Genomic DNA, 56,461 nt, shown 5'->3' with positions numbered 1-56,461 from the left:
GACTCGCCGGTGTCGCGATCTTTGGCTGAGCCAAACAGCACGACCTGGTAGCCTTCTGCGATCAGCTGTTCCGCCAGGGCAGCATAGTGATAATGCGGCCAGCGTTTCGCCGGTCCAAACTCTGCTCCCGGACAAAAGCCGATAACCGGACGATCGGTGGAGAGGCCAAACTGCGCAGCCGTCATGCGCTTTTCGTCGTCCTCTACGCGCAGCTGCGGCCATAGCAGCGGCTGTGGCAGCTGCTGAGCGGAGGTTACCGGCGTGTCATACGCCAGGGCAACATAGCGCTCTACCATTAGCGGAAACGCCGCTTTGTCCAGTACCCGCACATCATTGAGCACGCCGTAACGCATTTCACCGCGCCAGCCGGTGCGGCGCGGTATGCCGGCGAAAAAGGGGACCAGCGCCGATTTAAACGAGTTCGGCAATACATAAGCGCGATCGTAACCGCTGGCCTGCAGGGTTTTGCCGAGACGACGGCGTTCGCCCAACGCCAGCGCGCCGTGCCCCAGCGGCATCGCCAGCGCCTGATTCACTTCCGGCATGCGTGACAGCAGCGGGCGGCACCACGCGGGTGCCATCACATCAATGACCGCATCAGGATGCGCCACCTTGAGAGTGCGATAGAGACTTTGCGACATCATCATATCGCCGACCCAGGAAGGGCCAATAACCAGAATTTTCATCGCTGATGCGGGTGTCCTTATGCGTTGCGATTCAGCCAGGCCATATACTCGCCCACGCCCTGTGCGACAGTTTTAAATGGCTTGTCATAGCCCGCCTCACGCAGTTTTGTCAGATCGGCCTGGGTAAATGCCTGATAGCGTCCTTTGAGTTTATCCGGGAAAGGAATGTACTCAATCTGGCCCTGCTGATGGAATTTAAGCACGGCATCAGCCACTTCCTGGAACGATTCCGCGCGTCCGGTGCCGCAGTTATAGATACCGGATACGCCGTTCTCCCAGCACCACAGGTTTACAGCCACAACATCATCTACATGGATAAAATCACGGCGGAAGCTGTCGCTGCCTTCAAACAGCTTAGGGTTCTCGCCGTTGCTGATTTGCGTATTCAGATGAAACGCCACGCTGGCCATACTGCCTTTGTGCCCTTCGCGCGGACCATACACATTGAAATAGCGGAAACCGCACACCGGCGAATCCGCTTCAGGCAGAATCTGACGCACGTAGTGATCGAACAGCATTTTTGAATAGCCGTAGACGTTCAGCGGCTCTTCATACTGACGTTCTTCGATAAAGTTCTCATTGCGGCCACCATAGGTCGCGGCAGAGGAGGCGTAGAGAAACGGGATCTCGCGCTCAAGGCAGAAATGCAGCAGATCTTTAGAGTACTGATAGTTGTTATCCATCATGTACTTGCCATCCCACTCGGTGGTGGCGGAACAGGCACCTTGATGGAATACCGCTTCAATCGGCCCCAGATCTTCGCCTGACATGATGTAAGAGAGAAACTCCTCTTTATCCATATAATCAGCGATATCCAGATCCGCCAGATTGACGAATTTGGTGCCATCTTTCAGGTTATCCACGACCAGAATGTCGCTATGACCGCGATCGTTAAGCGCTTTAACGATGTTGCTGCCAATCATGCCAGCGCCGCCGGTAACGATAATCATATGCTTAGCCTTTAATCAGTTAGGGTGAAACAGAAGGTTTCACGCACGAATACTCATCATCATAACATTTCAGCCCTGTCCGGACAGCCAGATGCGTGAGGCGTATCGCACAAACGCTGACTACGGCGTGAACTATGCTGCAAAACGAACATTTAACTGGCTGAAATATCGTCTGCCTGCTATTTGCTCAGTAAGATGCTCCGGTAATTTGCGATCTAAGGAGCAGAATCATGTCCAATCAGTTTTATTCGCAAATCCGTCAGCAGCTTGAGACAACGCGTCAGGACGGATTGTTCAAACAGGAACGTCGCATTACGTCAGCCCAGCAGGCGGAGATCAGCGTTGATCACGGCACGCCGGTCATTAACTTTTGTGCCAATAACTATCTCGGTCTGGCGAATCATCCGGCGCTGATTCAGGCAGCGAAAGAGGGTATGGATTCCCACGGCTTTGGTATGGCGTCGGTGCGCTTTATCTGCGGTACGCAGGATACGCATCAGCAGCTGGAGCGTAAGCTGGCTGACTTTCTTGGTATGGAAGCGTCTATTCTTTTCTCCTCCTGTTTTGACGCTAACGGCGGCCTGTTTGAGGCGCTGCTGGGTCCGGAGGATGCCATTATTTCCGATGCGCTGAATCACGCCTCCATCATTGATGGCATACGCCTGTGTAAGGCGCAGCGCTATCGCTACGCCAATAACGATATGCAGGCGCTGCGTACCTGTCTGCAGGAGGCGCGTGATAAAGGTGCCCGGCATATCGCGATCGCTACCGATGGCGTGTTCTCTATGGATGGCGTGATTGCCAATCTGCAGGGGATTTGCGACCTGGCGGAGGAGTTTGATGCGCTGGTCATCGTCGATGACTCTCATGCGGTGGGCGTTATCGGCGCAGCAGGGCGCGGCACGCATGAATACTGCGACGTGATGGATCGCGTTGATATCCTCACGGGAACGTTAGGTAAAGCGCTGGGCGGTGCCTCCGGCGGCTATGTAGCCGCGAAAAAAGAGGTCGTGGAGTGGCTGCGTCAGCGTGCTCGTCCCTATCTGTTTTCTAACTCGCTGGCTCCGGCAATTGTCGCGGCCTCGCTGCGGGTGCTGGATCTGCTGAGTGAGGGTGACGGTCTGCGCCAGCGGCTATGGGATAACGCGCGCTTCTTCCGGGAGAAGATGACCGCGGCAGGCTTCACGCTGGCCGGCGCCGATCACGCCATTATTCCGGTGATGCTGGGTGAGGCTAACGTGGCGCAGCAGTTTGCCACGCTGCTGCAGCAGGAAGGCATTTACGTCACCGGCTTTTTCTATCCGGTGGTGCCGCAGGGTCAGGCGCGCATCCGCACGCAGATGTCTGCCGCTCACACGCAGGCGCAGCTGGAACAGGCTATCGCCGCTTTTATCCGCGTCGGCCAGCGGCTGGGCGTGATTGCTGCAGGAGCAGAAAAATGAAAGCACTTGCCAAACTGAAAGCTGAAGAGGGGATCTGGATGGTGCAGGATGCACCGGTGCCGGAACCGGGTCATAACGATCTGCTGATTAAAATCCGTAAAACCGCTATTTGCGGTACGGATATCCACATCTACAACTGGGATGAGTGGTCGCGTAAAACCATTCCGGTCCCGATGATCACCGGACATGAGTATGTCGGTGAAGTGGTTAGCATGGGACAGGAGGTGAAAGGCTTCGCCATTGGCGATCGCGTTTCCGGAGAGGGGCATATTACCTGCGGCCACTGCCGTAACTGCCGGGCAGGGCGAACGCACCTGTGCCGCAATACGGTGGGCGTGGGGGTCAATCGCCAGGGCTGCTTCGCAGAGTATCTGGTTATCCCGGCATACAACGCGTTTAAAATTCCCGATAACATTTCTGACGAACTGGCAGCCATCTTCGATCCGTTCGGCAACGCCGTACATACCGCGCTGTCATTTGATCTGCCCGGTGAAGATGTCCTGATCTGCGGCGCCGGGCCAATTGGTATTATGGCTGCCGCCGTCTGCAGGCACGTAGGTGCCCGTCACGTTGTGATCACTGACGTGAATGAATACCGTCTGAGTCTGGCTCGCGAGATGGGCGTGACCCGTGCGGTTAACGTGGCGCAGGAAAATCTGCGCGACGTGATGCAGGATCTCGGTATGACCGAAGGATTTGATGTCGGACTGGAGATGTCAGGCGCACCGGCAGCTTTCCGCACGATGCTGGAAACCATGAACCACGGCGGACGCATTGCGCTGCTGGGCATTCCACCCGGCGATATGTCGATCGACTGGAATCTGGTCATCTTCAAAGGCCTGTTTATCAAAGGTATCTATGGCCGTGAGATGTTTGAAACCTGGTACAAGATGGCGGCGTTAATCCAGTCCGGACTGGATCTTACGCCGGTGATCACCCACCGCTATCACATCGACGCGTTTCAGCAGGGGTTCGATGACATGCGCTCCGGACGGTCAGGGAAAGTGGTGCTGAGCTGGGATTAAACGGACTCCGGCCCGCAGGCCGGAGTAGTATCAGCCGCGTTTTTTCTCTTCATCCGTCAGGTAGCGTACTTTGCGCGTATAGTCCTGACCTTTAAACTGCAGCGGCTGCGCCGGGTCCTGCAGATACTTCTGCCATTCGCTTAACGGAAAACCGCCGTGTGCGCCAATGACCTCAGGCGGAATGACCGCTGCCGTTCCGCCGATGCGCTTGGAGACCGGCCAGTTTGCCCACTCGCCCAGGTTAACCGTAACCAGATCGAGCATATCCAGCAGCGCAGAGAGCGGCAGCTGATCGGTGGGGGGCTGATTATCATTCATCAGCTCCCAGGTATCCTGAAACAGCGTCAGCCACAGCGGGCAGATACGCTTCCAGGTCTGACGCGTGGCGGCCAGATAAGCGCCGTTGACATGGTCAACCAGATAGGGCCGGATGGCGGGTTTATAGTAAGCCGGGATCTGCTCCTCAGCCGCGTTTTCAAGTTTGGCAATCATTCTGCCTTCTCTGAAGCTGGAGTAAAGATGGCCTTCACGCAGGCTGAGGGCAGGATCTTTAAGCAGGTTGAGGTCAGAGTCGATCATCAGAACCGCGTCACCGCTGGCCTGCAAAGGCGCCTGCAGTTTGATCAGCCGGCTGCGGTAAATCTGTTTATAACGGTAGCTCTCTTCACGGTGCGGAATGGTCAGCGTGGCAACGCGGGTCTTTGCCGGCAGCTCACCAAATTGTGTCGCGGGCTGGTCGCTGACGATAACAATCTCCGTGACGCTGGTGGCAAAACGGCTGGCAAAGCAGGCGCTGAGCAGCGCTTCTTCAATATAGTCCTCACCCGCACACGGGATCACCACGGAGGTGACAGGAGTCTTGCCCTGCACGCGACTCTGGCTGTAGGGAATATTGTGCCGCGCGCGAATATGGCGGAAACGTTTATTAAAAAAATTAAGCATGACTCTTTTCCTGAATAACATTAGCCAGAACCGTTTCTACGCCCTGAATATAGTTTTCAATAGCGTAATGTTCGCGTACCTTTCCGGCAGCCGTGTCGGTTAATTTCTGACGTAATTCTCTGTTCTTCCACAGAGCGATCAGCTGCTGTGTCAGCTCTGCAATATCACCATATTCAAACAGCAGACCGGTCTGGTTGTGTTCAATCAGCTCAGCTGTCCCGGTTACCCGCGATCCGATAACGGCAGTATTGACCAGCATCGCTTCAAGCACCACGCGGGGTAAGCCTTCACTTTGCGAGGCCAGTATGAACGTGTCGAACGCGGCCAGAAAATCCAGCGCATTATTTTTAAAACCGGTGAAAACGATGCGGTCAGCAATCTGCTCTTTTTCTGCCAGCTGTGCAAGGTTAGCCTGTTCCGGACCGGTACCGACAATCAGCATTTTCCAGTCAGCGTGAGGGTAAAGGCGGTGAAACCGGCCCAGTGCGCTCAGCGTATGGTGATTGGCTTTACGCGCTATCAGTGACCCAATAGAGCCAAACACAAAGGTTTCCGGGGCAATCTGCAGCGCCTGACGAACCGCGGTACGATCGGGTAACGGCTGGTGGATATCGATGGCATTGCTGACGGTATGACAGAGATGCTGATGGACACCATGACGCTGCAGCGTATGACTGACACCGTGCGAAACGCAGATAATCGCCTCACAGTCCCGGTTCAGCATCGCGACCAGCTGGCGATTCAGTACCGGGTCAATACGGCAGTGCTGAACCACCGGAATATTAAGCGGGCGGGCTGCCAGATAGCCTTCAGTGTTGGTACTGGGCTGATTATTCATATAAAGCAGGTCAAACTGCCCGGATTGCAGAAGCGCGCCAATCTTGTGCGCGTTCGGGATAATACGCCATCGGCGATCCACAAAATGAATCGCTTTTTTTCTGCTCTCTTTGCTGAAAAAAAGCAGCGTGCGGACTATTTCTTTGCTGATTTTTGCCCAGAGAGGTTGTCTGCGCTGCGGAATAAACGTCACCGGAATCGTTAACGATCCAAGAATTTGCTCAATGGTTTCGTTATTGCCGCGCGAATAATTATAATAAAAGCAGCAGGTAATATCGAACTGGTTACGATCGATCCGCTTCAGTAATTCCAGCATGCTATTCGTGCCGCCGCCCCACTCGCGACCATTATCAAGCAGTAGAATTTTTCGTTTATGCGGCGTCATTCCTGCTGATGTCCTTGTTCTGTGCCGTGAGTTTTCCGGCAAGAGTATAAACTTTCTGGCTGCAATGTGAATGTCAGCGGTGCGGTGGCCCACACCGCTGCTTTAAAACAGCGCTTTCAGTTTGAGCATGAAAGGGTTCTGCATCAGGCCTTCGCCGATAATTTCCACTGCCCGCTGCTGCGGCACTGGCGCGGCACTGACTTTACAGATGGCAGGCGCGCGGAAGCGCACGCTGGCGGGTTTAGCCGGAGAGGCTGCAGCAGGTTTTGCGCTGTGACGCAGCGGCTCATTCAGCAGCTGTCCTGGCGTAACCAGCGTAATATCAGCCGGAAGGGAAGGCAGCATCTGCTGCAGCACGCGCACTGTTGTCGGGTGCGGATGGCCGATAGCGATAGCAAACCCGTCCCGCTGTGCCAGCTTAACCGCCCGGGTAAACTGCTGTCGTACCATCGCTTCATTTTGATTATCATCAAGAAACACGCGGCGTTTCACGACTTTGACCTGCGTGCCCTGCGCCGCTGCAACGGCCTGACTATTGCCGATGGTCATGCTGTCGAGAAAATAGTAGTTGTAGTGATTCAGCACCTGCATCACTTTCTGCATGCCGGGCAGGCTGGAGGTCATTTTACTGCCCATATGATTGTTCAGGCCAACCGCGTAGGGAACTTTACCGCTGGCTTCACGGATAATACGGGCGATTTCGTCGCTGCTCATCTCCGGCGTCAGGGTATCTTTTTCCAGCGGCTGTTTGCTGAGCGGCGCCATCGGCAGGTGAATCAATACTTCATGACCGCGCTGATGGGCTTTGGTTGCCATCTCACGCGCATGCGGGGCGTTGGGCAGTACGGCAACAGAGATGGCTGCCGGCATCGCCAGCACTTTGTTCTCTTCGGTGGGACGGTAGCCAAAATCATCAATGACAATCGCTAATTTTGCCGCCTGCACGCTGAAACTCAGAAGCGAGCCGCATAGCAGAGCGGGTAACGTTCGGGATAAAAACAGCACTTATCTTCCTAACCACGGTAGTGGGTTAACAGCTTTGCCCTGACGGCGGATCTCAAAATAGAGCGACGGCGTACCGCGGCCGCCACTGGTGCCTACCAGCGCCACCGGCTGACCAGCTTTGACCTGTGCACCGACGCTTACCAGTGCGCTCTGGTTATAGCCGTACAGGCTCATATCGCCTTTACCGTGCTCCAGTACCACAACCAGCCCGTAGCCCTGCAGCCAGTCGGCCATCAGTACCCGTCCATCCGCAATCGCTTTCACTTCGGTGCCTTCCGGTGCGTCGATTACCAGTCCTTTCCAGCGTAGCTCACCCTGCATCGCCTCACCGAAGCGGTGTTCAATTCTGCCGCGTACCGGCCAGAAAGCCTGGCCGCCTGCGCGCCCCAGTCCGCCGGTACGCGCCATCAGCTCACGCTCGCTCTGCGTGGGGGCATAGCTGGAGCCTTTCGCTTTGGCCTGCGCCTGACGCTGGCGCACCTTCTCGGCTTCACGCGCCTCGCGCTCGGCCCGCTGACGCGCTTCGCGCTCTGCTTTGGCAATTTTATCCTGCAGACGGCTTTCGTTCTGACGCATTTCAACCAGGTCTGCCTGATCTTTTTCCAGCGCGTTCTCCAGCGCGGAGAGGGTCTTTTTGCGGGCGGCGCTGGCGTTTTCCAGTTTGCTTTGCTGCGCCTGCTGCTGAACGAGCAGATTTTTTTGCTGCTGCTGTTTGCTCTGCATGGTCAGACGCTGCTCAGCCAGCTGCTGCCGGGTCTGCCGCAGCTCATCGATATTTTTTTGCCGCGCGGCGTTGAGGTAACCAAAATAGGCCAGGATGCGTTCACTGCGCTGCGCTTCTGCGCCGCCCAGCAGCAGCTGTACACCATTATGCTGCCCCTGGCGAAAAGCGGCGTCGAGCTGCTGCGCCAGCAGGCTTTCCTGCTGCGTCTGCTGCTTTTCAAGGCGGGAGATAGAGGCGGTAAGCTGAGCAACCTCTTTGTCGAGCGTGCTTAAGCTATTGCGCGTTTCGCGTAGCTGACGGCTCGCCTGGGCAATAATCTTCTCCTGACTTCGGAGCTGATCGAGCAGTTTACTGCGCTCGACTTTCTGAGCTTTAACGCTCTTCTCTTTTTCCGCGATACTTTGCTGAATGGTTTTTAGCTGCGCTTTATTGTCGTCAGCGCTGTAACCGGTAACAGGCAGCAAAAAAATACCCGCACACAGCAGGCTGAGGGAGAGGGGGGACCAGCGGAATACCAGCTGAGAAGCCGGGCCGTTGTAATGAGTCCTTGTAGGTGTAATGCGCGCTTTTCCCTTCATAGTTGATAATTATTCCACGATGAACAGCCGCTTACCAGTTATCCCGGCCAGCTTTTAGATTACGAAACGTGTCGCTTTAAAGCTTAGCGCGATAAACATTGTCTGAATTTTGCGATTAAAACATTTTTTTTGGAAAATGACGCACAAATCGTATCTCTGCCCGCATCGCGACTGTACATGCGAAGTGGCGCAGGTATACTCAGAACCCTTGTTTTAGCTTATAAGCCCGGTCTGGAGTCGTTACCTCTCATGCAAGAAATCATGCAGTTTGCAAGCAATCACCCCATCCTTAGTCTGGCATGGGTCGTTTTACTTATTCTGGTGATTGTGACCACCGTTAAAGGGATGTTCTCTAAGGTAAAAACCATCAGCCGTGGCGAAGCGACCCATCTGATTAATAAAGAGAACGCGGTGGTAGTAGACGTGCGTTCACGCGACGATTATCGCAAGGGACATATTTCCGGCGCGGTTAACGTAGCAGCAGCAGATATTAAAAAAGGCAGCTTCGGCGAGCTGGAAAAGCACAAGTCGCAGCCCATAATTGTGGTATGTGCCACCGGTCAGAGCGCGGGCGATTCAGCAGCAACGCTGAGCGCAGCAGGCTTTGAACATGTCGCTGTCCTGAAAGATGGCGTCAGCGGCTGGAGTGGCGAAAACCTGCCGCTGGTTCGCGGTAAATAATCATCTGAGGTATTCCGCATGGCTAATGTTGAGATTTACACCAAAGTAACCTGCCCATACTGCCATCGTGCAAAGGCGTTACTGGATCAGAAAGGCGTTTCTTATCAGGAGATCCCTATTGATGGGGACGCAATGAAACGTGAAGAGATGATCCGGCGCAGTGGCCGCACCACGGTGCCGCAGGTTTTTATCGACGCTCAGCACATCGGTGGTTGTGACGATCTCTACGCGCTGGACGGGCGTCAGGGACTCGATCCTCTGCTTCAGGCTTAACTCTTCTGCACTGATAATTATCACTTAAGGACTTAGTAACATGTCAGAACAAAGCACCAACGAAATGCAGTTCCAGATCCAGCGCGTTTATACCAAAGATGTCTCTTTTGAAGCGCCAAACGCACCACAGGTTTTTCAGAAAGAGTGGGAGCCGGAAGTCAAACTGGATCTGGATACCGCCTCTTCTCAGCTGGCTGATGAAGTGTATGAAGTGGTGCTGCGCGTGACGGTAACCGCAACCGTAGGCGAAGAGACCGCATTCCTGTGCGAAGTACAGCAGGCGGGTATCTTTACCATCAGCGGTATTGATGGCACGCAGATGGCGCACTGCCTTGGCGCATACTGCCCGAACATTCTGTTCCCTTACGCACGTGAGTGCGTGACCAGCCTGGTTTCACGCGGTACGTTCCCGCAGCTCAATCTGGCTCCGGTTAACTTCGATGCGCTGTTCATGAACTACCTGCAGCAGCAAGGTGAAGGCGAAGCGCCACGTCAGGATGCCTGATGACAACAGATAACGCGTCTATCAGCGTACTCGGTGCCGGCTCGTACGGCACCGCTCTCGCTATCACGCTGGCTCGCAACGGGCATCCGGTTCTGCTCTGGGGCCACAATCCGCAAAGCGTCGCCCGCCTGCAGGCTGACCGCTGTAACACCGCTTTCCTGCCCGATGTTCCTTTTCCCGATAATCTGATCCCTGAAGCCGATCTCGCCCAGGTGGTTCGCGCGAGCCGCGATCTGCTGGTGGTAGTACCGAGCCATGTTTTTGGCGACGTGCTGCAGCAGATTAAACCTTACCTGCGTATCGATTCCCGTGTTGTCTGGGCTACCAAAGGCCTGGAAAAAGAGACCGGCCGTCTGCTGCAGGACGTTGCGCGGGAGATCCTGGGCGACGCTATTCCGCTGGCGGTAATTTCCGGGCCTACTTTTGCCAAAGAGCTGGCCGCCGGTTTACCTACCGCTATCGCACTTGCGGCGACCGATGCGGAGTTTGCTGACGATCTGCAGCAGAAGCTGCACTGCGGCAAAAGCTTCCGCGTTTATAACAACGCCGATTTTACCGGTGTTCAGCTGGGCGGGGCCGTTAAAAACGTTATTGCTATCGGTGCCGGCATCTCAGACGGTATCGGCTTCGGCGCTAACGCACGTACCGCACTGATCACCCGTGGCCTGGCAGAGATGAGCCGTCTGGGCGCGGCGCTGGGTGCCGATCCGGTAACGTTTATGGGCATGGCAGGACTGGGCGATCTGGTGCTGACCTGCACCGATAACCAGTCACGCAATCGCCGTTTTGGCATGATGCTGGGTCAGGGCGAGAGCGTTGAAGAGGCGCAACGCATTATCGGACAAGTTGTAGAAGGCTACAGAAATACCAAAGAAGTCAAAGCCCTGGCAGCGAGAATGGGCGTTGAAATGCCGATAACCGAGCAGATTTATCAGGTACTGTATTGCGAAAAAACGGCGCGAGAGGCAGCATTAAGCTTACTGGGTCGTGCAAGGAAGGACGAAAACAGCCCGGGCTAGAGCAGGATGCTCAGCACACCAACCTGTAGCGCCTCTGCGGCGCTTTTTTATGGGAGTAAACAGCAATGTCGTCTGAAGAGTTAGAACTGGTCTGGAACCATATCAAAGCAGAAGCCAGAGCGCTGGCAGATTGCGAACCGATGCTGGCCAGCTTTTATCACGCGACTTTGCTGAAACATGAAAATCTCGGCAGCGCGCTCAGCTACATGCTGGCGAACAAGCTGGCGAATCCGATTATGCCTGCTATCGCTGTGCGTGAAATTGTTGAAGAAGCGTATCGTCAGGATCCGGAGATGATTGTCTCAGCGGCCTATGATATTCAGGCCGTACGCCAGCGCGATCCGGCAGTAGACAAATACTCTACGCCGCTGCTCTACCTGAAAGGCTTCCATGCGCTGCAGGCCTATCGTATTGGCCACTGGCTGTGGAAAGAGGGTCGCCGCGCGCTGGCTGTCTATCTGCAAAATGAGATCTCCGTTTCCTTCGCCGTTGATATTCACCCGGCGGCCCGTATCGGACGCGGGATCATGCTGGATCACGCTACGGGTATTGTGATCGGCGAAACGGCCGTAGTAGAAAATGATGTCTCTATCCTGCAATCCGTTACGCTGGGCGGGACCGGCAAAACCAGCGGCGATCGCCATCCTAAAATTCGCGAAGGCGTTATGATTGGTGCCGGCGCTAAAATCCTCGGCAACATAGACGTAGGTCGCGGAGCAAAAATCGGTGCCGGCTCGGTGGTACTGCAGCCTGTTCCCCCGCATACCACCGCCGCTGGCGTTCCGGCGCGCATTGTGGGCAAACCCGCCAGCGATAAACCCTCAATGGATATGGATCAGCATTTTACCGGCGCCGGTTTTGAATATGGTGACGGGATTTAATCTCTGATCAGCGCGCCGGCGAAATCGAGCTGGCGCCACGCTTCATACACCACCACTGATACGGCATTGGAGAGATTCATGCTGCGGCTTTCGGCGCGCATCGGGATGCGTATCTTCTGTCCGGCAGGCAGGGCGTCAAGGATTTCCGCGGGCAGGCCCCGGCTTTCCGGGCCAAACAGCAGGTAGTCCCCGGCCTGATAGCTGACGGCGCTGTGTGCTGGCGTACCTTTCGTGGTCAGGGCAAACAGACGCTGCGGCGCCTCAGACGCGAGGAAAGCGCTGTAGCTGGCGTGTTTTTTCAGCGCGGTATATTCATGATAATCAAGTCCGGCGCGGCGCAGCCGTTTGTCATCCCACGCAAAGCCAAGCGGCTCAATCAGATGCAGCTGAAAGCCGGTGTTAGCGCACAGGCGGATGATATTACCGGTGTTGGGTGGTATTTCAGGTTCGAATAAAACAATGTTCAGCATAAGGCCCCCGCAATCAGGGGCCGAAGCATAACAAATTACTGGCGGGCAGAGTATAGCGGGAGCCAGAGCGTCAGGCGCAGCCCGCCCAGCGGGCTGTTATCTGCTTTGACCCAGCCGCGGTGCTGCTGTACGGCCGTCTCCACAATCGCCAGCCCAAGCCCGGTGCCGCCAGACTCGCGATCGCGCGCTTCATCAGTGCGATAAAACGGGCGGAAAATCTGCTCGCGATCTTCTTCGCTGACGCCCGGACCGTCATCATCCACGTGAACGGTAATGCCCTGAATATCCACCGAGAAGCTCACGCTGATATGTGAATCAGAATAGCGCAGCGCATTGCGCACGATGTTCTCCAGAGCGCTCTCCAGCGCATGCGGGTTGCCATACAGCGGCCACGGGCCAGGCGGATAGGGCACTTCCATGGTTTTACCCATCTGTTCCGCTTCAAAGCGCGCATCCTCCAGCACGCCGTTCCATAGCTGGTTTGCTTTCATCGCCTCGCTGACCAGGGCGTTTTTATGCTGGGTACGTGACAGCACCAGCAGATCGTTGATCATGCCATCCAGCCGCTGCGCTTCGGTCTCAATGCGCTGCAGCTCTTTCCCTTCGCCATGACGACGACGCAGCAGAGCCGTAGCCAGCTGGAGGCGCGTCAGCGGAGTGCGCAGCTCATGGCTGATGTCGGACAACAGGCGCTGCTGGGCAGTCATCATGCGCTCAAGCGCGCTGACCATCTGATTAAAACTGGATCCGGCCGCCAGAAACTCCTGCGGACCTGACTCCAGTTCAGGATGCTGACGCAGATTGCCGCTGGCCACTTCATCCGCCGCGTATTTCAGCTTGCGCGCCGGTCGAGCCAGGCTCCATGCCAGCCAGAGCAGCAGCGGAGAGCTAATCAGCATCGTGACAATCAGCAGCAGCAGCGGCCGGTCGAATAACAGGTTGATAAAATCGAGCTGAGAACTGGTGGCTGGTCGGATCAGATAGAGCTGATAGTTATCTTCACCGTCGCGTACGGCAAAGGGACCAACCATCTCAACGCGGCCATATTTTTTCTTCTGCGGGTGATCGGCGTTATCTGACTGACCGATAAAGTTGCGGATCACCTGCATTTCATTGTGCTGTGCGCCGATGACCCGGCCTTCACTGGTGACCAGCAGCAGGCGCTGACCCGGCGGCGCCCATTTGTCGATAGCGCGAAACAGCCGGCGCCACCACATCAGGTCATTAGGCGGATCCTGAGAGAGTTCCGCTTCCACATGCTGTTCAATCATGGTGCCCTGCCGCTGTTCGCTTTCCATCAGAGCGGTCATCTGACGCGAATCGAGCTTGGGCACCATCAGGACCAGCATCAACACCAGCGCCAGCGTAAGCCAGAAGATGGCGAAGATGCGGGTCGTCAGACTGCCTATCATGATGCAGAAACCATCAGATAGCCGCGTCCGCGCAGCGTTTTGAACCATGGATGGCCATCACGACGCTCAGGGAGTTTGCGGCGCAGGTTGGAGATATGCATATCGATGGCACGGTCAAAGGGCGTCAGGCGTTTGCCAAGCACTTCCTGACTGAGATGCTCGCGCGATACCACCTGGCCAAGATGCTGCGCCAGCAGGTAAAGCAGCGTGAACTCGGTGCCGGTGAGATCGAGCGTTTCGTTATCGAAGCTCGCCTCCTGGCGCCCCGGATTCAGACGCAGGCAGTCGACTTCAAGCGTCGGCGAACTGGTATCGTGCTGCTGTTGCTGCTGCTCGCTCCAGTTTGAACGACGCAGGATCGCACGAATACGCGCCACCAGTTCACGGTCGTTGAACGGTTTAGGCAGGTAGTCATCCGCCCCCAGCTCCAGCCCCAGAACGCGATCCAGTTCGCTGCCGCGCGCGGTCAGCATAATGACCGGCGTCTGATGCTGCTGACGCAGCTCTTTCAACGTATCGATACCGTTTTTCTTCGGCATCATGACATCCAGCAGCAGCAGGTCAACAGAGCTGTCCAGCAGAGTAAGTGCCTGCTCTCCATCGCTGGCTACAATGACTTCAAACCCTTCCATTTCGAGTAATTCTTTAAGCAGCGAAGTTAATTCGCGGTCGTCATCTACCAACAGGATTTTATTCATTTTTTATTGCCCTCCGCAGGCAAAATACCGTGTTCCCACACTGGCAATCCAACGCTTTACGTAGTTTTACACCCCCTGACGGTTGTTTGCAGCTGCCGCCGTAAACTGGGTCTCGTTGAATCGCAAAACAGAGCAAACCGGGAGTAAACGATGCGCAACTTAACCGTCATCGTCATTGCTTCAGCGATGGTTCTTAGTCACGCCAGCGCAGTTGCAGCAGAGACGACAGCGATTGAAGAGATGCATCAAAACGGCGGCTTGACGACAGGCAGTATGACGCAAAATCCGCAAAGTCACATGTTCGATGGTATTGAGCTTACCGAACAGCAGCGGCAGCAAATGCGGGACCTGATGCAGCAAGCACGTCATGAGCGCCCGGTGTTAAGCGTTCAGGATATTGAAACTATGCATGACCTTGTCACTGCAGACAAATTTAATGAATCGGCGATCCGCCAGCTGGCTGAAAAACAGGCCCGCGCGCAGGTTGACCTGCAGGTTGAGATGGCCCGGGTTCGTAATCAGATGTATCACCTGCTGACGCCTGTGCAGCAGGCAGCGTTAAAAAAGAATCATGAACGCCGGCTGAATGATGTTCGTCGGTTCTCAGGATTGCAGTCGTCGTCATCGCTGCAAGCAGTGAGTAGCACCAGTAGTAACCAGTAACATAGTATCCCTGTTTTTCCTTGCCATAGACACCATCCCTGTCTTCCCCCGCCATGATGGCGGGGTTTTTTTTGCCCGCCGTATGCCGTTGCCGGTGAATAGCGCATCGCAGACGCAGCTCTGCCGGACTGATGATAAACTTGTTTTCAGTTAAGGCGGGCACGCGCATCTGTTTAATAGGGCGAAACATGGATTCTGAGTACGCAACACTGGTCCGGCGCGCTGCGCTGGCCGCTACCTCAATGGCGCTGGCGCTGCTGCTGGTCAAGATTTTTGCCTGGTGGTACACCGGATCGGTCAGCGTGCTGGCGGCACTGGTGGATTCGCTGGTCGACATCGCCGCCTCGCTGACCAATCTGCTGGTAGTACGTTATGCGCTACAGCCCGCCGACGATGATCACACTTTCGGCCATGGCAAAGCAGAATCGCTGGCGGCGCTGGCGCAGAGCATGTTTATCTCCGGCTCCGCGCTCTTTCTGTTTCTGACCGGCATTCAGCACCTGGCAAAACCGGAAACGCTGCGCGCGCCGCTGGTCGGCGTTGTCGTAACCATTGTTGCCCTCTTTTCCACGCTGGCGCTGGTGGCTTTCCAGCGCTGGGTTGTACGGCGCACCCGCAGTCAGGCGATTCGCGCCGATATGCTGCACTATCAGTCGGATATCGTTATGAATGGCGCGATTCTGGTGGCGCTGGGTCTGAGCAGCTACGGTTTTGCGCGTGCTGATGCGCTGTTTGCGCTGGGGATCGGCGTCTATATCCTCTATAACGCGCTGCGTATGGGATATGAAGCCGTGCAGGCGCTGCTGGATCGCGCGCTGCCGGAGCAGGAGAAGCAGCAGATTATTGCACTGGTGACACAGTGGCCTGGCGTATGCGGCGCGCATGCATTGCGTACCAGGCAGTCAGGGCCGACGCGGTTTATTCAGCTGCATCTGGAAATGGAAGATGCGCTGCCGCTGGTTCAGGCGCATCACGTTGCTGATGAGATTGAACAGGCGCTGCGCCGGAAATTTCCAGGTTCTGACATTATTATTCACCAGGATCCCTGCTCGGTCGTCCCGGAACATCAGCAGGGCTTTTTCCGCTTTTAGCTTTTTTAATTCAGGCGCTTATATGTTAAAAATGACAAAACGCTAACAACTCTTTAAAAAATTAGCGAAAACTTGTCTGACCTGAATCAATTCAGCATTGAGCCTTTGATATACTATCTGCAACTATTAAGCCCCACGTTCGGGAGCAGGCATGACCCGGTCGATCGGCGGGAATAATCCTTAGTTTTGAACAATCCAGAGGTTGTCATGATCAAAAAAATCGGAGTACTGACCAGTGGCGGCGACGCCCCGGGCATGAACGCAGCCATTCGCGGAGTTGTCCGTTCCGCCCTGAGTGAAGGCCTGGAAGTTTTTGGTATCTATGACGGCTATCTGGGTCTGTATGAAGATCGCATGATCAATCTCGACCGCTACAGCGTTTCTGACATGATTAACCGCGGCGGCACTTTTCTTGGCTCGGCGCGCTTTCCTGAGTTCCGTAATGAAGAGGTACGCCAGGCAGCGATCGAAAACATGAAAAAGCGGGGTATTGACGCGCTGGTGGTGATTGGCGGTGACGGCTCCTACATGGGCGCCAAACGACTGACTGAGATGGGGTTCCCCTGCATCGGTCTGCCAGGCACTATCGATAACGACGTGGCCGGCACTGACTACACCATCGGGTATTTCACCGCGCTGGAAACGGTGGTGGAAGCGATTGACCGCCTGCGCGATACCTCCTCTTCGCATCAGCGTATCTCAATTGTGGAAGTGATGGGCCGCTACTGTGGCGATCTGACGCTGGCAGCGGCGATTGCCGGCGGCTGTGAATTTATTGTGCTGCCGGAAATCCCGTATACCCGTGAAGAGCTGGTTGAAGAGATTAAGGCGGGCATTGCAAAAGGGAAAAAGCACGCCATTGTGGCGATTACCGAGCACATCTGCGATATCGACGATCTGGCGCGCTTCATCGAAGAAGAGACAAAGCGTGAAACCCGCGCAACCGTGCTCGGACATATCCAGCGCGGCGGCGCGCCCTGTGCTTACGACCGCATTCTGGCGTCGCGTATGGGCGCTTACTCGATTGAGCTGCTGCTGCAGGGCTATGGCGGCCGCTGTGTCGGGATCCAGAATGAGAAGATGGTGCACCACGATATCATCGACGCGATTGAGAACATGAAGCGTCCGTTCAAGCGCGACTGGCTCGATACGGCGAAAAAGCTCTACTGATCTGCATGCAGGCGCGATCCCGTTCGCGCCTTTTCCTCTTTTTTATATTCCTGCAAGTTATAACTGCTTATTTTTAATTCTTTAATCCACTGTTCGCTTTGTGTCACTCTTGCGGCATAACCTACGCGGGAGAGCAGGAAATGAATAAGTGGAGTATCGGCATCACCTTGTTACTGGCATCGTCTGGTGCGCTGGCAAAGGATTATCAGCTGTTAAACGTCTCATACGATCCGACCCGCGAACTGTACGAACAATATAACAAGGCCTTCAGCGCCCATTACAAGCAGGAAACCGGTGATAACGTGGTGATCCGTCAGTCGCACGGCGGTTCCGGCAAGCAGGCGACCTCCGTCATCAATGGTATTCGTGCCGATGTGGTTACGCTGGCGCTGCAGTCCGATGTGGATGCGATTGCTGAGCGCGGCCGTATCGACAAAAACTGGATCAAACGCCTGCCGGATAACTCTGCGCCCTATACCTCCACCATTGTGTTTCTGGTACGTAAAGGCAATCCCAAAAATATTCATGACTGGTCAGATCTGACTAAGCCTGGCGTATCCGTGATCACGCCAAATCCGAAAACTTCCGGCGGTGCCCGCTGGAACTATCTGGCGGCATGGGGCTGGGCGCTTGATCAGAATCAGGGCGACCAGGCTAAAGCGCTCGCTTATGTGAAAGCGCTGTTTAAAAATGTTGAGGTGCAGGATTCCGGTGCGCGCGGCGCAACCAATACGTTTGTAGAGCGCGGAATAGGCGACGTACTGATCGCCTGGGAAAACGAAGCGTATCTGGCGGTGGAAAAACTGGGTAAAGATAAGTTTGAAATCGTGACGCCAGGCGAGTCTATTCTTGCAGAGCCAACGGTTTCTGTAGTGGATAAAGTGGTCGACGCGCAGGGTACACGCAGCGTGGCGGAAGCTTACCTGAAATATCTCTACTCGCCGGAAGGCCAGACTATCGCGGCGCAGAACTTCTATCGTCCGCGTGATGCAGAGGTCGCGAAGAAGTTCGCCAGTACCTTTGCACCAGTAAAACTCTTCACCGTAGATGAGAAATTTGGCGGCTGGAGTAAAGCGCAGAAAGATCACTTCGCCGATGGTGGCAGCTACGATCAGGTTATGAAGCCCTGATTACCCACTATGAGCGATAAAAAAGGTCAGCTTTTAGCTGACCTTTTTTTGTATAAAAATCGATATATGATAGTCATCACGCTGTGTAACTGATTAAAATAAGACCATTTAATCAGTGGCTAAGGGATTGATTATGAAAGAAAGGAATCGGTTTTTATCAGGCCTGGTGTGGAGTCTGGTTATCATTATTGTCATGCTGAGCATAGCCATTTTTTATTATTACCGAAATGGCGAGGCGCTGTGGCGGATTGTAAGCGAACAGTGCGTGCCCGCTATGGCGCAACACAGCAAACCAGCCCCTTGCAAAGAAGTTAATCTCCGGCAGGGTCATGTTATCTACAAAGATATTAAAGGCCCGCATCATTATCTGTTGATGCCCATCGAAAAAATATCTGGTATGGAAAGTCCGGTGTTGCTGGACCCGGACACGCCCAACTTTTTCGCGGCTGCCTGGCAGCATCGCGATCTGCTGGTTCAGGGCAGTCAGCCAGTCAGCGATAGCGCATTTTCTCTGGCGATCAATGCGCAGTATGGACGCTCTCAAAATCAGCTGCATATCCATCTCTCCTGTCTGCGTCCGGAGGTGCGTCAGCAGCTCGATAGTCAGGCATCTCACCTGCATGACGCGTGGCAGCCTGTGACAATAAACCGGCATCGCTATCTGGTTCGCGCAATCTCTGAAGCACACTTGTTCAATCAAAGTGCGTTTATCCGTCTGGCGAAAGAAGTGGCAGGGGCGCGCGAAAAAATGGGGCACTATGGGATGGCATTGACAGCATTACCGGATGGCCGATTAGCGTTGCTGGCGCTGGAGCGTAACTGGCTGATGCTGAATGGTGGATCGGCAGGCGAACTCCAGGATTATCAGTGTCAGCTGCTCAATAAGTAAATGTACAAAAAAGGCGGCCGTAAGGCCGCCCTGAAACAGGTTATAAAAAAGCTTATGCTTTTTTCGCTGCTGCCGCCGCTTTTACGATTACGGCAAAGGCGTCTGCTTTCAGCGACGCGCCGCCTACCAGCGCCCCGTCGATATCGGGCTGGGTGAAGAGTTCAGCCGCATTTTTATCGTTTACTGAGCCGCCATACTGAATAATGACCTGCTGTGCGACAGCGGCATCTTTCTTCGCAATATGGTCGCGAATAAATTTGTGCACCGCCTGCGCCTGCGCTGGCGTGGCCGACTTGCCGGTGCCGATAGCCCAGACGGGTTCATAGGCGATGACTGCACCTTCAAACGCTGCTGCGCCCTGAGTTTCCAGCACGGCATCCAGCTGACGCGCGCACACTTCTTCGGTTTTGCCTGCTTCATTTTCCGCTTCGGTTTCGCCGATGCAGAGTACCGGCACCAGACCTGCCTCTTTCAGCACCGCAAACTTCTTCGCGATAAATTCGTCGCTCTCTTTATGATAAGTGCGACGCTCAGAGTGACCGATGATGATGTACTTTGCGCCGATATCTTTCAGCATCTCTGCGGAGGTTTCACCGGTGAATGCACCTGAAAGGTTAACATCGACATTCTGCGCGCCCAGCGCAATGTGGCTACCGGAAATCGCATGTTTTGCCTGATCCAGATAAATTGCCGGTGGGGCAATCGCTACACCACAGCCGTCCACGCCTGACAGCGCGGTACGCAGACCTTCAATCAGCTCGCCGGTCATCTGCTTGCTGCCATTCAGTTTCCAGTTACCCATAACCAGTGGATGTCGCATTCGTTCCTCCGCATTACGCGATTCATGAAATAGCGCTGCCATCATGGCAGCGATGTCTGCCAGACAGTATAGAGATCAAAAGGGGCGCTGGCTTTGCTTTTCGTCACTTCTGCCTGCGATATCAGGGAGTAGCCAGCGTGAGCTTAATCGGCTCTACGGCAAACGTCAGGCCCTTGTCGCCATTGTCAGCCACCACAAAGCGCAGTGCGCCCTCCGTGCGGCTGAAATAGCGAACGCCTTTGCCGGCGCTCAGTAACGCGTCCAGCTTCTGGCGTCCTTCTTCGGGCGAGAGTCCCGGCACGAAATAGCGCAGCAGAGCGCTCATATAATTCATCGCCTGCAGCTGAGCCTGCTTCATCTCCGGACCCGGCACCGGCAGCCAGGTGATCTGCAGCGTTTTAATCTTTCCGGTGCCCTGTTCCAGCGCGGTGGAAGAGTAAAGCGTTTCGCTGATTTTGCTGGCTGCGCGCGTCAGATGGCTCTTGTCATCACGATTGTCTATTGCACGATATTCCAGCAGCGGCAGTGCAGGATTAGCCGCGTTATAGCTTTCACGAAACTGCGCGATCGTCATATCAAACGCAGGCGCGCCCGTCAGCAGATAAGGCGCCACCGGCAGATGCGCACTGCGATCGGGTGGCGGCTCGTCTGCCCGGGCGGGAGATGACAGCGCGCAGCTAAGCAGCAGCGCGGCTGACAGTTTCTTCATTGCATCGGCCCTGAATCATTCACTTATGGCAGATTAAAACGGTTTTTACCGCCGAAAGTCAAAACCCGCGCGGTGAAAAGCGTGGCGGGATGTTACGGCATCCTCACCAGTAGTGTTCGCTGGTCATGTGGCCCGGCTTGCGTTTGAAATGTTTGCGCATATTGCGGCTCTCTTTCAGCAGCTGCTGGGTATCGCGCACCATCTGTGGATTACCACACAGCATAACGTGGCTGCTCTCTGCGTCGAGCAACAGGCCCACGGCACGCTCCAGCTCACCGCTCTCAATCAGCTGCGGTACCCGGCCCTGCAGCGAACCCGGGCTGCTTTCACGGCTGACCACGGTCTGAATCTGCAGCTTGCCTGCATAGCGCTGCTGCAGCGTCTGCATCAGCGGCAGAAAGCTAAGGTCGCTGGCATAGCGCGCAGCGTGAACCAGGACAACATGGTCAAAGCGCTCCAGACCTTCGCCCTGCTGTAAAATTGACAGGTAGGGGCCGATGGCGGTGCCGGTCGCCAGCATCCACAGGGTGCGGCAGTCAGGGATTTCATCCAGGGTGAAAAAGCCGGCTGCCTCTTTGGTCAGCATGACGTGATCACCCGGCTGCAGCGCCTGCAGGCGCGGACTGAGTTTACCCTCCGGTACGGTGACCAGATAAAACTCCAGCAGCGGATCGTCGGGGGCGTTAACGTAGGAGTAAGCGCGCTGCACGCGCTCCCCCTCTATTTCCAGCGCCAGTTTGGCAAACTGCCCGGCGATAAACCGATCGATAGGGGCAGTAACGCGCAGGCTGAACAGCGCGTCGGTCCAGTTTTTCACCTCTTTAACTTCTGCATTAATCCACTCGGCCATAGGTGCTCCTGTTGAATTCTCCCGGTTATCGCTATCTTTACCAGCCCGCTCTGCGCTTGTCAGCCCGGCGGCGGCGAAAGCGCTCTTTGCGACAAATCTGCCGCACAGATCACTACCTGTAGCAACCTGTTTACAGTCTGGTACAGAAGATTGACGGCTGACAACCTGGCTTCCTGCAGCTCAGCTCTCGATTTGCCACGTAATCCTGATATTTTTGCCGCCATTCCTGCCGGCGAACCCTGAGTGCTGCCGGCGCGTTCTTTTTTCAGGCTGATATCGTGTTCCATGCAGATCGATAAAACTCAAAACCGTTTTCTGTTATTCATGCTGATTGTGCTGGTGGCCGTGGGTCAGATGGCACAAACCATTTATGTGCCCGCTATGGCAGTGATGGCAGAAGCGCTCAACGTGCGCAGCGGCGCAATGCAGCAGGTCATGGCGGCCTATCTGATCACCTATGGCGGATCGCAGCTGATCTACGGCCCGCTCTCGGACAGCGTCGGACGTCGCCCGGTGATCCTTACCGGCATGACGATCTTTGCCTGTGGTGCGCTGATCGCGCTGTTCGCCTCATCGCTGCAGATGCTGGTGCTGGGCAGCGCTATCCAGGGGCTCGGCACCGGCGTTGCCGGCGTTATGGCGCGCACGATGCCGCGCGATCTGTATGCCGGAACCGCGCTGCGGCGGGCCAACAGCCTGCTGAATATGGGCATTCTGGTGAGTCCGCTGCTGGCACCGGTAATAGGTGCGCTGCTGACCCGGCTGATTGGCTGGCACGCCTGCTTCGCCTTTCTGCTGCTGCTGTGCCTGGGCGTTACGGCATCTATGGCGCGCTGGCTGCCGGAAACCCGGCCGGGCGATGCACCGGCTACGCCTTTTCTGCGCCGCTACGCCACGCTGCTGAGCGACGGCAATTTTATCCGTTATCTGCTGCTGCTGGTGGGCGCGCTGGCGGGCATCGCCGTCTTTGAAGCGAGCTGCGGTGTGCTGATGGGCGGCGTACTGGGACTGGATGGCCTGACCGTTAGCATTCTGTTTATTCTGCCTATTCCGGCCGCCTTTTTTGGTGCCTGGTTTGCTGGCCGGGAAGAGACCTCCTGGCATACGCTGATGTGGTATGGGGTAAACAGCTGCCTGCTGGCTGGCCTGCTGATGTGGATCCCGTCATGGTTTGGCGTAATGAATATCTGGACGCTGCTGGTGCCGGCGGCGCTGTTTTTCTTCGGTGCCGGCATGCTGTTCCCGCTGGCAACATCGGGTGCCATGGAGCCTTACGCCTGGCTGGCGGGTAGCGCCGGGGCGCTGATTGGCGGCCTGCAGAACCTGGGCTCAGGAGTGGTCGCGTGGCTATCCGCTCTGCTACCGCAGCACGATCAGTCCAGCCTTGGCCTGCTGATGTTTGTCACGTCGCTGGTGATGCTGCTGTGCTGGTGGCCGCTCTCACGTCATCCCGAGAGCGGCAAGCAGACGGTTACAGGATAAATGGGTGCAGCGCCGTATCCTTGCGATCCAGATAGTGGATCGACTGGATGCGGCGAATGGTACGCGACTTGCCGCGTACCAGCAGCGTCTCGCTGGTGGCGATATTGCCGTTACAGGTAATGCCCTTCAGCAGATCGCCGCTGGTAATGCCGGTGGCCGCAAAAATCACGTTGTCGTTGCGCGCCATCTCATTCAGCGTTAACACGCTGCCCACCGCAATCCCCATTTCCGCGCAGCGCAACAGCTCCTGTTCGCCCAGTCGGCGATTCTCTTCGCTCTCTCCTTTAACCTGATGCCGCGCCAGCAGGCGTGCCTGCATGTCACCATCCATGGCGCGGATCACGGCTGCCGAGACGACACCTTCAGGCGCGCCGCCGATGCCATACAGCACATCGACTTCACTGTCAGGCATACAGGTGAGGATCGACGCGGCCACATCGCCATCGGGAAAAGCAAACACGCGCACGCCGAGCGCCTGCAGCTGGGCAATGACTGCGTCATGGCGTGGCTTCGCCAGAATGGATACCGTCAGCTGCGCGAGCGGCTTACCGAGCGCAATGGCGATATTTTTAAGATTGGTTTCCAGCGGCAGACTGAGGTCGATAGCGCCGCGCGCTCCCGGTCCGACGATCAGCTTCTCCATGTACATATCTGGTGCGTGCAGAAAGCTGCCTTTATCGCCGACTGCCAGCACCGCCAGCGCGTTAGCCTGGCCCAGAGCGGTCATGCGCGTGCCTTCAATCGGATCGACCGCAATGTCCACGGCATCACCCTGACCGGTGCCGACCTGCTCGCCGATATAGAGCATCGGCGCCTCATCAATTTCGCCTTCACCGATAACGATGCGGCCATCAATGTTGATGGTGTTGAGCATAATGCGCATGGCGTTAACGGCGGCGCCGTCGGCCGCATTTTTATCGCCACGTCCTAACCAGCGATAGCCAGCCAGCGCTGCCGCTTCAGTGACACGGGAAAATTCAATTGCGAGTTCGCGTTTCATGGTTTGCACCTGACAGAAAAACAGGCGGGCAGTGTAGCACAGCGGTAAAAGCGGGAGAGGGAGAAACCCGCGGCACGGACCGCGGGCAGGGGGTTACTTACGCTTCGTCTTCCCAGGCTTTGGCACGGGCAACCGCTTTCTGCCAGCCCGCGTAACGCAGGTTGCGCTCAGTGGTTTCGATGCCAGGGCGGAATTCGCGCTCCACGACGGCTTTAGCACGCACCTCGTCCAGATCGTTCCAGAAGCCGACGGCCAGGCCTGCCAGATAGGCTGCGCCCAGCGCCGTGACCTCACGCACTTCCGGACGTTCAACGCGGGTGCCGAGAATGTCAGACTGGAACTGCATCAGGAAGTTGTTCGCGACTGCGCCGCCATCAACGCGCAGCGACTGCAGGCGGGTGCCGGCGTCGTTCTGCATCGCTTCCAGTACATCGCGCGTCTGATAGGCGATCGACTCCAGCGTAGCGCGGATAATGTGGTTGGCATTGGCACCGCGCGTCAGGCCGAAGATTGCGCCACGGGCATAGGGGTCCCAGTAAGGCGCGCCCAGGCCGGTAAATGCCGGCACCATATAGACGCCGTTCGTATCTTTAACTTTCAGCGCAAAATATTCTGAGTCGGTGGAGTCGTTGATCAGCTTCATTTCGTCGCGCAGCCACTGAATCGAGGCGCCGCCGATAAATACGGCACCTTCCAGCGCATAGTTCACTTCGCCACGCGGGCCGCAGGCGATAGTGGTCAGCAGGCCGTGGGTAGAGGTTACTGCTTCAGTACCGGTATTCATCAGCATAAAGCAGCCGGTACCGTAGGTATTTTTCGCCATGCCAGGCTGTACGCAGAGCTGGCCATACAGGGCCGCCTGCTGATCACCCGCAATCCCGGCGATCGGAATACGCGTGCCGCCTTTACCGCCAATGTTGGTCTGACCATAAATTTCAGAAGAGCCTTTAACTTCCGGCAGCATTTCGCGCGGAATGTCGAGGATCTCCAGCATGCGTGCGTCCCACTCCAGCTTGTGGATGTTATACATCATGGTACGCGAGGCGTTGGTATGGTCAGTGATATGCACACGACCCTGCGTCATTTTCCAGACCAGCCAGGTATCCACGGTACCAAACAGCAGCTCGCCGCGTTTTGCACGCTCGCGTGCGCCTTCGACGTGATCGAGGATCCATTTCACTTTGGTGCCGGAGAAGTAAGGGTTAATGACCAGACCTGTGGTGTGCTGGATATACTCTTCCAGCCCCTCTTTCTTCAGCTTGTTACAGTAGTCAGCGGTACGTGGATCCTGCCAGACAATGGCATTGTAGATAGGTTTGCCGGTCTCTTTATCCCAGACGATGGCGGTTTCACGCTGGTTAGTGATACCGATAGCGGCGATCTGATCGGAGTTAATGTCAGCGTGTGCCAGCACTTCCACCAGCGTTGAGCTCTGTGAAGCCCAGATATCCATCGGGTCATGCTCAACCCAGCCCGCTTTCGGGTAGATCTGCGTAAACTCACGCTGTGAAACAGCAACGATGTTGGCGTCATGGTCGAGTACGACGGCACGGGAGCTGGTAGTACCCTGATCGAGCGCGACGATATATTTTTTATCTGGCGTAGTCATAATAATGTCCTGATGATTAAGAGTGAAACTTACGCTTTACGCTGTTCAGCGCGCGCTACAGGTTTTTCTGTTTTGCTGGTTTCTGCGATATTTACCGGCAGGTGGCGACCAATCAGCGCACGATAGCTAAAGGCACCCAGACATGCACCCACCAGCGGACCAAACACAGGCACCAGGAAGTAAGGAATATCTTTGCCGCCGGTGAAGGCTACGTCACCCCAGCCAGCGATAAAGGCAAACAGTTTCGGTCCAAAGTCACGTGCCGGGTTGAGCGCAAAGCCGGTCAGGGGACCCATTGAACCACCGATAATAGCAACCAGCAGACCAATCAGCAGCGGCGCCAGCGGGCCACGCGGTACGCCATTGCCATCGTCAGTCAGCGCCATGATAACCGCCATCAGTACGGCTGTGATCACCATCTCTACCAGAAACGCCTGACCGACCGTGATGTGCTGATTAGGATAAGTAGAGAAGATACCCGCCAGGTCGAGGCTCTGCACGCTGCCACGCACCATCTGATGGCTCGCTTCATAATCGAAAAACAGATTGTAATAGAGGCCGTATACCAGTGCAGCGGCACAGAAGGCGCCGGCAACCTGCGCCAGAATGTAAGGTAAAACTTTACGCCCTTCAAAATTAGCAAACAGGCAGAGCGCCACGGTGACCGCCGGATTGAGATGCGCGCCGGAGACGCCCGCACTCAGATAGACCGCCATCGAAACAGCCAGACCCCAGATGATGCAGATTTCCCACTGACCGAATGCCGCACCGGCCAGCTTCAGCGCAGCCACACAGCCAGCGCCAAAAAAGATAATCAAACCGGTGCCGAGAAACTCGGCGATACATTGACCTTTGAGTGTGTTCGTTGTCTGACTCATAATGGAATTCCTGAAGCGAGGTTAAATGTTATCAGTTTTTGTTCTCAATCCCTGAGTCGCCCAGCGCTAATGTAGGGTTGATGTGAATTTATCGTTAACGAACATAAACGAGAAATAGCGAAATTGAATTCTGTGTACTGCGTCATAAAAATGCGCGTTTTCGCGTCTTTTACCTTTCTTTAAGGCCAATTAATCTGCCTCTTAACGCACTTAGCGCATCATGACTGGCAACGGGTTTGTTTTTTAAGCATTAGCTGAAAAGTGTTACAGACTGGCCGCCAATGCCCCGTGCCGCTGGACTTGCCGGGTTTGGCTACATACAATCGGGACAACATGGCTGTATGCGTCTTTATTGAGGCAGCTACAGCTTCATCAACGCCTTGCGAGTTTTAGGAGAGGTCAGAACGATGTCATTTGAAGTATTTGAGAAACTGGAAGCGAAAGTACAGCAGGCGATTGATACCATCACGCTGCTGCAAATGGAAATTGAAGAGCTGAAAGAGCAGAACAATACGCTGAAAAACGAAGTGAGCCAGGCTTCCGGCAATCAGGACGCGCTGGCGCGTGAAAATCAGCATCTGAAGGAAGAGCAGCATGTCTGGCAGGAACGTCTGCGGGCACTGCTGGGAAAAATGGAAGAGGTTTAAGCACCTGCGCTTAAACCTGCGGGTGCTCAGGCACCCGTTTTTGTTTGCGGTTTACTCAATATCAAGCGCATCTTCTGACAGAATGATGCCCGTGTTATCCGCATAGAGATGATCGCCGGAGAAAAAGGTTACGCCGCCAAAGTTTACGCGTACGTCGCTCTCACCAATGCCTTCACCGGCCGCACCAGCGGGGATCGCTGCAATCGCCTGGATACCAATTTCCAGCTCTTCCAGTTCATCAACCTGCCGCACCGAGCCGTAAACGACCAGACCTTCCCACTCATTTTGCGCCGCAAGCCGCGCCAGCTGGGCATCCACCAGCGCACGACGTACCGAGCCACCGCCATCTACCAGCAGCACTCGTCCACGCCCGTTCTCTTCCAGCAGGTCGTAAAGCAGGCCGTTGTCTTCAAAACATTTGACTGTGGTAATCTGCCCACCGAATGAGGTGCGTCCACCGAAGTTGGAAAAAAGTGGTTCAACCACATTCACTTCTTCATGGTAGATGTCACAGAGTTCAGATGTATCGTATTTCATAAGGATGCCGTCTGTTTGCCACAGGAAAGATAAGTATATCGCTATCTGAAGAGTGTTGGCAAAATCATCACCGGCAAAAAGCAGCGCCGCATCAATATGCTGCGCAAAAAAATGCCCGGCGCAGTGGCCGGGCAGCAGAAACGATCAGAATGGTGTTACAGGATGAAGCGGCTGAGATCTTCGTCTGCGACCAGTACATCCAGATGCTTGCCGACATACTCAGCGTCGATGGTAATGGACTCACCGTGGCGATCGCTGGCGTCATAGGAGATATCTTCCATCAGACGCTCCAGTACAGTATGCAGGCGGCGTGCACCGATATTTTCAGTGGTCTCATTAACCTGCCAGGCTGCTTCAGCAATCCGGCGGATACCATCCTCGGTGAAGTCCACATTAACGCCTTCCGTACCCATCAGCGCTTTGTACTGCACGGTGACGGAAGCGTTAGGCTCAGTAAGGATGCGCTCGAAGTCGTTCACGGTCAGCGCCTGCAGCTCAACGCGAATCGGCAGACGACCCTGCAGTTCCGGGATCAGATCGGACGGGCTGGCTACCTGGAATGCGCCGGAGGCGATAAACAGGATATGGTCGGTTTTAACCATGCCGTGCTTGGTCGAAACGGTACAGCCCTCAACCAGCGGCAGCAGATCGCGCTGCACGCCTTCGCGTGAAACGTCCGGACCAGAAGACTGGCCGCCGCGCTTACAGATTTTGTCGATCTCATCGATAAACACGATACCGTGCTGCTCTACCGCGTCGATAGCGTCCTGCTTCAGCTCTTCCGGGTTAACCAGTTTTGCCGCTTCTTCTTCAATCAGCAGCTTCATGGCATCTTTGATCTTGAGCTTGCGCGGCTTCTGTTTCTGACCGCCCAGGTTCTGAAACATGGACTGCAGCTGGCTGGTCATCTCTTCCATGCCCGGAGGCGCCATGATCTCTACGCCAGCCGGCGCGGCGGCAAGGTCGATCTCAATCTCTTTATCATCCAGCTGACCTTCGCGCAGTTTTTTGCGGAAAGACTGACGCGCAGCTGATGGCTCGGCGTTCTGCTCTGGCTGGCCCCAGTTGTTTTTAGCCGGTGGGATCAGCACGTCGAGAATGCGCTCCTCGGCCATCTCTTCAGCACGATATTTATTCTTTTCAATCGCCTGGCTGCGCACCATTTTGATGGCGGAGTCGGTCAGATCGCGGATAATCGAATCGACTTCTTTACCGACATAGCCAACTTCGGTGAATTTTGTCGCTTCAACTTTAATGAACGGGGCGTTGGCCAGCTTCGCCAGACGACGGGCAATTTCGGTTTTACCGACGCCGGTCGGGCCAATCATCAGGATATTTTTCGGGGTCACTTCGTGACGCAGCTCTTCGTCAAGCTGCATGCGGCGCCAGCGGTTACGCAGCGCAATGGCAACCGCTTTTTTAGCGCCGTCCTGGCCGATGATAAAGCGATTAAGCTCGCTGACAATCTCGCGTGGAGTCATCTCAGACATGATTCAGGTCCTTACGCCTTAGACGGTAATTCTTCGTAGTTAATATTATGGTTGGTGTAGATACAGATATCGCCGGCGATGTTCAGCGCTTTCTCAACAATATCGTGTGCACCAATGTCGGTATTTTCCAGTAGCGCGCGTGCCGCTGCCTGGGCGTAGGGGCCGCCGGAGCCGATCGCTATCAGGTCGTTTTCCGGCTGAATAACATCGCCGTTACCGCTGATGATCAGCGAAGAGTTCTCATCCGCTACCGCCAGCAGCGCTTCAAGACGGCGCAGCATGCGATCGGTCCGCCAGTCTTTTGCCAGCTCAACCGCGGCTTTAACCAGATGACCCTGATGCATTTCCAGCTTACGCTCAAACAGTTCAAACAGGGTAAAGGCGTCGGCAGTGCCGCCCGCAAAGCCCGCAATCACTTTATCGTTGTAAAGACGACGCACTTTTTTGACGTTGCCTTTCATTACGGTGTTGCCAAGCGTTGCCTGGCCATCACCACCAATAACGACCCGGCCGTTGCGTCGTACACTTACTATTGTTGTCACGGGCAGACCCCTTGTTGCAGTTGAAAAAAGACACCGCGCACCCGGCGCGGCGTATCATGCAAACAGATATGGGGTGGGTTAAGAAGGTTTCAACCCCTCAGGGCGATGGGGTTTGTCTTAATTCGGCTGCGCCTGCTCCCGGCGGTAGAGTGAGGCCGGGAGCAGGGCTCAGGCTATCAGGGCAGGGCGAGCGGAATGCAGCTGCCGTGACCGGAACTGTGCAGCCGCTTCACGGTACTGTCAGCTTTACTCCGATCTTTAAACGGACCAATCACCACGCGATTCCAGCCGCCGCCGGTCGTGATACGGCTTTCAAAACCTTCAAAAGCGAGACCGGCGCGCACAGATTCCGCCTGATCGCTGCCTTTAAAGGAGCCACACTGCACCATCCAGCGCTGTGTGGAGGCTTTCTCTTCCGGCTTCACTTTGGTGGTTTCTGGTTTTGCCTGCTGTACCGGTGCCGGTCGTTCAGCCTGCTGCTGCTGCTGGCGCTGCTGAGCCTGCAACTGCTGCTGACGCTGCTGCTGTGCCTGTATCTGCTGCTGACGTTGCTGTTGCTGCTGTTGTCGTTGCTGAGTCTGCTGTTGCAGCAACTGCTGCTGCTGTGCCTGTATCTGCTGCTGACGTTGCTGCTGCTGTACCTGCTGACGCTGTAATGTCTGCTGACGCTGAGCCGGCGTCTGCTCGTTCCACGGCACTTCGTTCAGCTGCGTAGGCTGCTGGCGCATATCCGCCTGCATCTGCTCCAGCAGCTGGCGCTGTTCATCGGTCAGCTGCGTCTGCGACTGCACTTCGCCGCCGGCTGAAGGCTCAGTCGGTGAGGGAACCGTAATTTGCCGGTTTTCCAGCTCTTTGATGTATTTCCAGCGCTCTTCCGGCTTGGGCGGCAGGCCATTACCACTAACTTTATGATTCGGGATAACCGGCGTCTCTTCTTTTTTATGGTGCGCGATGAACCATAAACCACCGGCAAAAGTGACCAGTACTGCGGCAGCGAGCACTACCATCAGTTTCGATATACCCGATCCGCCTTTGCTTTTTTTGCTGCTGCTGCGACCGGCGGGTTTTTTGCGACGCGTCCCTGTTGAACGCCCGCGGCCTACATAATCTCTCTGTGCCACTTTCGTCCTGATACCTTCAAAATGCCTGCGGGCGTAGACCCTGAACAGTGTGAGTTGCAGCCAGCCTGGCTACAGCTTGAAAAATGACGGGTATAAATGAGGTGTAAACCGCCCGGCAATGAATGCGCCATGTTACTCAAGGGTGCGAACTTTGACCAGCAGAGTCTGCCTTCAGAATCTGCTGAAAATGTGCAGTGCGGCACGTGTGACCTAACGCTTTTTAGCCGGTGCTGTACTGCCGCGCACGCGCAGTTCTGCATCCAGCAGGCGCGAACCATTATTTACCCGCTTGCCCTGCAGCTCATCCAGCAGCAGCAGCATCGCTTCGCGGCCAATATCAAAGCGCGGCTGCGCCACGGTAGTCAGGGGCGGTTCGTAATAGCGCGCCAGCTCAATATCATCAAAGCCAACGATGGAGAGATCCTGCGGAATGCGCATCCCCAGTTTGCGCGCCTGATTCATGGCGCCCAGCGCCATCAGATCGCTGTGACAGAATAGCGCTTCCGGGGGCTGCGGCAGACTCATCAGCTGTTTCAGGGCGCGGGCACCGGCTTCAAACGAGAAATCACCGCGTACGATAAACATCGGTTCAACGGGGATGCTGCTGCGGCGCAGCGCCTGAATATAACCCTGCAGCCGATACTGGCTGAGCGGAACCGCTTCAGGCCCGGTAATACAGGCGATACGACGATGCCCGAGCTGCAGCAAATGGTTAACGGCTTCAAACGCCGCGGTCAGGTTGTCAATGTGCACGGTGGGCAGCGCCATCTCCGGCGCGAATTCATTTCCCATAACCATGGGCGGCAGGCTGCGCAGCGCTTCAGGATCGGCGTCAAACGGCAGCTGTGAACCCAGCAGCACCATGCCGTCAATCTGTCGCGTCAGCATCAGATCAAGAAAGGTTTTTTCCTGATGATCCTGATGCGCGCAGTCGCCAATCAGCACCAGGTACCCCTGCTGCGCGGCGGTGACCTCAATGCCGCGGATAATTTCGCTAAAAAAGGGATCGCAGATATCGGGCACAATCACCAGGATAGTCCGGGTTTCATTGCGTCTGGCATTGCGCGACAGGCCATGCGATGCATAGCCTGTCGCAATGACCGCCTGCTCGACTTTTTGCCGGGTTGCGGCTGACACTTTCTCCGGATTCATCAGCGCCCGGGAAACGGTCGCCGTAGAGACGCCTGCGTGCTCAGCCACATCTTTCATCGTGGCAGCAGATGAAGTTTGCTTCGGGTCCAACGTGTTACTCCTGGCGTGATACAGCGTACAGTTTGTCTGCAAGGGCCGGTCCTGGCCGGGTGATCCTATTGATAACGCATTGGCGGGCAGGGCTGTTACTTAATTTGCATAAAAACTGTGACTTGTTCGACTTTTTTCGATCTGGCTCGCAGATGCGGATGCCATCAGCTCTCGCCGGGATCGATATCCAGCGTCCATTTTACTTTGCGTGCAGCGGGCAATGTGCTCAGCAGCGGCAGCGAACTGCTTAATAACTGCTGCAGGCGTTTGCGTGACGGATGCTGCAGCAGCAGCTGCCAGCGCCACCGACCGCTGCGTTTTGGCGCCAGCGCCGGCACCGGGCCCATCAGCCAGGTGGCTTCATCTTTCAGCGGGCTCGCCTCCAGCAGATTACGCAGCTGGACGAGAAAAGCGGCAGCCTGCTGATTATCCATATCTTCGGCACGAAATAGCGCGTGGCTGGTCCAGGGCGGCAGCTGCACCGACTGGCGTTCAAGCAGCGCCTGGTCAGCAAAGGCGAAGTAGCCGCGATGCAGCAGCGTCTGCAGCAACGGATGCTCCGGATGGTGCGTCTGCAGCAGCACTTCACCCTGTTTGCCGGCGCGTCCGGCGCGACCTGCAACCTGGGTATAGAGCTGCGCGAAACGTTCTGCGGCACGAAAATCAGCCGAGAAGAGCGCGCCGTCAACGTCCAGCAGCGACACCAGCGTAACATCAGGAAAATGATGGCCTTTTGCCAGCATCTGCGTGCCCACCAGAATACGCGCGCCGCCGCGATGCACATCCGCCAGATGCTGCTCCAGCGCACCTTTACGGCTGGTAGTATCACGATCGATGCGCGAAACCGGCACGTCCGGAAACAGCGTGCCCAGCTGCTGCTCCAGCTGTTCTGTGCCTACGCCAACCGGCATCAGATGGGTTGAACCGCAGCCGGGACACTGCAGCGGCAGCGGACGCTGGCTGTCGCAATGGTGGCAGCGCAGCTGGCGGTGATGCTGGTGCAGCGTGTAGTAGCTGTCGCAGCGCTGGCATTCCGCCAGCCAGCCGCAGTCGTGGCACATCAGCGCCGGTGAAAAGCCGCGCCGGTTCAGAAACAGCAGCACCTGATTATCCGCCTGCAGGTGCTGGCGCATTTTACTGAGCAGCGCCGGCGCCAGACCACCCTTAAGCGGCTGTCCTTTCAGATCGATCAGCTGCTGCAAAGCGGGCTTTGCATTACCGGCGCGCTGGGTGAGATTAAGCTGCCGGTATTTGCCGACGCGCACGTTATACAGCGTCTCCAGCGCGGGCGTGGCCGAACCCATGACAATCGGGATGTTCTCTTCATGTGCACGAAACACCGCCAGATCGCGGGCCTGATAACGCCAGCCCTCCTGCTGTTTATAGGAGCTGTCATGCTCTTCATCGATAATGATTACGCCAGGCCGCGCCAGCGGGGTGAACAGCGCAGAGCGCGTACCAATAATAATCGCGCTTTCGCCGCGCCGGGCGCGCAGCCAGACCGCCAGCCTTTCGCTGTCATTCAGCGCAGAGTGCAGCACATCAATCGGGGCATCAAAACGTTCCCGGAAGCGCGCAATGGTCTGCGGCGTGAGGCCAATCTCCGGCACCAGCACCAGTGCCTGCATGCCGCGTGACAGAATGTTTTCCAGGATAGTGAGATAGACCTCGGTTTTACCGGAGCCGGTGATCCCGGCCAGCAGCCACGGAACGTAGCGATCGTCTTCCGCCCGGATAGCCCCGACGGCCATGGCCTGATCGGTATTGAGCCGCAGACGTTCGCCTTTAATGGCAAAATGCGTCCGCCAGTCCGCGGCAGATGGCGCATGCTCGCGCAGCTCGCACAGCCCTTTGGCTCTGAGCGCCTGCAGAGCGGCGTCGTTAAAGCTCTGTTCGTTTACCTGATGACGATAGAGCGGTTGCTGACGCAGCGCGGCCAGCGCCTGCTGCTGCTTTGGTGCACGCTTCAGACTTTCCGGCGCCACTTCCCGTCCGGCCTCCGTGATCGCCCACTGCCACAGCGGCGCTTCCTGTGCCGGTTTCCCCTGGCGGAGCAGAACCGGTAACGCATGACTCAGCACTTCCCCGACGGGTGAATGATAGTAACCTGCCGCCCAGTTGAGGATGCGCCACAGCGCGGGCGAAAACAGACTGCTGTCATCCAGCACGGCTTCTATCGGTTTCAGCTGCTTCAGCGGCAGATCGCTGCTTTCGGTCACGCCGGTCACAATGCCAGTCAGCTTACGGTTGCCAAAAGGCACGCTGACGCGACTGCCGGTTGCCGGCTGCGCAGCGTCAGCAGGGAGCAGATAATCAAACAGGCGCGGTAGCGGGACGGGCAGGGCAACCTTTACGACGGACATTGCGATCTCTATCCAGTTCTGTAATCAGGGACGGTAGTGTACACGCTGGGGCCGCAGGCGTGTATGGCTGAGCAATGTTTGCCTCGGGCGGTTAAATTCTGTATACTATGCCGCCTCTGGTGAGATAGCTCGTCAGAGATACATATAATGTTCAACCGCGTGTGGTGCTGTGCAGGTTCGCCTGGCATGGAGAGCGACACGGCCTTTTATGAGGTTTTCCCATGAAACAAGGTATTCACCCGAAGTACGAAGCAGTGACCATCACTTGCTCTTGCGGTAACGTGATCAACACCCGTTCTACCATGAACCACGACCTGAACCTGGACGTGTGCGGCAAATGCCACCCGTTCTACACTGGTAAGCAGCGTGTTGTTGACACTGGCGGCCGCGTTGATCGCTTCAACAAGCGTTTCAGCATTCCGGGCAGCAAAAAATAAGATTTGTTTGCCGCCGGGTTATCCCGGATGCAAAAGAAAACCCAGCCTCGGCTGGGTTTTTTTATACCAGAATTTAATATTCCCAGCTATCCGGGTCGATGCCCATCTCGCGCATAATCTGCTTCGCTTCTTCCGGGATCTCATCGCTGCGCTCTTTGCGCAGGTCAACGTCGTCGGGCAGAGGCTGACCGGTAAACGCGTGCAAAAAAGCTTCACACAGCAGCTCACTGTTCGTGGCGTGACGCAGATTGTTCACCTGACGACGTGTACGCTCATCGGTTAAAATTTTAAGCACTTTCAGCGGGATAGAAACCGTTATTTTTTTAACCTGCTCGCTTTTTTTACCGTGCTCAGCGTACGGGCTGATATATTCGCCGTTCCATTCAGCCATGAGTTACCTTAATTAATAAAAGTGTTATAGGGGATGATCCGTGGATTATGCCCGATTTTTGCGTGCCTGACCGCCTGCGCCGTGGATTTTGTGCTTCAGCGCCGCGTTAATGAAGCGCATGCGCTGCTCAGCAGGCAATAACCTATAATTTTAGCGGTTATTCGCTCTGCGCTCAATCTATACGCAAAGACATTTAGATGTCCAGATGTATTGACGTCTGTTAGCGGAATGTTATCCTGTGGGCACTTTACCCCTCTTCAGGAACAGCAGAGCCCATGACGCGCAAACAGGCAACCATCGCAGTACGCAGCGGTTTGAATGATGACGAGCAGTATGGCTGCGTAGTCCCGCCGATTCATCTCTCCAGCACCTATAATTTTCTCGACTTTAATGAGCCGCGCGCCCACGACTATTCGCGCCGCGGCAATCCGACGCGCGATGTGGTGCAGCGCGCGCTGGCCGAGCTGGAGGGCGGGGCGGGTGCCGTACTGACAAATACCGGCATGTCTGCGATTCACCTGGTGACCACTGTATTCCTGAAGCCCGGCGATCTGCTGATCGCACCCCACGACTGCTATGGCGGCAGCTACCGCCTGTTTGACAGCCTCAGCAAGCGCGGTGCTTACCGTGTGAAGTTTGTCGACCAAGGTGACAGCGCAGCGCTGGCCGCAGCGCTGGCCGAAAAGCCAAAACTGGTGCTGGTGGAAAGCCCGAGCAATCCTCTGCTGCGCGTAGTGGATATTGCTGCAATCTGTCAGGCGGCGCGCGCAGCGGGCGCCGTCAGCGTGGTGGATAACACCTTCCTGAGCCCGGCGCTGCAAAATCCGCTCGCCCTCGGGGCCGACCTGGTGATCCACTCCTGTACAAAATATCTCAACGGCCACTCTGACGTGGTGGCCGGGACGGTGATTGCAAAAGATCCGGCCGTTGCCACCGAGCTTGCCTGGTGGGCCAATAACATCGGCGTGACCGGCGCGGCGTTTGACAGCTATCTGCTGCTGCGCGGTCTGCGGACGCTGGCACCCCGTATGGCCGCTGCCCAGCGCAACGCGCTGGCGATAGTGGACTATCTGAAGCAGCAGCCGCTGGTGAAGAAGCTGTATCATCCTTCTCTGCCGGAAAATGCCGGTCATGAATATGCGCGACGTCAGCAACGCGGCTTTGGCGCCATGTTAAGCTTTGAGCTGGATGCAGATGAAGCGCGGCTGCGCCGTTTTCTGAAAGCGCTGCAGCTGTTTACGCTGGCGGAGTCGCTGGGCGGAGTAGAGAGCCTGATTTCACATACGGCCACCATGACACATGCCGGCATGTCTGCGGAAGCACGCGCAGCCGCCGGCATCTCTGAAACACTGCTGCGGGTCTCCGTCGGCATTGAAGATCACGAAGATTTAATTGCCGATTTGGATAACGCCTTCCGAATCGCAGCCGGGGAGTAATCATGACCAGTACAGCAGGCGCGGGAACGCCGACGAAGCAGCTGCATAAATTTGGTGGCAGCAGCCTGGCGGATGCCAGCTGCTACCAGCGCGTAGCGGCCATTATGGCTGATTACAGTCAGCCAGGCGATCTCATGGTGGTCTCTGCCGCAGGCAGCACCACGAATCAGCTGATCGGCTGGCTGAAGCTGAGCCAGAGCGATCGCCTCTCGGCGCACCAGGTGCAGCAGACGCTTCGCCGCTACCACAGCGAGCTGATTGCTGCGCTGCTGCCAGCGGAGGCGGCCGACCGGCTGACTACCCTTTTTATCCGCGATCTGGAGCGCCTGGCGGCGCTACTGGATGGCGCGATAACTGAAGCGGTATATGCAGAAGTGGTCGGGCATGGCGAAATCTGGTCGGCGCGGCTGATGGCTGCGGTACTGAGTCAGCGCGATGTTGACGCCGCCTGGCTGGACGCACGTGATTTTCTGCGGGCGGAGCGCGCGGCTCAGCCGCAGGTGGATGAGGGAAAATCCTGGCCGCTGCTGCAGGCGCTGCTGGCGCAGCATCCGCATAAGCGTCTGGTCGTCACCGGTTTTATCAGTCGTAATGAGGCAGGTGAAACCGTGCTGCTGGGGCGCAACGGTTCTGACTATTCCGCTACCCAGATCGGGGCGCTCGCGGGTGCGGGGCGCGTGACCATCTGGAGCGATGTGGCTGGCGTCTATAGCGCCGATCCACGCAAAGTTTCCGATGCCTGCCTGCTGCCGCTGCTGCGGCTGGATGAAGCCAGCGAGCTGGCGCGACTGGCGGCGCCGGTACTCCATACCCGTACGCTGCAGCCGGTCTCCAGCAGCGATATCGATTTACAGCTGCGCTGCAGCTATCAGCCTGAGCAGGGTTCAACCCGTATTGAGCGCGTGCTGGCCTCCGGCACCGGCGCGCGTATTGTCACCAGTCACGACGATGTCTGTCTGGTGGAGATCCAGCTTGCTGAAGGTCACGATTTTGCTACGCAGCAAAAAGAGATCGATCAGCTGCTGAAGCGCGCCCAGCTGCGTCCGCTGGCAAGCGGCCTGCATCCCGATCGTCGCCTGCTGCAGCTCTGCTATACCGCAGAAGTGGTTAACAGTGCCTTTACGCTGCTGCAGGATGCGGCGCTGCCGGGCCATCTGCAGCTGCGCGATGGCATGGCGCTGGTGGCGCTGGTGGGAGCTGGCGTAACGCGCAATCCGCTGCACAGCCACCGTTTCTGGCAGCAGATTAAAGATCAGCCGGTTGAGTTTGTCTGGCAGTCAGAAGAGCATATCAGCCTGGTCGCGGTGCTGCGCACAGGACCGACCCGCCATCTGATTCAGGGACTGCATCAGTCGCTGTTTCGCGCAGAAAAACGTATCGGCCTGATGCTGTTCGGAAAGGGCAATATCGGCGCGCGCTGGCTGGAGCTGTTCGCCCGCGAGCAGGAAACGCTCTCCGCCCGTACCGGCTTTGAGTTTGTGCTGGCTGGCGTGGCTGACAGTCGTCGCAGCCTGCTGAGTTACGAAGGGCTGGATGCCAGCCGCACGCTGGCTTTTTTCGACGATGAAGCGCAGGCGCTGGATGAGGAGTCGCTGTTTCTGTGGATGCGCGCGCATCCGTTTGATGACCTGGTGGTGCTTGACGTAACCGCCAGCGCGCCGCTGGCGCAGCAGTATCTCGATTTTGCCAGTCACGGTTTTCACGTGATCAGCGCAAATAAAGTGGCTGGCGCATCAGACAGCCAGAGCTGGCGTCAGATCCGCGATGCCTTCGCCAAAACCGGGCGCCACTGGCTTTATAACGCGACGGTCGGTGCCGGTTTGCCGGTTAACCACACGGTACGCGACCTGCGCGAAAGTGGCGACTCAATACTCTCCATCAGCGGAATTTTCTCCGGCACGCTGTCGTGGCTGTTTTTGCAGTTTGACGGCAGCGTTCCCTTCAGCGAGCTGGTGGATCAGGCGTGGCAGCAGGGGCTGACTGAACCCGATCCGCGCGTCGATCTCTCCGGGCAGGATGTGAAGCGCAAGCTGGTGATCCTGGCGCGTGAGGCGGGCTACGATATCGAGCCGGATCAGGTGCGGGTAGAGTCGCTGGTACCAGTCGACTGTGAGGCGGAATCGGTTGATCACTTTTTTGAAAACGCAGACGAGCTGAATAACCAGATGCTGCAGCGCTACGAAGCGGCGCAGGAGCTGGGCCTGGTGCTGCGTTATGTGGCGCGCTTTGATGCCAGCGGTAAAGCCCGCGTCGGCGTGGAAGCGGTGCGGCCTGAACATCCACTGGCAGCGCTGCTGCCGTGCGATAACGTCTTTGCCATTGAGAGCCGCTGGTACCGCGATAATCCGCTGGTGATCCGCGGACCCGGTGCCGGACGTGATGTTACCGCGGGTGCGCTGCAGTCGGATCTGAACCGTCTCGCCCAGCTGCTTTAATCCGGACTGCTGCAGAGAGAATAAAAAAGGAGCCTGAGGCTCCTTTTTTTGTATCGGCTAACCGGTGTTGCGCATGCCGGCGGCCACGCCGGCGATGGTTACCATCAGCGCCTGCTCAACCCGCGCGTCCGGTTCGTCACCGCGTACTTCCTGCGCACGGGCGCGCAGCAGCAGCTCTGCCTGCAGCACGTTCAGGGGGTCGGTATACACGTTGCGCAGCGCAATGGATTCGGCAATCCACGGCTGATCCGCCATCAGATGCGCATCATTTGCAATGGTCAGCACCGCTTTAATATCCGCCTCCAGCTGGTCGCGCAGCTGTTTACCCAGCGGCCAGAGCGCTTTATCAACCAGGCGCTGATCGTAATACTCGGCCAGCCACAGGTCAGCTTTGGAGAAGACCATCTCCAGCATCCCGAGGCGGGTTGAGAAGAACGGCCAGTCGCGGCACATCGTTTCCAGCTGATCCTGATGGCCTTCATCCATCGCTTTCTGCAGCGCCGCGCCGGCGCCGAGCCAGGCTGGCAGCATCAGACGGTTTTGCGTCCAGGCAAAAATCCACGGAATGGCGCGCAGGGATTCAACGCCACCGGTCGGACGACGTTTAGCCGGACGTGAGCCCAGCGGCAGTTTGCCCAGCTCCTGCTCCGGTGTGGCAGAGCGGAAGTAGGGAACAAAGTCAGCATTTTCACGGACGTAGCCGCGATACATGGCGCAGGAGTGCGCAGAAAGGCCGTTCATGATCTCCCGCCACTCCTGTTCAGGCTCCGGCGGCGGCATCAGGTTCGCTTCCAGAATGGCCCCGGTGTAGAGCGACAGGCTGGCGATGGTGACTTCCGGCAAGCCATATTTAAAGCGGATCATTTCGCCCTGTTCTGTCACGCGCAGGCCACCTTTAAGACTGCCCGGCGGCTGAGAGAGCAGTGCGGCGTGCGCAGGTGCGCCGCCACGGCCAATGGAGCCGCCGCGACCGTGGAACAGCGTCAGGGTAATGCCCGCTTTTTCACAGGTTTTAATCAGCGCGTCCTGCGCCTGATACTGTGCCCAGCTGGCCGCCATCACGCCGGCATCTTTTGCCGAGTCGGAATAGCCAATCATTACCATCTGTTTGCCGTTGATAAAGCCGCGATACCAGTCGATATTCAGCAGCTGCGTCATAACATCATTGGCGTTGTTCAGGTCATCCAGCGTTTCAAACAGTGGCGCGACTGGCATAGCGTACGGAATGCCCGCCTCTTTCAGCAGCAGATGAACCGCCAGCACGTCAGAAGGCGTTTTCGCCATAGAGATCACGTAGGCCGCGATGGAACCCTGCGGCGCTTCGGCGGCGACTTTACAGGTTTCCAGCACTTCGCGCGTGTTGTCGCCCGGCTCCCACTGACGCGGCAGCAGCGGACGTTTTGAATTGAGTTCGCGGATCAGAAACGCCTGTTTGTCCGCTTCTGACCAGCTTTCGTAGTCGCCGAGGCCGAGATAGCGCGTAACTTCCGCAATCGCTTCGGTATGACGGGTGCTCTCCTGGCGGATGTCGATGCGCACCAGCGGAACGCCAAAGCATTTTACCCGGCGTAGCGTGTCCAGCAGCTGGCCATTAGCGATAATGCTCATACCACACTGCTGCAGCGACTGATAAATAGCAAACAGCGGCTGCCAGAGCTGCTCATTGGAGACCAGCAGATCGGTCGGGCGCGGCAGGCGTTCGCCTTTCAGGCGCTGCTCCAGATATGCCTGCGTGTTCATCAGCTGGCTGCGCATGCGTTTCAGGATCATGCGGTAAGGTTCAATCGCGTCCGGATCGCCGCACATTACGCGCACTTCGTCGCTGCACTCCGACATCGACAGCTCAGAGATCAGCACCCCCACATCGCGCAGGAAGAGGTCGGCTGCTTTCCAGCGGCTCAGCTGCATAACGTGGCGGGTAATGGGCGCAGTCACGTTCGGGTTGCCGTCACGATCGCCGCCCATCCACGACGTGAATTTAATCGGCACAAAATCCACCGGCAGCTGAATGCCAAACGTCTCTTCAACCTGCTCATTCAGTTCACGCAGAAACGCGGGAACGCCCTCCCACAGGCTATTTTCCACGACGGCGAAGCCCCATTTCGCTTCATCGACCGGGGTAGGGCGATATTTACGGATCTCATCCGTATGCCACGCCTGCGCTACCAGCTGGCGCAGACGGCGCATCACCTGATTGCGCTCATAATCGGTGATATCAGCATGATCGAGCTGCTCAAGGCAGCTGTTCACTTCGCCGAGCTTGTGGATCAGGGTGCGGCGGGTAATTTCAGTCGGGTGTGCGGTCAGGACCAGCTCCAGCGACAGCTCTTCAATCGCCTGACGGATAGCCATTTCGCTGAGATCGTTATGCTGCTTCAGGCGCTCAAACGTCTTTTTCAGCAGCTCCGGATGGTTAGCGCCATCGCCGCTGCGTGAAATGGTCTGATACTGTTCAGCCACGTTAGTAAGGTTAAGAAACTGACTAAAGGCGCGGGCCACCGGCAGCAGCTCATCGTTAGAAAGGTTCTGCAGCGTTGACAGCAGCTCCCGGCGATGAGAGTCATTGCCTGCACGGGATGACTTAGAGAGTTTGCGGATGGTTTCCACCCGATCGAGAATGTTCTCTCCCAGTGCATCCTTTATCGTATCCCCGAGCAGTTTGCCGAGCATACTGACATTACTTCGCATTGCGGAATATTGTTCGTTCATTTGACCCTGACACCCTTATCGTCTTTTAACCCCTCTGGACCCAACCAGCGGGTATAACATCATCTTTTATCTAGCCACGATTTGTGAACTCCGTCAATTAGCCTGAACTGACGAAAACAGGCAGCTAACGTGCGGAAAGTGATAAGTTTTATCGGGGATAGAGAGAGATAAGTTATTCTTATCAGCAAACACCAGATAATGACGGGGCATTTTGCTGATTAAACAGTGAAATGCCCCGCAGATTATCTATCAGTGACAAAAATGCTGCACAACCTGCGTGATCAGGGCGTGAGTTGGCTTAATGAATGCGGTATCGATAAATTCATCCGGCTGATGCGCCTGCTCGATTGAACCTGGTCCCAGCACCAGCGTCGGGCAGATCTGCTGAATAAAAGGCGCTTCGGTACAGTAGTTGACCACTTCCGTCGGCACGCCCAGCAGCTTCTCCACCACCGTAACCAGTTCATGATCGGCCGGACACTCATAACCCGGAATAGGCGGATGCAGTTCGCCTACGGTCAGGCGGCCAGGCCAGCGGGCGCTCACCGGTGCCAGCGCTTCATTCAGCAAGCCATCCAGATCGTTCAGGCTCAGGCCCGGCAGCGGCCGGATATCCATATGCAGTTCGCAACAGGCGCAGATGCGGTTAGCCGCGTCACCACCATGAATATGACCAAAGTTCATAGTCGGATAAGGAATGGCAAAGCCATCATGGTGATAGCGCTCTTTCAGGGTATGGCGCAGCTTCATCAGTTCTGTAATAGAGGCGTGCATCAGCTCAATCGCATTCACGCCGCGCGCCGGATCGCTGGAGTGGCCTGACTGGCCCTCAATGCGGATAGCGTGTGAAAGGTGGCCTTTGTGGGCGCGCACCGGTTTGAGCGAAGTAGGCTCACCGATAATGGCGCAGTCGGGGCGCAGCCGGGCTGACTCAGAGAAATATTTGGCACCTGCCATCGTGGTCTCTTCGTCAGCGGTCGCCAGCACATAGAGCGGTTTTTTAAGCGTAGTGACGTCAACATCGCGTAGCGCATCGAGAATAAAGGCGAAGAAGCCTTTCATATCTGCCGTGCCCAGCCCGTAAAGTTTATTGTCATGTTCAGTCAGGACAAACGGATCGCGTGTCCAGCGTCCGTCATCAAAGGGTACGGTGTCAGTATGACCCGCCAGCAGCAGTCCGCCTGCGCCTTCACCGCTGCGCGCCAGCAGGTTGAACTTATGTCGCGTGCCCGGCACCGGCTGAACTTCAACGCTGAAGCCCAGATCGCGGAACCAGCCCGCCAGCAAATTGATTAAACTTTCGTTGCTCTGGTCAAGCGCGCTGTCGGTTGCGCTGATTGACGGTGAGGCGATCAACTGGCGGTAGAGTTCGATAAAAGGTGGAATTTTTGACTTCACTGTTGACGGTCCTTAGGTTAGGATGTATCAATATTCATGCACTAATAGTGAATAAAAATACATTAACGTCGTCTGCATGTGAACTGAAAAAGTGCAAACGGCATCGTGGGCAACGGGGCACGGCCGCGACCCGATACGTTGACTGTAAAAAGGTATACAGCCTGATGTTGAATACGCTGATCGTTGGTGCCAGTGGTTATGCTGGCGTAGAGCTTGCCACTTACCTGAATCGCCATCCGCATATGAACATAACCGCTTTAGCGGTTTCAGCGCAAAGCCCGGATGCCGGAAAATTGCTCTCCGATCTCCATCCGCAGCTGAAAGGTATCGTGGATCTGCCGCTGCAGCCGCTGAGCGATCCGGCGGCGTGGGCAGAGAAAGTAGATGTGGTGTTCCTCGCGACGGCGCATGAAGTCAGCCACGATCTGGCACCTGAATTTCTGAAAGCAGGCTGCGTGGTCTTCGATCTCTCAGGCGCCTTCCGGGTCAACGATGAGGCGTTCTACACCCGCTATTATGGCTTCAGTCATCAGCATCAGGCGTGGCTGGATAACGCGGTATATGGTCTGGCCGAATGGAATCACGAACGTATTAAAGAGGCCCAGCTGGTGGCCGTGCCTGGGTGCTATCCCACCGCAGCGCAGCTGGCGCTGAAGCCACTGCTCAAAGCGGATCTGCTGAATGACGCACAGTGGCCGGTAATCAATGCCACCAGCGGCGTCAGCGGAGCCGGGCGTAAAGCCAGCGTCGCGACCAGCTTTTGCGAAGTGAGCCTGCAGCCCTACGGCCTGTTTAACCACCGTCATCATCCGGAAATAGTTGCCCATCTTGGCGCGCCGGTTATTTTTACCCCGCATCTGGGTAATTTTCCCCGCGGTATTCTCGCAACCATCACCTGCCGTCTGAAAGCGGGCATTACGCAGCAGGATGTGACCGATGCGTTTTATGCGGCCTATCACGACAAGCCGCTGGTGCGCCTCTATGACAACGGCGTACCGGCGCTGAAAGCGGTAGTGGGCCTGCCGTTCTGCGATATCGGTTTTGCCGTACAGGATGAGCATCTGATTGTGGTTGCGGCAGAAGATAACCTGCTGAAGGGTGCGTCATCACAGGCGATTCAGTGTCTGAATATTCGTTTCGGTTTCCCTGAAACGCTCTCTCTGATTTAACGGACGGATAACGTAACCATGAGCAATCCACTGATCATTAAACTGGGCGGCGTACTGCTGGATAGCGAAGAAGCACTGGCCCGGCTGTTTGATGCGCTGCTGGCGTATCGTAATGAACATCAGCGTCCGCTGGTGATTGTGCACGGCGGCGGCTGTCTGGTCGACGAACTGATGAAAAAGCTCGCGCTGCCGGTGAAAAAGAAAGATGGCCTGCGCGTTACACCCGCCGATCAAATCGACATTATTACCGGCGCGCTGGCGGGCACTGCGAATAAAACGCTGCTGGCGTGGGCAACCCGTTACGGCATTAATGCTGTCGGGCTGTGTCTGGGCGATGCCGGACTGGTCAGCGTCGCGCAGTTTGACGAAGAGCTGGGGCATGTCGGGCAGGCCACGCCGGGCAACCCTGCGCTGCTGAATACGCTGCTTAATGCAGGCTATATGCCGGTTATCAGCTCAATTGGCATCACTGCCGGCGGAGCGCTGATGAATGTGAATGCCGATCAGGCAGCGACGGCGCTGGCAGCCACTATCGGAGCCGATCTGGTGCTGCTCTCTGACGTCAGCGGCATTCTCGACGGCAAAGGCCAGCGCATCGCTGAAATGACCGCAGCGAAAGCGGAACAGCTGATTGCGCAGGGCATTATTACCGACGGTATGATTGTTAAAGTCAACGCTGCGCTGGATGCGGCACGCACGCTGGGCCGTCCGGTCGATATCGCCAGCTGGCGCCATGCTGAGCAGCTGCCCGACCTTTTCAACGGCGTGTCGATTGGCACCCGGATTCTCGCATAATCAAGGATTAAGACATGAGCACGCAAAACATTAAAAAAATCGTTCTGGCCTACTCAGGCGGCCTCGATACCTCAGCCATTATTCCATGGCTGAAAGAGAACTACGGCGGCTGCGAAGTTGTGGCGTTTGTCGCCAATATTGGTCAGGACCCGGCCGACCTGGAAGGCGTTGAGAAAAAAGCGCTGCAGTCGGGCGCATCTGAATGTCACGTAGTGGATCTGCGTGAAGAGTTCATCAGCGATTACGTCTATCCGGTGCTGCAGACCGGTGCCCTGTATGAAGGCACCTATCTGCTGGGCACGTCAATGGCGCGTCCTATCATTGCTAAAGCGCAGGTTGAACTGGCGCTGAAAGTGGGTGCTGACGCGCTGTGCCACGGCGCAACCGGTAAAGGCAACGACCAGGTGCGTTTCGAAACCACCTATACCGCGCTGGCACCACAGCTTAAAGTTGTTGCGCCATGGCGCGAGTGGGATCTGCGTTCGCGTGAGGCGCTGCTCGACTATCTGAAAGAGCGCAATATCCCGACGACCGCGTCGCTGGAGAAGATCTACAGCCGCGATGAGAACGCGTGGCACATCTCCACCGAAGGTGGCGTGCTGGAAAGCCCGTGGAATGCACCGAATAAAGATTGCTGGGTATGGACCGTGGATCCGCTTGAAGCGCCGGACCAGCCGGAAAATGTCACCGTGACCGTTGAAAAAGGCTGCGTGGTTGCCGTAAACGGCGAGCAGCTGAGCCCGTTCCAGTGCCTGGAAAAACTCAACGTACTGGGTGCTAAACATGGCGTTGGCCGGATCGATATCGTGGAAAACCGCCTGGTTGGCATCAAATCACGCGGCTGCTATGAAACCCCCGGCGGCACTATCATGGTAAACGCGCTGCGTGCGGTTGAGCAGCTGGTTCTGGATCGCGACAGCTTCAAATGGCGTGAGCAGCTGGGCCAGGAGATGTCTTACGTGGTATATGATGGCCGCTGGTTTGCACCGCTGCGCCAGTCTATTCAGGCGGCGGCGGCATCGCTGGCTGAAGAGGTCAACGGCGAAGTGGTTCTGCAGCTTTACAAAGGTCAGGCTACGGTGATTCAGAAGAAATCGGCTAACAGCCTCTACTCAGAAGAGTTCGCCACCTTTGGTGAAGATGAGGTGTATGACCATCGTCACGCGGGCGGCTTTATTCGCCTGTTCTCCCTCTCTTCGCGCATTCGTGCGCTGAACGAGCAGAAGAAGTAAGCACGCGGCAGCAGTTATATAAGGGCGGCTCAGGCCGCCTTTTTCAACACGATTTCAGGAGCAAGCAGATGGCACTTTGGGGCGGACGGTTCTCGCAGGCAGCAGACCAGCGGTTTAAACAGTTTAACGATTCACTGCGTTTTGATTACCGCCTGGCGGAGCAGGACATTACCGGCTCTGTGGCGTGGTCAAAAGCGCTGGTGACCGTGAACGTTTTAACCCCGACGGAACAGCAGCAGCTTGAAGCGGCGCTGAACGAGCTGCTGGCGGACGTACGCGCGAATCCGTCACAGATCCTGGAAAGCGATGCAGAAGATATTCACAGCTGGGTCGAGGGCAAGCTGATCGATAAGGTCGGGGCGCTGGGTAAAAAGCTGCATACCGGACGCAGCCGTAACGATCAGGTTGCCACCGATCTGAAGCTCTGGTGCAAAGAGCAGGTTGCCCTGCTGCTGGACGCGACGCGTCAGCTGCAGAGCGCGCTGGTGGCGACGGCAGAAGCGAATCAGGATGCCGTCATGCCGGGCTATACGCATCTGCAGCGCGCGCAGCCGGTTACATTCGCCCACTGGTGTCTGGCGTATACTGAAATGCTGGCGCGCGATGAGAGTCGTCTGCAGGATACGCTGAAGCGGCTGGATGTCAGCCCGCTGGGCTGTGGTGCGCTGGCCGGTACCGCTTATGAGATTGACCGCGAGCAGCTGGCGGGCTGGCTCGGTTTTGCTTCGGCAACGCGTAACAGCCTGGATACCGTGTCCGATCGCGATCATGTGCTGGAGCTGCTCTCCGACGCGTCAATTGGCATGGTGCATCTGTCGCGCTTTGCAGAAGACCTGATTTTCTTTAACACGGGCGAGGCGGGCTTCGTCGAGCTGTCTGATAAAGTCACCTCAGGTTCATCGCTGATGCCGCAGAAGAAAAATCCGGATGCGCTGGAGCTGATTCGCGGTAAATGCGGCCGTGTCCAGGGCGCACTGACCGGCATGATGATGACGCTGAAAGGCCTGCCGCTGGCCTACAACAAAGATATGCAGGAAGATAAAGAAGGGCTGTTTGACGCGCTGGATACCTGGCTCGACTGTCTGCACATGTCAGTGCTGGTTCTGGATGGTATTCAGGTTAAACGTCCGCGTTGTCAGGAAGCGGCTGAACAGGGCTACGCTAATGCCACCGAGCTGGCAGACTATCTGGTCGCGAAAGGCGTGCCGTTCCGCGAGGCGCATCATATTGTGGGAGAAGCGGTCGTCGCGGCTATCCAGCAGGGTGTGGCGCTGGAAGCGCTGAGTCTGGCTCAGCTGAAGCAGTTCAGTGACGTCATCGAAGAGGATGTCTATCCGGTGCTTTCGCTGCAGTCCTGCCTCGACAAGCGTAACGCGCGCGGTGGTGTTGCGCCGCAGCAGGTAGCCCAGGCGATTCGCGAAGCACAGGCGCGTCTGCAATAGCCGCTCCCGGACGCTGGCCGGTTTGATATGCCATAAAAAAAGCGGGCTTTATAAAAAGCCCGCCAACCTCTGGCTTCGGAATTGCATATTTTTATAGGCACATCATCAGCGTACCGGCACTCCCCGCCAGCACAGTGATTGGGTTCAGCAAAACAGATTTGCTGCGTAAAAAGCGTTTTTTGTAAAAGCGTTCAGCCCCGGCACATGTTCAGCAAATAAATAAATTTCTCTACAAATGCATGGGCTTAAATCAGTGAGCGCTATTATTCCCGTGCATAGCTTGATAGGGCCAATCGTTCGTTGCTATTCTATCTATCGCCACGGGCTATCGTGGTTTGGAGGATATTAATGAACATTCGCGATCTCGAGTATCTGGTTTCACTTGCGGAACACCGCCATTTCCGTCGCGCTGCTGATGCCTGTCATGTCAGTCAGCCGACTCTGAGCGGACAGATCCGCAAGCTGGAAGATGAACTGGGCGTCATGCTGCTGGAACGTACCAGCCGTAAAGTGCTGTTCACCCAGGCAGGATTACTGCTGGTTGATCAGGCGCGAACCGTACTGCGTGAGGTTAAGGTGCTGAAAGAGATGGCCAGCCAGCAGGGTGAAGCGATGTCCGGACCGCTGCATATCGGACTGATCCCCACGACCGGCCCCTATCTGCTGCCCAATATTATCCCTATGCTGCATCAGACTTTCCCGAAGCTGGAGATGTATCTGCATGAAGCACAGACTCAGCAGCTGCTGGCACAGCTCGACAGCGGGAAACTTGACTGCGCTATTCTGGCGCTGGTTAAAGAGAGTGAAGCCTTTATTGAAGTGCCGCTATTTGATGAGCCCATGAAGCTGGCGATCTACAAAGATCACCCGTGGCACGATCGCGATCGCGTGCCGATGTCCGATCTGGCGGGTGAAAAACTGCTGATGCTGGAAGATGGTCACTGCCTGCGCGACCAGGCGATGGGCTTCTGCTTTGAGGCGGGTGCGGACGAAGATACCCATTTTCGCGCCACCAGCCTGGAAACGCTGCGTAATATGGTGGCGGCCGGCAGTGGCATTACGCTACTGCCTTCACTGGCGGTGCCTAAAGAGCGCGTGCGCGATGGTGTCTGCTATCTGCCCTGTTATAAACCGGTACCGCAGCGTACTATCGCGCTGGTTTACCGGCCAGGTTCGCCTCTGCGCAGCCGCTATGAGCAGCTGGCAGAAGCAATCAAAACCCATATGCAGGGCCATTTTGACGCGGCGTTAAAACAGGCGGTTTAATCCGTTCAGCGCGGCCACGCGATAGGCTTCAGCCATGGTGGGGTAGTTAAAGGTGGTATTCACGAAATACTCAATCGTGTTACCGCCATTTTTCTGCTCCATAATGGCCTGACCGATGTGAATGATCTCCGCTGCGCGCTCACCAAAGCAGTGGATCCCCAGAATCTCTTTTGTCTCGCGGTGAAACAGGATTTTCAGGCTGCCGACGTGCATGCCAACAATCTGCGCGCGTGCCAGATGCTTAAACTGCGCACGACCCACTTCATAAGGCACTTTCATCGCGGTCAGCTGCTGCTCTGTTTTTCCTACCGAGCTGATTTCAGGAATGGTGTAGATACCGGTCGGAATATCTTCGATCAGATGCGCACTCGCTTCACCTTTGATGATCGCCTGAGCAGCAATACGCCCCTGATCGTAGGCGGCGGAAGCCAGGCTTGGATAGCCAATCACATCACCCACGGCATAAATATGTGGCTGCGCGGTCTGATACATACTGTTGACTTTGAGCAGGCCGCGTCCATCCGCTTCCAGACCCACGTTCTCCAGCGAAAGCGAGTCGGTGTTCCCGGTGCGGCCGTTCGCATACAGCAGACAATCCGCTTTGACTTTTTTGCCGGACTTCAGGTGCATGATCACGCCATCGCTGACGCCTTCAATCTTCTCAAACTCTTCGTTGTGACGGATCACCACACCGCTGTTCCAGAAGTGGTAAGAGAGAGAGTCGGACATCTCCTGATCGAGGAACGCCAGCAGACGATCGCGGGTGTTGATGAGATCGACCTTGACGTTAAGACCGCGGAAGATAGAGGCGTATTCGCAACCAATCACGCCGGCACCATAGATGATCACATGACCCGGTTCATGATGCAGGTTCAGGATAGAGTCGGAATCGTAGATGCGCGGGTGTGTAAAGTCGACGTCGGCCGGGTGATAGGGACGTGAGCCGCAGGCAATGACAAATTTTTCTGCCGTAAGCTGCTCGCGGGTGCCATCAGGCTGCTCCACCTCTATCGTGTTGGCATCAACAAAATGCGCGTCGCCCTGATAGAGTTCACAGCGGTTACGCTCATAAAAGCCCTGGCGCATGGCAGTCTGTTGACTGATAACATTTTCGGTGTGGTTAAGGATATCAGCGAACGAGGAGCGGAGAAGACGGGTATGATCGCTGTAGAGCGGGTTCTGATTGAATTCAATGATGCGGCTGACGGCATGACGCAGCGCTTTGGAAGGGATGGTTCCCCAGTGTGTACAACCGCCGCCAATGTTGTGGTAGCGTTCGATCACTGCGATGCGCGCTCCCTGCTTGACCAGCCCCATCGCCGCACCTTCGCCGCCCGGACCGGAGCCAATTACAATGGCATCGTAATCGTAAGACTTTTGCATACCAGTACGTCCTATTCTTCTATACATTTTTACAACGAGATTCTAACATCTCGCCGCGCACATCTGAATTCTAACAGTGAAAAATGCAGAAGTTTGACATTCAGTGAGGTTAACAGGCGGTGACAAAGTTTGCCCGGCTGTACGCTGAAAAGTTTGTTATAGTGAGCGCCTGATTACTCACAAGGCCGCAAAAATGGGCGTTCGGGCGCAACAAAAAGAACGTACAAGACGTTCGCTGATTGAAGCTGCATTCAGTCAGCTTAGTGCAGAAAGGAGTTTTGCCAGCCTGAGTTTACGCGAAGTGGCACGTGAAGCCGGCATTGCCCCAACCTCATTTTATCGTCACTTTCGCGATGTGGATGAGCTTGGACTGACCATGGTTGATGAGAGCGGGCTGATGCTGCGCCAGCTGATGCGCCAGGCGCGCCAGCGTATCGCGAAAGGCGGCAGCATCATTAAAACGTCGGTGGCAACCTTTATGGAGTTCATCGGCAACAACCCGAATGCGTTTCGGCTTCTGCTGCGCGAACGTTCCGGCACGTCAGCCGCCTTCCGCGCTGCTGTCGCCCGTGAGATCCAGCATTTTATCGCCGAACTGGCTGACTACCTTGAGCTGGAAAGCCGTATGCCGCGCAGCTTTACCGAAGCGCAGGCTGAGGCGATGGTGACCATTGTCTTTAGCGCCGGCGCTGAAGCGCTGGATGTCGACTCTGACCAGCGGCGTAAGCTGGAAGAGCGGCTGGTACTGCAGCTGCGTATGATCGCTAAAGGCGCCTACTACTGGTATCGCCGGGAACAAGAGCGGCTGGCCGTGACCCTGGAAATCCCTGACAAATAACGTGATAAGGATAATGAAATGATTGAGCAGCATCCTCGTGATAAAGGAACGTTATTACTCTCTTTTATCACTGGTTTAGCAATCAACGGCTCCTTTTCGGCGCTGTTCAGTAGCTTTGTGCCGTTTTCCATTTTTCCGCTGATAGCGCTTGGGCTGTCAGCATGGTGCCTGCATCAGCGTTATCTCAATCGCAATATGCCGGACGGCATGCCGTCACTGGCCGCGGCATTTTTTCTGCTGGGTATTCTGGTCTATAGCGCCATGGTGCGCGCAGAATATCCGGATATCGGCTCGAACTTCATTCCTGTCATTCTGATGACGGGACTGGTGTTCTGGATTGGCACGCGCTTCCGCCGCGCCAGAAGCCGGCAGTAAAAAAAACGGGAACCTGCGGGTTCCCGTTTTTTTATGCTTTGCGCGTCAGCAATACGCCGCATTCCATATGGTGGGTGTACGGGAACTGATCGAACAGCGCCAGCCGCTCAATCTGATGCGTGCCTGACAGCACGGCCAGATTGTCGCACAGGGTCTGCGGGTTACAGGAGATATACAGAATACGCGGATACGCCTGCACCATTTTTACCGTTTCATCATCCAGCCCGCTGCGTGGCGGATCGACAAAAATTGTCTCGCACTGATAGCTGCTGAGATCGATGCCTTCCAGCCGGTTAAAGCTGCGCACGCCGTTCATGGCCTGGGTAAACTCTTCCGCTGCCATACGTATAATCTGCACGTTATCGATCTGATTCACGGCGATATTGTACTGAGCCGACGCCACCGAGGGCTTGGCTATCTCTGTGGCCAGTACGCGGCGGAAATTGCGCGCCAGCGCCAGCGAAAAGTTACCGTTACCGCAGTAAAGCTCCAGCAGGTCGCCACGCGACTGCTGCGTAACATCCAGCGCCCACTCCAGCATCTGAATATTCATGGCGGCATTAGGCTGGGTAAAGCTGTTTTCCACCTGGCGGTAAATCAGCTCTTTGCCCGCCACTGGCAGACGCTCATCCACGTAGTCGCGATCCAGACAGATTTTGGTTTTGGTCGCGCGTCCAATCAGCTGTACATCAAATCCTTCAGCGCGCAGCTGGTCACGCAGCGCGCTGGCGGCGGCATGCCACTCTTCTTCCAGTTTGCGATGATAAAGCAGGGAGATCACAATCTGGTTGCTCAGCGTGGAGAGATAATCGATCTGGAACAGCTTAAAGCGCAGCACCTGATTATCACGTACCGCTGCTATCAGCCTGGGCATCATCTGATTAATCAGCTCGCTGGCGGCCGGAAAGCTGTCCACGCGAATGCGCTGTTTGGTCGCCTGGTCGAAGATGATGTGATAGAGGTCGTCACCGTCGTGCCAGATGCGAAACTCTGCGCGCATACGGTAGTGACTGACCGGCGATCGGAACACCTCCACGTCAGGCGCGGTGAAAGGGGTCATCATCGTCTGTAAACGGCTGACTTTTTCAGCGAGTTGCGCGTCATACTGGTCAATCGGGAGCTGTTCGGGTGTCATCTTCAATCCTGGTAATAAGCCTGCTTGCCGGGCGATTGTAGGCATTCAACTGCTGATGTCCAGCCCAACCGAACGTCAGAAAGCGGGAGGGGTGGATCGGCGGCGGGCTTAACCGTAGACTGCGGCCGCCGGCCTCATTGAGTTAAAAGGGAATCCAGTGCAAATCTGGAGCTGACGCGCAGCGGTAAAAGAATGTCGTGGTGATCGCCCAGGCAGACACTGTCCTGACGGATGGGAAGTCTTCACCATTTATGGTTCTCAGCCCGAAGACCTGCCGGTGTATCGTCGCAAACGCTGAGATCATCGCGTGCTATCGATCTCAGGCCTGCGGCATCCGGCTCGATCCTTTGGATGCTATAACAATGAAAATAACCTCTGCTTCGCTGTTCGCCCTGAGTGCAACAGCGCTGTCGCTCTGGGCGCCCTCTGGCTATGCCCGGAAAAATGATAATACGCAACTTGTCACCGCTAACCGCTTTCAGCAGCCGGTCAGCAGCGTGCTGGCACCGGGTGAGGTGATCACGCGGGAAGATATCGATCGCTGGCAGGCAAAATCGCTGACTGATGTCATGCGGCGCCTGCCGGGCGTGGATATTGCGCAAAACGGTGGTCCGGGCCAGACCAGTTACATCTATATTCGCGGTGCGGAAGCGCGTCATACGCTGGTGCTGATTGATGGGATCCCGCTGGCGAAGTCGGGGATCACCGGCATCGCTGACTTTAGCCAGATTCCGCTGGCGTTGATTCAGCGTATTGAGCTGATCCGCGGACCACGCTCCGCCGTTTACGGCGCCGATGCCATTGGCGGCGTGGTGAACATCATTACTGAGAACAGTGAGCCAGGCGGGCAGATAACGGCGGGCCTCGGGTCGAATCGCTATCAGGAGTATGATGCGGCGCTGCGACACAAGATGGGCGAGGATACGCTGGTAACCGTAGCGGGGGCCTTTCAGTCGACGCGCGGCTATAACATCCAGCCGCAGTCGGCGTACGCAGTGGATGGCGATCGGGACGGCTTTCGCAGTAAAACATTCTGGGCCGGTGTGAATCACCGTTTCAGCGACAGTTTATCCGCCTTCTTTCGCGGCTACGGCTACGGCAATAATAGTGCGTATGATGCAGGCTATCAGGACGGCAGTGATAAACGGCAGATTTATAATCATACCTATGAAGGCGGTATGAAGTTCAGTGAAGAGCGCTACTCTTCGGAACTGAGCTACAGCTACCAGCGCTATAAAGATTACAACTATGCCAGTACGCTCGGCCTCTATCGTCCGGGCACGTCGCTGGATGATATGAGCCAGCGCAATCTGCAGTGGGGTAACAGTGTTGCCATGGCGCATGGCACACTCAGCGCCGGCATCGACTGGCAGCAGCAGAAACTGGCGTCCAGCGATCGGTTCAGCGCTGACAATTACACGCGTAACAGCACCGGTTACTATCTGACTACGCAGCAGCAGTTCAATACGCTTACGCTGGAAGGTGCGCTGCGCGGTGACGATAACAACCAGTTTGGCTGGAACGGCACGTGGCAGGCAGCGGCGGGATGGGCGTTTATGCCCGATTATCGCCTCATCCTTTCGTATGGCACCGCTTTCCAGGCACCTACACTGGGGCAGATGTATGGGCAGAGCCGTCTGTTTATTGCATCCAATCCCGATCTCCGGGCTGAGAGGTCACATCAGATTGAAACCGGTCTCGAAGGACTCAGCGGTCCGGTCGAATGGCACCTCTACCTTTACCAGAATAAAATCAATAACCTGATCGACTACAGAGCTGACGAAAACTTTACTGGCACCTACTACAACGTACAGTCAGCGACGATTAAAGGCGTGGAGTGGAGCGGCAGTGCAGATACCGGTATTTTTACCCACCGTATCACGCTGCAATATATCGATCCGCGCCGCGATGACGATAATGAGGTGCTGGCACACCGTTCCCGCCAGCAATATAAGTATCAGCTGGACTGGACCGCACTGGATATCGACTTTGATCTCGCCTGGCAATATTTTGGTAAAAGCTACAACAACAATACCAACCAGTACGCAGCAACACAGCGTCGCATGCCGGGTTATAGCCTGGTTGATTTCTCAGCTGCGTATCCGGTCACGTCTCATCTGACAGTTCGTGGTAAAATTGCCAATCTGTTGGATAAGGATTATGAGACGGTTTATGGCTATCGCACACCTGGACGAGAATACTACCTTAGCGCCAGCTACAGCTTCTGATCTCCGTCCCACCGTGCTGGTGTTTGATTCCGGCGTAGGTGGGCTTTCCGTCTATGATGAAGTCCGGCAGCTGCTGCCGGACCTGCACTATCTCTACGCTTTCGATAATGAAGGGTTTCCCTATGGCGAGAAAACGGAAACGTACATTGTTGAACGCGTAGTGGCAGTGGTCACGGCCATTACGCAGCGTTTTCCGCTCGCATTAGTCATCATTGCCTGTAACTCGGCCAGTACCGTCTCTTTACCTGCACTGCGCGAACGCTTTGCGTTTCCGGTCGTCGGCGTGGTGCCGGCAATTAAACCGGCGGCTCGCCTGACACGTAACGGGGTAGTCGGGCTGCTGGCAACGCGGGGAACGGTAAAGCGTCCTTATACCCATGAACTGGTGAAACAGTTTGCCCGGGAGTGCACCATTGAGATGCTGGGGTCTGCTGAGCTGGTGGAACTGGCAGAGGCGAAGCTGCATGGTGAACCGGTATCACTGAATGATGTTCGCCGGGCAGTGCAACCCTGGTTACGTATGAAAGAGCCGCCGGATACGGTCGTGCTGGGCTGCACGCACTTTCCACTGCTGCGCGATGAACTGCAGCAGGTTCTGCCGGATGGAACCCGGCTGGTTGATTCCGGTGCTGCTATAGCCAGGCGTACCGTCTGGCTGCTTGAGCACGAAGCGCCTGATGCGGCTTCTGCTGACAGCAACATCGCGTTTTGCACGTCTATGGATGAAGAAGCGGTACAGTTATCCGGCGTTTTACAGCGTTATGGCTTTCCGTTGCTCGAAAAACTGGCAGTTTGAGGCGGTTTCGCTGAAAAAAACAACACTCAGAAAATAATTCAAAATTAGCACTTGTCAGCCCGGAAGAACTCCCTATAATGCGCCTCCACTGACACGGCACAACGGCTTACGAAGCGTCGCGTTAAGCAGGTGGCTTTTACAGCAACCTTCAGAAAAGCAAAAATAAATGCTTGACTGAAAATGCGGAAAGCGTAATATACGCATCCCGCGCCGCTTGAGAAATCGCGGCACTGCTCTTTAACAATTTATC

53 protein-coding genes and 1 riboswitch (1 of these 54 cut by a window edge) are annotated in these 56,461 nt (G+C 56.1%); of the genes, 26 read left to right on the top strand and 27 right to left on the bottom strand.

The genetic code is table 11. The annotated features are described in order from the left end of the window. A protein-coding gene (gene rfaF, locus B4056_RS11970) for an ADP-heptose--LPS heptosyltransferase RfaF (RefSeq protein WP_071668642.1) crosses the window boundary here: on the bottom strand, positions 1-686 show its 5' portion. It extends 373 nt beyond the left edge of the window; only the first 686 of its 1,059 coding nucleotides appear in the window; its start codon is at positions 684-686; its stop codon lies off the left edge, out of view. 17 nt (positions 687-703) lie between these two features. Further along, positions 704-1,636 (bottom strand): ADP-glyceromanno-heptose 6-epimerase, encoded by a 933-nt coding sequence (gene rfaD, locus B4056_RS11965; protein WP_039381236.1) that lies wholly within the window; start codon positions 1,634-1,636, stop codon positions 704-706. Between the two features lie 230 nt (positions 1,637-1,866). On the opposite strand from rfaD, the gene B4056_RS11960 reads away from it, so the two are divergent. Both B4056_RS11960 and tdh read left to right on the top strand, forming a co-directional pair. After that, positions 1,867-3,078: a glycine C-acetyltransferase gene (locus B4056_RS11960; protein ID WP_039381234.1), complete on the top strand. Its 1,212-nt coding sequence runs from the start codon at positions 1,867-1,869 to the stop codon at positions 3,076-3,078. Beyond that, positions 3,075-4,103 carry an L-threonine 3-dehydrogenase gene (gene tdh, locus B4056_RS11955; RefSeq protein WP_071668639.1) on the top strand — a complete coding sequence of 343 codons (1,029 nt, stop codon included), beginning with the start codon at positions 3,075-3,077 and terminating at the stop codon, positions 4,101-4,103. Before B4056_RS11960 ends, tdh begins: the two co-directional genes overlap by 4 nt. Before the next feature lie 30 nt (positions 4,104-4,133). Here tdh and B4056_RS11950 read toward each other — a convergent pair whose 3' ends face one another. From B4056_RS11950 to envC, 4 genes are all read right to left on the bottom strand, one after another. After that, positions 4,134-5,045, bottom strand: a complete 912-nt coding sequence (locus B4056_RS11950; protein WP_094111633.1) for a hypothetical protein — start codon at positions 5,043-5,045, stop codon at positions 4,134-4,136. Next, entirely contained in the window at positions 5,038-6,267 is a 1,230-nt protein-coding gene (locus tag B4056_RS11945; protein WP_288654849.1) for a glycosyltransferase, read from the bottom strand. Before B4056_RS11945 ends, B4056_RS11950 begins: the two co-directional genes overlap by 8 nt. Positions 6,268-6,369: 102 nt before the next feature. Continuing rightward, positions 6,370-7,269, bottom strand: coding sequence for a divergent polysaccharide deacetylase family protein (locus B4056_RS11940; protein WP_071668660.1), 900 nt, complete (start codon positions 7,267-7,269; stop codon positions 6,370-6,372). 3 nt (positions 7,270-7,272) lie between these two features. After that, positions 7,273-8,574, bottom strand: coding sequence for a murein hydrolase activator EnvC (gene envC, locus B4056_RS11935; RefSeq protein WP_039381228.1), 1,302 nt, complete (start codon positions 8,572-8,574; stop codon positions 7,273-7,275). 249 nt (positions 8,575-8,823) lie between these two features. Here envC and B4056_RS11930 point away from each other — a divergent pair, with 249 nt between their 5' ends. The 5 genes from B4056_RS11930 (at position 8,824) to cysE (ending at position 11,933) form a co-directional block, all read left to right on the top strand. Continuing rightward, positions 8,824-9,255 carry a rhodanese-like domain-containing protein gene (locus B4056_RS11930; protein WP_039381227.1) on the top strand — a complete coding sequence of 144 codons (432 nt, stop codon included), beginning with the start codon at positions 8,824-8,826 and terminating at the stop codon, positions 9,253-9,255. 18 nt (positions 9,256-9,273) lie between these two features. Further along, positions 9,274-9,528, top strand: coding sequence for a glutaredoxin 3 (grxC, locus tag B4056_RS11925; RefSeq protein ID WP_039381226.1), 255 nt, complete (start codon positions 9,274-9,276; stop codon positions 9,526-9,528). 40 nt (positions 9,529-9,568) lie between these two features. Continuing rightward, a complete protein-coding gene (secB, locus tag B4056_RS11920) occupies positions 9,569-10,033 on the top strand; it encodes a protein-export chaperone SecB (protein ID WP_039381225.1) in 465 nt (154 codons plus the stop codon). Next, entirely contained in the window at positions 10,033-11,052 is a 1,020-nt protein-coding gene (gene gpsA, locus B4056_RS11915; RefSeq protein WP_039381224.1) for an NAD(P)H-dependent glycerol-3-phosphate dehydrogenase, read from the top strand. Before secB ends, gpsA begins: the two co-directional genes overlap by 1 nt. A 65-nt stretch (positions 11,053-11,117) precedes the next feature. Further along, positions 11,118-11,933: a serine O-acetyltransferase gene (gene cysE, locus B4056_RS11910; protein ID WP_039381223.1), complete on the top strand. Its 816-nt coding sequence runs from the start codon at positions 11,118-11,120 to the stop codon at positions 11,931-11,933. Here cysE and trmL read toward each other — a convergent pair. From trmL to cpxR, 3 genes are read right to left on the bottom strand one after another with little or no spacing between them, the layout of a single operon-like run. Then, complete coding sequence (gene trmL, locus B4056_RS11905; protein ID WP_039381222.1) at positions 11,930-12,403, bottom strand: tRNA (uridine(34)/cytosine(34)/5-carboxymethylaminomethyluridine(34)-2'-O)-methyltransferase TrmL; 474 nt, start codon at positions 12,401-12,403, stop codon at positions 11,930-11,932. The genes cysE and trmL overlap by 4 nt on opposite strands. Before the next feature lie 35 nt (positions 12,404-12,438). After that, positions 12,439-13,815, bottom strand: coding sequence for an envelope stress sensor histidine kinase CpxA (gene cpxA / locus B4056_RS11900; protein ID WP_039381221.1), 1,377 nt, complete (start codon positions 13,813-13,815; stop codon positions 12,439-12,441). Beyond that, on the bottom strand, positions 13,812-14,513 hold the full coding sequence (gene cpxR, locus B4056_RS11895) for an envelope stress response regulator transcription factor CpxR (RefSeq protein WP_039381220.1): 702 nt from the start codon (positions 14,511-14,513) through the stop codon (positions 13,812-13,814). Before cpxR ends, cpxA begins: the two co-directional genes overlap by 4 nt. 150 nt (positions 14,514-14,663) lie before the next feature. Here cpxR and cpxP point away from each other — a divergent pair, with 150 nt between their 5' ends. The 5 genes from cpxP to B4056_RS11870 all read left to right on the top strand — a co-directional run bounded on the left by cpxP (position 14,664) and on the right by B4056_RS11870 (position 19,456). After that, positions 14,664-15,176 carry a cell-envelope stress modulator CpxP gene (cpxP, locus tag B4056_RS11890; protein ID WP_039381219.1) on the top strand — a complete coding sequence of 171 codons (513 nt, stop codon included), beginning with the start codon at positions 14,664-14,666 and terminating at the stop codon, positions 15,174-15,176. 188 nt (positions 15,177-15,364) lie between these two features. Next, on the top strand, positions 15,365-16,267 hold the full coding sequence (fieF, locus tag B4056_RS11885) for a CDF family cation-efflux transporter FieF (RefSeq protein ID WP_288654845.1): 903 nt from the start codon (positions 15,365-15,367) through the stop codon (positions 16,265-16,267). Between the two features lie 207 nt (positions 16,268-16,474). Further along, complete coding sequence (pfkA, locus tag B4056_RS11880) at positions 16,475-17,437, top strand: 6-phosphofructokinase (RefSeq protein ID WP_039381217.1); 963 nt, start codon at positions 16,475-16,477, stop codon at positions 17,435-17,437. Between the two features lie 140 nt (positions 17,438-17,577). Then, positions 17,578-18,567 (top strand): sulfate ABC transporter substrate-binding protein, encoded by a 990-nt coding sequence (locus B4056_RS11875; protein ID WP_039381216.1) that lies wholly within the window; start codon positions 17,578-17,580, stop codon positions 18,565-18,567. Positions 18,568-18,700: 133 nt separating this feature from the next. Beyond that, positions 18,701-19,456, top strand: a complete 756-nt coding sequence (locus B4056_RS11870) for a CDP-diacylglycerol diphosphatase (RefSeq protein WP_094111631.1) — start codon at positions 18,701-18,703, stop codon at positions 19,454-19,456. Positions 19,457-19,508: 52 nt separating this feature from the next. On the opposite strand, the gene tpiA is transcribed toward B4056_RS11870, so the two are convergent. The 4 genes from tpiA to B4056_RS11850 form a co-directional block, all read right to left on the bottom strand. Continuing rightward, positions 19,509-20,276, bottom strand: coding sequence for a triose-phosphate isomerase (gene tpiA / locus B4056_RS11865; RefSeq protein WP_039381215.1), 768 nt, complete (start codon positions 20,274-20,276; stop codon positions 19,509-19,511). Positions 20,277-20,397: 121 nt separating this feature from the next. Beyond that, positions 20,398-20,985 carry a YiiQ family protein gene (locus B4056_RS11860; protein WP_039381214.1) on the bottom strand — a complete coding sequence of 196 codons (588 nt, stop codon included), beginning with the start codon at positions 20,983-20,985 and terminating at the stop codon, positions 20,398-20,400. Positions 20,986-21,088: 103 nt separating this feature from the next. Beyond that, complete coding sequence (gene fpr / locus B4056_RS11855; protein WP_094111629.1) at positions 21,089-21,835, bottom strand: ferredoxin--NADP(+) reductase; 747 nt, start codon at positions 21,833-21,835, stop codon at positions 21,089-21,091. A 59-nt stretch (positions 21,836-21,894) separates the two neighbouring features. Then, on the bottom strand, positions 21,895-22,122 hold the full coding sequence (locus B4056_RS11850; RefSeq protein ID WP_094111628.1) for a hypothetical protein: 228 nt from the start codon (positions 22,120-22,122) through the stop codon (positions 21,895-21,897). On the opposite strand from B4056_RS11850, the gene emrD reads away from it, so the two are divergent. Beyond that, entirely contained in the window at positions 22,121-23,317 is a 1,197-nt protein-coding gene (gene emrD, locus B4056_RS11845; RefSeq protein WP_039381210.1) for a multidrug efflux MFS transporter EmrD, read from the top strand. The two genes, B4056_RS11850 and emrD, sit on opposite strands and share 2 nt — an antisense overlap. Here the strand turns inward: emrD and glpX are convergent. The 3 genes from glpX to B4056_RS11830 all read right to left on the bottom strand — a co-directional run bounded on the left by glpX (position 23,307) and on the right by B4056_RS11830 (position 26,804). Continuing rightward, positions 23,307-24,317, bottom strand: coding sequence for a class II fructose-bisphosphatase (glpX, locus tag B4056_RS11840; RefSeq protein ID WP_071668634.1), 1,011 nt, complete (start codon positions 24,315-24,317; stop codon positions 23,307-23,309). The two genes, emrD and glpX, sit on opposite strands and share 11 nt — an antisense overlap. A 97-nt stretch (positions 24,318-24,414) precedes the next feature. After that, positions 24,415-25,926 (bottom strand): glycerol kinase GlpK, encoded by a 1,512-nt coding sequence (glpK, locus tag B4056_RS11835; RefSeq protein WP_039381204.1) that lies wholly within the window; start codon positions 25,924-25,926, stop codon positions 24,415-24,417. A 29-nt stretch (positions 25,927-25,955) separates the two neighbouring features. After that, the gene (locus B4056_RS11830; protein WP_288654842.1) at positions 25,956-26,804 is read right to left on the bottom strand and encodes an MIP/aquaporin family protein; all 849 of its coding nucleotides are present in this window, start codon (positions 26,802-26,804) and stop codon (positions 25,956-25,958) included. 407 nt (positions 26,805-27,211) lie between these two features. Here B4056_RS11830 and zapB point away from each other — a divergent pair, with 407 nt between their 5' ends. Next, positions 27,212-27,451, top strand: a complete 240-nt coding sequence (zapB, locus tag B4056_RS11825) for a cell division protein ZapB (RefSeq protein WP_039381198.1) — start codon at positions 27,212-27,214, stop codon at positions 27,449-27,451. A gap of 51 nt (positions 27,452-27,502) precedes the next feature. Here the strand turns inward: zapB and rraA are convergent, their stop codons facing one another. From rraA to priA, 6 genes are all read right to left on the bottom strand, one after another. Then, a complete protein-coding gene (gene rraA / locus B4056_RS11820) occupies positions 27,503-27,988 on the bottom strand; it encodes a ribonuclease E activity regulator RraA (protein ID WP_039381195.1) in 486 nt (161 codons plus the stop codon). Positions 27,989-28,143: 155 nt separating this feature from the next. After that, on the bottom strand, positions 28,144-29,478 hold the full coding sequence (gene hslU / locus B4056_RS11815; protein ID WP_039381194.1) for an HslU--HslV peptidase ATPase subunit: 1,335 nt from the start codon (positions 29,476-29,478) through the stop codon (positions 28,144-28,146). A gap of 11 nt (positions 29,479-29,489) precedes the next feature. Further along, positions 29,490-30,020 carry an ATP-dependent protease subunit HslV gene (gene hslV, locus B4056_RS11810; protein ID WP_071668633.1) on the bottom strand — a complete coding sequence of 177 codons (531 nt, stop codon included), beginning with the start codon at positions 30,018-30,020 and terminating at the stop codon, positions 29,490-29,492. A 176-nt stretch (positions 30,021-30,196) separates the two neighbouring features. Next, complete coding sequence (gene ftsN, locus B4056_RS11805; RefSeq protein ID WP_094111627.1) at positions 30,197-31,141, bottom strand: cell division protein FtsN; 945 nt, start codon at positions 31,139-31,141, stop codon at positions 30,197-30,199. A 210-nt stretch (positions 31,142-31,351) separates the two neighbouring features. Beyond that, positions 31,352-32,383, bottom strand: a complete 1,032-nt coding sequence (gene cytR / locus B4056_RS11800) for a DNA-binding transcriptional regulator CytR (protein WP_039381188.1) — start codon at positions 32,381-32,383, stop codon at positions 31,352-31,354. A 164-nt stretch (positions 32,384-32,547) separates the two neighbouring features. Then, positions 32,548-34,746: a primosomal protein N' gene (gene priA, locus B4056_RS11795; protein ID WP_288654839.1), complete on the bottom strand. Its 2,199-nt coding sequence runs from the start codon at positions 34,744-34,746 to the stop codon at positions 32,548-32,550. Between the two features lie 221 nt (positions 34,747-34,967). Here priA and rpmE point away from each other — a divergent pair, with 221 nt between their 5' ends. Next, complete coding sequence (gene rpmE, locus B4056_RS11790; protein ID WP_039381182.1) at positions 34,968-35,183, top strand: 50S ribosomal protein L31; 216 nt, start codon at positions 34,968-34,970, stop codon at positions 35,181-35,183. 73 nt (positions 35,184-35,256) lie between these two features. Here the strand turns inward: rpmE and metJ are convergent, their stop codons facing one another. Continuing rightward, the gene (gene metJ / locus B4056_RS11785) at positions 35,257-35,574 is read right to left on the bottom strand and encodes a met regulon transcriptional regulator MetJ (protein ID WP_065648453.1); all 318 of its coding nucleotides are present in this window, start codon (positions 35,572-35,574) and stop codon (positions 35,257-35,259) included. 275 nt (positions 35,575-35,849) lie between these two features. Here metJ and metB point away from each other — a divergent pair, with 275 nt between their 5' ends. Further along, positions 35,850-37,010, top strand: a complete 1,161-nt coding sequence (gene metB / locus B4056_RS11780) for a cystathionine gamma-synthase (RefSeq protein ID WP_039381178.1) — start codon at positions 35,850-35,852, stop codon at positions 37,008-37,010. 2 nt (positions 37,011-37,012) lie between these two features. Next, positions 37,013-39,445, top strand: a complete 2,433-nt coding sequence (locus B4056_RS11775) for a bifunctional aspartate kinase/homoserine dehydrogenase II (RefSeq protein WP_039381176.1) — start codon at positions 37,013-37,015, stop codon at positions 39,443-39,445. A gap of 57 nt (positions 39,446-39,502) precedes the next feature. On the opposite strand, the gene ppc is transcribed toward B4056_RS11775, so the two are convergent. Both ppc and argE read right to left on the bottom strand, forming a co-directional pair. Beyond that, positions 39,503-42,154, bottom strand: coding sequence for a phosphoenolpyruvate carboxylase (gene ppc / locus B4056_RS11770; RefSeq protein WP_094111625.1), 2,652 nt, complete (start codon positions 42,152-42,154; stop codon positions 39,503-39,505). Positions 42,155-42,403: 249 nt separating this feature from the next. Continuing rightward, a complete protein-coding gene (argE, locus tag B4056_RS11765; RefSeq protein WP_039381171.1) occupies positions 42,404-43,552 on the bottom strand; it encodes an acetylornithine deacetylase in 1,149 nt (382 codons plus the stop codon). 164 nt (positions 43,553-43,716) lie between these two features. On the opposite strand from argE, the gene argC reads away from it, so the two are divergent. The 5 genes from argC to oxyR all read left to right on the top strand — a co-directional run bounded on the left by argC (position 43,717) and on the right by oxyR (position 49,456). Further along, positions 43,717-44,721, top strand: coding sequence for an N-acetyl-gamma-glutamyl-phosphate reductase (gene argC, locus B4056_RS11760; protein WP_039381168.1), 1,005 nt, complete (start codon positions 43,717-43,719; stop codon positions 44,719-44,721). An 18-nt stretch (positions 44,722-44,739) separates the two neighbouring features. Beyond that, complete coding sequence (argB, locus tag B4056_RS11755; protein ID WP_039381166.1) at positions 44,740-45,516, top strand: acetylglutamate kinase; 777 nt, start codon at positions 44,740-44,742, stop codon at positions 45,514-45,516. 14 nt (positions 45,517-45,530) lie between these two features. Further along, the gene (locus B4056_RS11750) at positions 45,531-46,748 is read left to right on the top strand and encodes an argininosuccinate synthase (RefSeq protein WP_288654836.1); all 1,218 of its coding nucleotides are present in this window, start codon (positions 45,531-45,533) and stop codon (positions 46,746-46,748) included. Between the two features lie 68 nt (positions 46,749-46,816). Continuing rightward, the gene (gene argH, locus B4056_RS11745; protein ID WP_094111624.1) at positions 46,817-48,190 is read left to right on the top strand and encodes an argininosuccinate lyase; all 1,374 of its coding nucleotides are present in this window, start codon (positions 46,817-46,819) and stop codon (positions 48,188-48,190) included. A 348-nt stretch (positions 48,191-48,538) separates the two neighbouring features. Then, positions 48,539-49,456 (top strand): DNA-binding transcriptional regulator OxyR, encoded by a 918-nt coding sequence (oxyR, locus tag B4056_RS11740; protein ID WP_039381159.1) that lies wholly within the window; start codon positions 48,539-48,541, stop codon positions 49,454-49,456. Here oxyR and sthA read toward each other — a convergent pair. Continuing rightward, a complete protein-coding gene (gene sthA / locus B4056_RS11735; protein WP_039381156.1) occupies positions 49,439-50,839 on the bottom strand; it encodes a Si-specific NAD(P)(+) transhydrogenase in 1,401 nt (466 codons plus the stop codon). The genes oxyR and sthA overlap by 18 nt on opposite strands. 193 nt (positions 50,840-51,032) lie before the next feature. Between sthA and fabR the strand changes: the two genes are divergently transcribed. Together fabR and B4056_RS11725 are read left to right on the top strand one after the other, a co-directional pair. Continuing rightward, positions 51,033-51,677, top strand: a complete 645-nt coding sequence (gene fabR, locus B4056_RS11730; RefSeq protein ID WP_094111623.1) for an HTH-type transcriptional repressor FabR — start codon at positions 51,033-51,035, stop codon at positions 51,675-51,677. 18 nt (positions 51,678-51,695) lie between these two features. Further along, entirely contained in the window at positions 51,696-52,052 is a 357-nt protein-coding gene (locus tag B4056_RS11725) for a YijD family membrane protein (protein WP_039381151.1), read from the top strand. 31 nt (positions 52,053-52,083) lie between these two features. On the opposite strand, the gene trmA is transcribed toward B4056_RS11725, so the two are convergent. Then, the gene (gene trmA, locus B4056_RS11720) at positions 52,084-53,187 is read right to left on the bottom strand and encodes a tRNA (uridine(54)-C5)-methyltransferase TrmA (RefSeq protein ID WP_288654833.1); all 1,104 of its coding nucleotides are present in this window, start codon (positions 53,185-53,187) and stop codon (positions 52,084-52,086) included. Positions 53,188-53,300: 113 nt separating this feature from the next. After that, positions 53,301-53,480: riboswitch (cobalamin riboswitch) on the top strand. 69 nt (positions 53,481-53,549) lie between these two features. On the opposite strand from trmA, the gene btuB reads away from it, so the two are divergent. Both btuB and murI read left to right on the top strand, forming a co-directional pair. Continuing rightward, positions 53,550-55,415: a TonB-dependent vitamin B12 receptor BtuB gene (btuB, locus tag B4056_RS11715; protein WP_150035030.1), complete on the top strand. Its 1,866-nt coding sequence runs from the start codon at positions 53,550-53,552 to the stop codon at positions 55,413-55,415. Further along, entirely contained in the window at positions 55,360-56,211 is an 852-nt protein-coding gene (gene murI / locus B4056_RS11710) for a glutamate racemase (RefSeq protein ID WP_094111620.1), read from the top strand. Before btuB ends, murI begins: the two co-directional genes overlap by 56 nt. Positions 56,212-56,461 lie beyond the last annotated feature (250 nt).

This window comes from Pantoea sp. UBA7232, from assembly GCF_002473195.1.
GTDB classification, from domain to species: Bacteria; Pseudomonadota; Gammaproteobacteria; order Enterobacterales; family Enterobacteriaceae; genus Pantoea; species Pantoea eucrina.
The sequence above is the reverse complement of the archived record's forward strand: the minus strand, read 5'-3'. Positions and strand labels throughout refer to the sequence as shown.

What these genes read in the sequence shown, in the direction of transcription:
- argB (WP_039381166.1), top strand. Translation starts at nt 44,740, where the DNA reads ATGAGCAATCCACTGATCATTAAACTGGGCGGCGTACTGCTGGATAGC.
- gpsA (WP_039381224.1), top strand. Translation starts at nt 10,033, where the DNA reads ATGACAACAGATAACGCGTCTATCAGCGTACTCGGTGCCGGCTCGTAC.
- B4056_RS11860 (WP_039381214.1), bottom strand. Translation starts at nt 20,985, where the DNA reads ATGAAGAAACTGTCAGCCGCGCTGCTGCTTAGCTGCGCGCTGTCATCT.
- pfkA (WP_039381217.1), top strand. Translation starts at nt 16,475, where the DNA reads ATGATCAAAAAAATCGGAGTACTGACCAGTGGCGGCGACGCCCCGGGC.
- btuB (WP_150035030.1), top strand. Translation starts at nt 53,550, where the DNA reads ATGAAAATAACCTCTGCTTCGCTGTTCGCCCTGAGTGCAACAGCGCTG.
- hslU (WP_039381194.1), bottom strand. Translation starts at nt 29,478, where the DNA reads ATGTCTGAGATGACTCCACGCGAGATTGTCAGCGAGCTTAATCGCTTT.
- glpX (WP_071668634.1), bottom strand. Translation starts at nt 24,317, where the DNA reads ATGAAACGCGAACTCGCAATTGAATTTTCCCGTGTCACTGAAGCGGCA.
- emrD (WP_039381210.1), top strand. Translation starts at nt 22,121, where the DNA reads ATGCAGATCGATAAAACTCAAAACCGTTTTCTGTTATTCATGCTGATT.
- trmA (WP_288654833.1), bottom strand. Translation starts at nt 53,187, where the DNA reads ATGACACCCGAACAGCTCCCGATTGACCAGTATGACGCGCAACTCGCT.
- cpxR (WP_039381220.1), bottom strand. Translation starts at nt 14,513, where the DNA reads ATGAATAAAATCCTGTTGGTAGATGACGACCGCGAATTAACTTCGCTG.
- argH (WP_094111624.1), top strand. Translation starts at nt 46,817, where the DNA reads ATGGCACTTTGGGGCGGACGGTTCTCGCAGGCAGCAGACCAGCGGTTT.
- rpmE (WP_039381182.1), top strand. Translation starts at nt 34,968, where the DNA reads ATGAAACAAGGTATTCACCCGAAGTACGAAGCAGTGACCATCACTTGC.
- secB (WP_039381225.1), top strand. Translation starts at nt 9,569, where the DNA reads ATGTCAGAACAAAGCACCAACGAAATGCAGTTCCAGATCCAGCGCGTT.
- metB (WP_039381178.1), top strand. Translation starts at nt 35,850, where the DNA reads ATGACGCGCAAACAGGCAACCATCGCAGTACGCAGCGGTTTGAATGAT.
- B4056_RS11750 (WP_288654836.1), top strand. Translation starts at nt 45,531, where the DNA reads ATGAGCACGCAAAACATTAAAAAAATCGTTCTGGCCTACTCAGGCGGC.
- grxC (WP_039381226.1), top strand. Translation starts at nt 9,274, where the DNA reads ATGGCTAATGTTGAGATTTACACCAAAGTAACCTGCCCATACTGCCAT.
- ppc (WP_094111625.1), bottom strand. Translation starts at nt 42,154, where the DNA reads ATGAACGAACAATATTCCGCAATGCGAAGTAATGTCAGTATGCTCGGC.
- oxyR (WP_039381159.1), top strand. Translation starts at nt 48,539, where the DNA reads ATGAACATTCGCGATCTCGAGTATCTGGTTTCACTTGCGGAACACCGC.
- argC (WP_039381168.1), top strand. Translation starts at nt 43,717, where the DNA reads ATGTTGAATACGCTGATCGTTGGTGCCAGTGGTTATGCTGGCGTAGAG.
- fabR (WP_094111623.1), top strand. Translation starts at nt 51,033, where the DNA reads ATGGGCGTTCGGGCGCAACAAAAAGAACGTACAAGACGTTCGCTGATT.
- B4056_RS11775 (WP_039381176.1), top strand. Translation starts at nt 37,013, where the DNA reads ATGACCAGTACAGCAGGCGCGGGAACGCCGACGAAGCAGCTGCATAAA.
- B4056_RS11950 (WP_094111633.1), bottom strand. Translation starts at nt 5,045, where the DNA reads ATGCTTAATTTTTTTAATAAACGTTTCCGCCATATTCGCGCGCGGCAC.
- B4056_RS11725 (WP_039381151.1), top strand. Translation starts at nt 51,696, where the DNA reads ATGATTGAGCAGCATCCTCGTGATAAAGGAACGTTATTACTCTCTTTT.
- B4056_RS11945 (WP_288654849.1), bottom strand. Translation starts at nt 6,267, where the DNA reads ATGACGCCGCATAAACGAAAAATTCTACTGCTTGATAATGGTCGCGAG.
- rraA (WP_039381195.1), bottom strand. Translation starts at nt 27,988, where the DNA reads ATGAAATACGATACATCTGAACTCTGTGACATCTACCATGAAGAAGTG.
- B4056_RS11870 (WP_094111631.1), top strand. Translation starts at nt 18,701, where the DNA reads ATGAAAGAAAGGAATCGGTTTTTATCAGGCCTGGTGTGGAGTCTGGTT.
- fieF (WP_288654845.1), top strand. Translation starts at nt 15,365, where the DNA reads ATGGATTCTGAGTACGCAACACTGGTCCGGCGCGCTGCGCTGGCCGCT.
- glpK (WP_039381204.1), bottom strand. Translation starts at nt 25,926, where the DNA reads ATGACTACGCCAGATAAAAAATATATCGTCGCGCTCGATCAGGGTACT.
- tpiA (WP_039381215.1), bottom strand. Translation starts at nt 20,276, where the DNA reads ATGCGACATCCACTGGTTATGGGTAACTGGAAACTGAATGGCAGCAAG.
- B4056_RS11830 (WP_288654842.1), bottom strand. Translation starts at nt 26,804, where the DNA reads ATGAGTCAGACAACGAACACACTCAAAGGTCAATGTATCGCCGAGTTT.
- envC (WP_039381228.1), bottom strand. Translation starts at nt 8,574, where the DNA reads ATGAAGGGAAAAGCGCGCATTACACCTACAAGGACTCATTACAACGGC.
- cysE (WP_039381223.1), top strand. Translation starts at nt 11,118, where the DNA reads ATGTCGTCTGAAGAGTTAGAACTGGTCTGGAACCATATCAAAGCAGAA.
- B4056_RS11960 (WP_039381234.1), top strand. Translation starts at nt 1,867, where the DNA reads ATGTCCAATCAGTTTTATTCGCAAATCCGTCAGCAGCTTGAGACAACG.
- priA (WP_288654839.1), bottom strand. Translation starts at nt 34,746, where the DNA reads ATGTCCGTCGTAAAGGTTGCCCTGCCCGTCCCGCTACCGCGCCTGTTT.
- B4056_RS11875 (WP_039381216.1), top strand. Translation starts at nt 17,578, where the DNA reads ATGAATAAGTGGAGTATCGGCATCACCTTGTTACTGGCATCGTCTGGT.
- rfaD (WP_039381236.1), bottom strand. Translation starts at nt 1,636, where the DNA reads ATGATTATCGTTACCGGCGGCGCTGGCATGATTGGCAGCAACATCGTT.
- B4056_RS11850 (WP_094111628.1), bottom strand. Translation starts at nt 22,122, where the DNA reads ATGGAACACGATATCAGCCTGAAAAAAGAACGCGCCGGCAGCACTCAG.
- tdh (WP_071668639.1), top strand. Translation starts at nt 3,075, where the DNA reads ATGAAAGCACTTGCCAAACTGAAAGCTGAAGAGGGGATCTGGATGGTG.
- murI (WP_094111620.1), top strand. Translation starts at nt 55,360, where the DNA reads ATGGCTATCGCACACCTGGACGAGAATACTACCTTAGCGCCAGCTACA.
- sthA (WP_039381156.1), bottom strand. Translation starts at nt 50,839, where the DNA reads ATGCAAAAGTCTTACGATTACGATGCCATTGTAATTGGCTCCGGTCCG.
- cpxP (WP_039381219.1), top strand. Translation starts at nt 14,664, where the DNA reads ATGCGCAACTTAACCGTCATCGTCATTGCTTCAGCGATGGTTCTTAGT.
- zapB (WP_039381198.1), top strand. Translation starts at nt 27,212, where the DNA reads ATGTCATTTGAAGTATTTGAGAAACTGGAAGCGAAAGTACAGCAGGCG.
- trmL (WP_039381222.1), bottom strand. Translation starts at nt 12,403, where the DNA reads ATGCTGAACATTGTTTTATTCGAACCTGAAATACCACCCAACACCGGT.
- B4056_RS11930 (WP_039381227.1), top strand. Translation starts at nt 8,824, where the DNA reads ATGCAAGAAATCATGCAGTTTGCAAGCAATCACCCCATCCTTAGTCTG.
- fpr (WP_094111629.1), bottom strand. Translation starts at nt 21,835, where the DNA reads ATGGCCGAGTGGATTAATGCAGAAGTTAAAGAGGTGAAAAACTGGACC.
- metJ (WP_065648453.1), bottom strand. Translation starts at nt 35,574, where the DNA reads ATGGCTGAATGGAACGGCGAATATATCAGCCCGTACGCTGAGCACGGT.
- cpxA (WP_039381221.1), bottom strand. Translation starts at nt 13,815, where the DNA reads ATGATAGGCAGTCTGACGACCCGCATCTTCGCCATCTTCTGGCTTACG.